At 32.5% G+C, this 57671-nt stretch carries 50 protein-coding genes and 1 tRNA gene (2 of these 51 only partly in view); 18 read left to right on the forward strand and 33 right to left on the reverse strand.

The features are described from left to right. A protein-coding gene (locus tag LI_RS03275; protein WP_011526680.1) for a tetratricopeptide repeat-containing diguanylate cyclase crosses the window boundary here: on the forward strand, positions 1–2090 show its 3' portion. 322 nt of this gene lie to the left of the window's left edge; only the last 2090 of its 2412 coding nucleotides appear in the window; the start codon falls outside the window, past its left edge; it ends in the stop codon at positions 2088–2090. A gap of 40 nt (positions 2091–2130) precedes the next feature. Here LI_RS03275 and LI_RS03280 read toward each other — a convergent pair whose 3' ends face one another. From LI_RS03280 to LI_RS03290, 3 genes are all read right to left on the reverse strand, one after another. Continuing rightward, entirely contained in the window at positions 2131–4197 is a 2067-nt protein-coding gene (locus LI_RS03280; protein ID WP_011526681.1) for a heavy metal translocating P-type ATPase, read from the reverse strand. A 288-nt stretch (positions 4198–4485) separates the two neighbouring features. Beyond that, entirely contained in the window at positions 4486–5967 is a 1482-nt protein-coding gene (panF, locus tag LI_RS03285) for a sodium/pantothenate symporter (protein WP_011526682.1), read from the reverse strand. A gap of 2 nt (positions 5968–5969) precedes the next feature. Continuing rightward, on the reverse strand, positions 5970–6335 hold the full coding sequence (locus LI_RS03290; RefSeq protein ID WP_011526683.1) for a YhdT family protein: 366 nt from the start codon (positions 6333–6335) through the stop codon (positions 5970–5972). Positions 6336–7020: 685 nt separating this feature from the next. Here LI_RS03290 and LI_RS03295 point away from each other — a divergent pair. The 4 genes from LI_RS03295 (at position 7021) to LI_RS03310 (ending at position 12254) form a co-directional block, all read left to right on the forward strand. After that, complete coding sequence (locus LI_RS03295; RefSeq protein ID WP_011526684.1) at positions 7021–8340, forward strand: chloride channel protein; 1320 nt, start codon at positions 7021–7023, stop codon at positions 8338–8340. A 99-nt stretch (positions 8341–8439) separates the two neighbouring features. Further along, positions 8440–9186 carry a M48 family metallopeptidase gene (locus tag LI_RS03300; RefSeq protein ID WP_011526685.1) on the forward strand — a complete coding sequence of 249 codons (747 nt, stop codon included), beginning with the start codon at positions 8440–8442 and terminating at the stop codon, positions 9184–9186. A gap of 353 nt (positions 9187–9539) precedes the next feature. Continuing rightward, positions 9540–11114, forward strand: coding sequence for a helix-turn-helix domain-containing protein (locus tag LI_RS03305; protein WP_011526686.1), 1575 nt, complete (start codon positions 9540–9542; stop codon positions 11112–11114). A gap of 57 nt (positions 11115–11171) precedes the next feature. Then, positions 11172–12254: a GGDEF domain-containing protein gene (locus LI_RS03310; protein ID WP_011526687.1), complete on the forward strand. Its 1083-nt coding sequence runs from the start codon at positions 11172–11174 to the stop codon at positions 12252–12254. Between the two features lie 41 nt (positions 12255–12295). Here the strand turns inward: LI_RS03310 and LI_RS03315 are convergent, their stop codons facing one another. The 9 genes from LI_RS03315 to LI_RS03355 all read right to left on the reverse strand — a co-directional run bounded on the left by LI_RS03315 (position 12296) and on the right by LI_RS03355 (position 22318). Next, positions 12296–13162 carry a VIT1/CCC1 transporter family protein gene (locus tag LI_RS03315; RefSeq protein ID WP_011526688.1) on the reverse strand — a complete coding sequence of 289 codons (867 nt, stop codon included), beginning with the start codon at positions 13160–13162 and terminating at the stop codon, positions 12296–12298. A 123-nt stretch (positions 13163–13285) separates the two neighbouring features. After that, a complete protein-coding gene (locus LI_RS03320; RefSeq protein ID WP_011526689.1) occupies positions 13286–13987 on the reverse strand; it encodes a GntR family transcriptional regulator in 702 nt (233 codons plus the stop codon). Between the two features lie 595 nt (positions 13988–14582). Then, positions 14583–16079, reverse strand: coding sequence for a beta-barrel assembly-enhancing protease (locus LI_RS03325; protein WP_011526690.1), 1497 nt, complete (start codon positions 16077–16079; stop codon positions 14583–14585). A 131-nt stretch (positions 16080–16210) separates the two neighbouring features. Next, complete coding sequence (gene cysS / locus LI_RS03330; RefSeq protein WP_011526691.1) at positions 16211–17668, reverse strand: cysteine--tRNA ligase; 1458 nt, start codon at positions 17666–17668, stop codon at positions 16211–16213. 100 nt (positions 17669–17768) lie between these two features. Then, entirely contained in the window at positions 17769–18197 is a 429-nt protein-coding gene (gene rpiB / locus LI_RS03335; RefSeq protein ID WP_011526692.1) for a ribose 5-phosphate isomerase B, read from the reverse strand. A gap of 8 nt (positions 18198–18205) precedes the next feature. Continuing rightward, positions 18206–18550: a hypothetical protein gene (locus LI_RS03340; RefSeq protein WP_011526693.1), complete on the reverse strand. Its 345-nt coding sequence runs from the start codon at positions 18548–18550 to the stop codon at positions 18206–18208. 76 nt (positions 18551–18626) lie between these two features. Further along, positions 18627–19412 carry a hypothetical protein gene (locus tag LI_RS03345; RefSeq protein WP_011526694.1) on the reverse strand — a complete coding sequence of 262 codons (786 nt, stop codon included), beginning with the start codon at positions 19410–19412 and terminating at the stop codon, positions 18627–18629. Positions 19413–19419: 7 nt separating this feature from the next. Further along, entirely contained in the window at positions 19420–21141 is a 1722-nt protein-coding gene (locus LI_RS03350) for a tetratricopeptide repeat protein (RefSeq protein ID WP_011526695.1), read from the reverse strand. A gap of 19 nt (positions 21142–21160) precedes the next feature. Further along, positions 21161–22318 carry a sigma-70 family RNA polymerase sigma factor gene (locus tag LI_RS03355; protein WP_011526696.1) on the reverse strand — a complete coding sequence of 386 codons (1158 nt, stop codon included), beginning with the start codon at positions 22316–22318 and terminating at the stop codon, positions 21161–21163. A 1113-nt stretch (positions 22319–23431) separates the two neighbouring features. Between LI_RS03355 and LI_RS03360 the strand changes: the two genes are divergently transcribed. From LI_RS03360 to aat, 6 genes are all read left to right on the forward strand, one after another. Then, positions 23432–23899, forward strand: a complete 468-nt coding sequence (locus LI_RS03360) for a TlpA family protein disulfide reductase (protein ID WP_011526697.1) — start codon at positions 23432–23434, stop codon at positions 23897–23899. Positions 23900–24588: 689 nt separating this feature from the next. After that, positions 24589–25308 carry a DUF3426 domain-containing protein gene (locus tag LI_RS03365; RefSeq protein WP_041817044.1) on the forward strand — a complete coding sequence of 240 codons (720 nt, stop codon included), beginning with the start codon at positions 24589–24591 and terminating at the stop codon, positions 25306–25308. 26 nt (positions 25309–25334) lie between these two features. After that, positions 25335–26666: a DNA repair protein RadA gene (radA, locus tag LI_RS03370; RefSeq protein WP_011526699.1), complete on the forward strand. Its 1332-nt coding sequence runs from the start codon at positions 25335–25337 to the stop codon at positions 26664–26666. A gap of 124 nt (positions 26667–26790) precedes the next feature. Continuing rightward, entirely contained in the window at positions 26791–27120 is a 330-nt protein-coding gene (locus tag LI_RS03375) for an ATP-dependent Clp protease adaptor ClpS (protein WP_011526700.1), read from the forward strand. After that, complete coding sequence (clpA, locus tag LI_RS03380) at positions 27117–29363, forward strand: ATP-dependent Clp protease ATP-binding subunit ClpA (protein ID WP_011526701.1); 2247 nt, start codon at positions 27117–27119, stop codon at positions 29361–29363. Before LI_RS03375 ends, clpA begins: the two co-directional genes overlap by 4 nt. Before the next feature lie 94 nt (positions 29364–29457). Beyond that, on the forward strand, positions 29458–30144 hold the full coding sequence (aat, locus tag LI_RS03385; protein WP_011526702.1) for a leucyl/phenylalanyl-tRNA--protein transferase: 687 nt from the start codon (positions 29458–29460) through the stop codon (positions 30142–30144). Between the two features lie 213 nt (positions 30145–30357). Here aat and LI_RS03390 read toward each other — a convergent pair whose 3' ends face one another. The 5 genes from LI_RS03390 to rplU form a co-directional block, all read right to left on the reverse strand. Next, positions 30358–31656 carry a histone deacetylase family protein gene (locus LI_RS03390; RefSeq protein ID WP_011526703.1) on the reverse strand — a complete coding sequence of 433 codons (1299 nt, stop codon included), beginning with the start codon at positions 31654–31656 and terminating at the stop codon, positions 30358–30360. A 174-nt stretch (positions 31657–31830) separates the two neighbouring features. Further along, positions 31831–32802, reverse strand: coding sequence for an ADP-glyceromanno-heptose 6-epimerase (gene rfaD, locus LI_RS03395; protein ID WP_011526704.1), 972 nt, complete (start codon positions 32800–32802; stop codon positions 31831–31833). A gap of 155 nt (positions 32803–32957) precedes the next feature. After that, positions 32958–34052 (reverse strand): GTPase ObgE, encoded by a 1095-nt coding sequence (gene obgE, locus LI_RS03400; RefSeq protein WP_011526705.1) that lies wholly within the window; start codon positions 34050–34052, stop codon positions 32958–32960. A gap of 162 nt (positions 34053–34214) precedes the next feature. Next, a complete protein-coding gene (gene rpmA, locus LI_RS03405) occupies positions 34215–34481 on the reverse strand; it encodes a 50S ribosomal protein L27 (RefSeq protein ID WP_015353755.1) in 267 nt (88 codons plus the stop codon). 12 nt (positions 34482–34493) lie between these two features. Next, on the reverse strand, positions 34494–34802 hold the full coding sequence (gene rplU / locus LI_RS03410; RefSeq protein ID WP_011526706.1) for a 50S ribosomal protein L21: 309 nt from the start codon (positions 34800–34802) through the stop codon (positions 34494–34496). A gap of 498 nt (positions 34803–35300) precedes the next feature. Between rplU and groES the strand changes: the two genes are divergently transcribed. The 5 genes from groES (at position 35301) to mutL (ending at position 41469) form a co-directional block, all read left to right on the forward strand. Continuing rightward, positions 35301–35606 (forward strand): co-chaperone GroES, encoded by a 306-nt coding sequence (gene groES, locus LI_RS03415; RefSeq protein WP_011526707.1) that lies wholly within the window; start codon positions 35301–35303, stop codon positions 35604–35606. A 147-nt stretch (positions 35607–35753) separates the two neighbouring features. After that, positions 35754–37400: a chaperonin GroEL gene (gene groL, locus LI_RS03420; protein ID WP_011526708.1), complete on the forward strand. Its 1647-nt coding sequence runs from the start codon at positions 35754–35756 to the stop codon at positions 37398–37400. A 126-nt stretch (positions 37401–37526) separates the two neighbouring features. Next, a complete protein-coding gene (prmC, locus tag LI_RS03425) occupies positions 37527–38408 on the forward strand; it encodes a peptide chain release factor N(5)-glutamine methyltransferase (protein ID WP_011526709.1) in 882 nt (293 codons plus the stop codon). 125 nt (positions 38409–38533) lie between these two features. Next, the gene (lpxC, locus tag LI_RS03430) at positions 38534–39448 is read left to right on the forward strand and encodes a UDP-3-O-acyl-N-acetylglucosamine deacetylase (RefSeq protein WP_011526710.1); all 915 of its coding nucleotides are present in this window, start codon (positions 38534–38536) and stop codon (positions 39446–39448) included. A gap of 74 nt (positions 39449–39522) precedes the next feature. Continuing rightward, the gene (mutL, locus tag LI_RS03435) at positions 39523–41469 is read left to right on the forward strand and encodes a DNA mismatch repair endonuclease MutL (protein WP_011526711.1); all 1947 of its coding nucleotides are present in this window, start codon (positions 39523–39525) and stop codon (positions 41467–41469) included. Between the two features lie 28 nt (positions 41470–41497). On the opposite strand, the gene LI_RS03440 is transcribed toward mutL, so the two are convergent. The 6 genes from LI_RS03440 to LI_RS03465 form a co-directional block, all read right to left on the reverse strand. After that, on the reverse strand, positions 41498–43042 hold the full coding sequence (locus LI_RS03440) for a DUF4139 domain-containing protein (protein WP_011526712.1): 1545 nt from the start codon (positions 43040–43042) through the stop codon (positions 41498–41500). Between the two features lie 93 nt (positions 43043–43135). Further along, positions 43136–45631 (reverse strand): preprotein translocase subunit SecA, encoded by a 2496-nt coding sequence (gene secA / locus LI_RS03445; RefSeq protein WP_011526713.1) that lies wholly within the window; start codon positions 45629–45631, stop codon positions 43136–43138. Positions 45632–45776: 145 nt separating this feature from the next. Continuing rightward, entirely contained in the window at positions 45777–46793 is a 1017-nt protein-coding gene (hypE, locus tag LI_RS03450; RefSeq protein WP_011526714.1) for a hydrogenase expression/formation protein HypE, read from the reverse strand. A gap of 153 nt (positions 46794–46946) precedes the next feature. Next, on the reverse strand, positions 46947–48344 hold the full coding sequence (locus LI_RS03455; RefSeq protein WP_011526715.1) for an MFS transporter: 1398 nt from the start codon (positions 48342–48344) through the stop codon (positions 46947–46949). A 257-nt stretch (positions 48345–48601) separates the two neighbouring features. After that, positions 48602–48919, reverse strand: a complete 318-nt coding sequence (gene flgM / locus LI_RS03460; RefSeq protein ID WP_011526716.1) for a flagellar biosynthesis anti-sigma factor FlgM — start codon at positions 48917–48919, stop codon at positions 48602–48604. Positions 48920–48946: 27 nt separating this feature from the next. After that, entirely contained in the window at positions 48947–49357 is a 411-nt protein-coding gene (locus LI_RS03465) for a DVU0524 family FlgM-associated protein (protein ID WP_011526717.1), read from the reverse strand. 382 nt (positions 49358–49739) lie between these two features. On the opposite strand from LI_RS03465, the gene LI_RS03470 reads away from it, so the two are divergent. After that, positions 49740–51005, forward strand: coding sequence for a phenylacetate--CoA ligase family protein (locus LI_RS03470; RefSeq protein ID WP_011526718.1), 1266 nt, complete (start codon positions 49740–49742; stop codon positions 51003–51005). A gap of 529 nt (positions 51006–51534) precedes the next feature. Beyond that, entirely contained in the window at positions 51535–51828 is a 294-nt protein-coding gene (locus LI_RS03475; protein ID WP_015353756.1) for an HU family DNA-binding protein, read from the forward strand. An 82-nt stretch (positions 51829–51910) separates the two neighbouring features. Here LI_RS03475 and LI_RS03480 read toward each other — a convergent pair whose 3' ends face one another. The 10 genes from LI_RS03480 to LI_RS03525 all read right to left on the reverse strand — a co-directional run. Next, a complete protein-coding gene (locus LI_RS03480; RefSeq protein WP_011526719.1) occupies positions 51911–52717 on the reverse strand; it encodes a ZIP family metal transporter in 807 nt (268 codons plus the stop codon). A 67-nt stretch (positions 52718–52784) separates the two neighbouring features. Further along, positions 52785–53624, reverse strand: a complete 840-nt coding sequence (mutM, locus tag LI_RS03485; protein WP_011526720.1) for a bifunctional DNA-formamidopyrimidine glycosylase/DNA-(apurinic or apyrimidinic site) lyase — start codon at positions 53622–53624, stop codon at positions 52785–52787. Between the two features lie 74 nt (positions 53625–53698). Next, complete coding sequence (locus LI_RS03490; protein ID WP_011526721.1) at positions 53699–54010, reverse strand: cupin domain-containing protein; 312 nt, start codon at positions 54008–54010, stop codon at positions 53699–53701. A 152-nt stretch (positions 54011–54162) separates the two neighbouring features. Continuing rightward, positions 54163–54248, reverse strand: a tRNA-Leu gene (locus LI_RS03495). A 101-nt stretch (positions 54249–54349) separates the two neighbouring features. Then, positions 54350–54619 carry a flagellar biosynthesis protein FliQ gene (gene fliQ / locus LI_RS03500; protein WP_015353757.1) on the reverse strand — a complete coding sequence of 90 codons (270 nt, stop codon included), beginning with the start codon at positions 54617–54619 and terminating at the stop codon, positions 54350–54352. Positions 54620–54655: 36 nt separating this feature from the next. Then, on the reverse strand, positions 54656–55444 hold the full coding sequence (fliP, locus tag LI_RS03505) for a flagellar type III secretion system pore protein FliP (RefSeq protein ID WP_011526722.1): 789 nt from the start codon (positions 55442–55444) through the stop codon (positions 54656–54658). Next, the gene (locus LI_RS03510) at positions 55425–55919 is read right to left on the reverse strand and encodes a FliO/MopB family protein (RefSeq protein ID WP_011526723.1); all 495 of its coding nucleotides are present in this window, start codon (positions 55917–55919) and stop codon (positions 55425–55427) included. The genes fliP and LI_RS03510 overlap by 20 nt, the downstream gene beginning before the upstream one ends. Before the next feature lie 25 nt (positions 55920–55944). Next, positions 55945–56439 carry a flagellar motor switch protein FliN gene (gene fliN / locus LI_RS03515; protein WP_011526724.1) on the reverse strand — a complete coding sequence of 165 codons (495 nt, stop codon included), beginning with the start codon at positions 56437–56439 and terminating at the stop codon, positions 55945–55947. 12 nt (positions 56440–56451) lie between these two features. Further along, on the reverse strand, positions 56452–57021 hold the full coding sequence (locus LI_RS03520) for a flagellar basal body-associated FliL family protein (RefSeq protein WP_011526725.1): 570 nt from the start codon (positions 57019–57021) through the stop codon (positions 56452–56454). Between the two features lie 141 nt (positions 57022–57162). Continuing rightward, positions 57163–57671, reverse strand: the 3' portion of a protein-coding gene (locus tag LI_RS03525) for a YggS family pyridoxal phosphate-dependent enzyme (RefSeq protein WP_011526726.1). Its footprint extends 193 nt past the window's final position; 509 of the gene's 702 nt are visible here — the last part of the coding sequence; the start codon falls outside the window, past its right edge; its stop codon occupies positions 57163–57165.

Raw genomic sequence — 57671 nt, forward strand, 5'->3', positions numbered from 1 at the left:
TTCATAAAAAAGCACAACTTGATTTTCTTACTGGCCTAATGACACGCCAAAATTTTATCCAATTGCTTACAGAAGAAATAGAGCTTATCCAGTCCTCACTCAATAATAACAGATATGGTGGAGTAGAAGAAACAACTCATTATAAAAGCAGTATAGCTGTTATAATCATTCGTTTTAATGGACTATCTAAATTAACCCACGAAATAAGCTATAACTTTGTAGAAAATATTATTGCTGATCTTGCTGATATTTTTATACAATCCATACCTAACCATACAATTCCTGCAAGAACTGGTGAGTATGAATTTGCATTACTAATACCAGAAACAAATAGATCTCAATGTGATACTATCGCAAGCAAAATCCTTTTTTGTTTAAATCAATATAAAAAACCTTCTCCCCTAACTGACCGTTATATCAGTATTAGCCCTCATGCAGGCTATGCTATTTATCCACAAGACATGGATAGAACAAAAAAAGTTACTATGGATACCCATGTTAACCTCATCCTACATAAAGCAGGACTTGCTGCTGAAACAGCTTACTCCAGACTTTTTCATGGTGGGAAAAATATTATGGGATATGGAAGCCTTCTTTATGAAGGAGGAGAAATTTGTCAAATTCTACCATTAGCACAAGTCGCTATAAATTTAGGAAGAGAAATTGGAGCCTATGAAGGACAACATTTTTCTGTTTGGACAACACATTATCATAATCCTAAAAAGCTAAAAGAAAATCATATTCCCATCTATAAAGGAGAAATTGTACTGCTTGAAGTAAAAGAAACCAGTAGTATAGCAGAAATAGTTTACCTTGGAGATCCTACACAACCTTTCGAAATTGGAGATATGCTCCTACTCCTTGATGAAGAACATAGTTTATTACAAGAAAAATCTTATGAAAGGCAACAAAAAATAAAAACACATAAACTAGATCCCACAACAGGTCTCCTTCAACATTTTGACTTTGTAACAAAATTTTCAGAATCTTATAGAAAATATACTCAATTTTCTTTAGCCATTATTCATACAGCTAATAAAACTTTAAATAGTACATCTCAAGAACAAATAAACCACTATATCAAAGAGATAGCAGTAAAATGTCATTTATTAAATAATAACCTCAATGATAGCGAATTATTTGGTGGACGATTTGCACTTAATAGTCTTATCTTCTTCCATACTAATACTCAACCTGAATCACTTTATGCACATTACACAGCATTATCTACAAAAATTTCTCAAGAATTAAATATAACTTTAAGCGTAGGTATTGCCTATTGGCCTTTTCTAACATTACAACCACTAGACATTTTAGAATGTTGTCGCAAAGCATTGGAATATGCTCTTCTTCTACCACCCCCTCATGTAGGGATATTTAACTCACTAGCTATAAATATCAGTGCTGACAAAAAACACTGTAGGGGAGATTTATTCAGTGCTATTGAAGAATATAAACTTGCTCTACTTGCAGATAAAAATAATGCTTTAGCACGGAATTCACTAGGTGTTTGTATTGCAAGCCTTGGACACTACAATGAAGCCCAAAAACATTTTAAGGAAGCACTCCAACTCTTACCAACAGAACCAATGATCTCCTATAATCTTGGTATGACATACCAGAACTTAGGAGATATTACATCTGCGACTCAATACTTCCATAACTGTCTTACACTATGTCCAACACATCTATATGCAGCTATTAGACTTGGGGCTCTTGCAGAGTCTACAAATAATACTCAAGAAGCAATAAAATATTATAACCAGGCATTATCTATAAATAAAAAACATGCATTACCATATAGGCATCTTGCAATGCTTGCTTTTAAAGAGGGGAAAAAAGAAAAAGCAAGAGAATATCTTCATCAGGCACTATTATATAATCCACATGATACAACTACACTTATGCTTATGGCAAAAATGTATTTAGATAGTGGTGAAGATCCCGAAATTGCTGAAACTCTTTCTCGTCAATGTGTTGCTCAACGGCCAGATATTAAATCAAACTGGATTGAATTTGCTAGAGCTCTTGAGGCACAAGGGAAAAAAAAAGAAGCAAACAAAGCTTGGCTAAAAGCAAATGAATTATAATAGTTACATATCTTCTGTAAACCAACACTTTTTTTATTATTTAAAAGTTTTTTAATTTACCAGCTCGAGTTGAATTAAAAACAGCTAATAATGCTACACCTACATCAGCAAATACAGCTTCCCATAATGTAGAAAGGCCTGCTATACCAAACCCCATAATAACAGTTTTTATCCCTAACGCTAGTATAATATTTTGTAAAACAATAATGTATGTTTTTCGTGCAATACGTATAAGATCTACTACACGTACTGGTGAATCATCTAAAATTACTGCATCAGCTACTTCAATAGCTGATTCTGCTCCTAATTTACCCATAGCTACACCAACACCTGAATAAGCTAAAACTGGAGCATCGTTAATACCATCTCCTACAAATAATGTTTGCTCAATAGGCCCAAATGACTCTATCACAGCAACCTTATCTTCAGGTAATAACCCTGCCCTATACTCATCTACCTGTATAATTTTTGCTATACCTTCAGCAGAGTCAGGGCGATCTCCTGTTAACATAACCACTTTATTAACATATTTTTTTAAACATCTTATAGCTTCTACCGCATCCGACTTTAATGTATCAGTAACAACAATAACACCAAGGTAGTTAGCATCCCTAGCAACATGTATGATACTGCCAGGCCTATCTACGATAATAGGCTCAAAACCATGTTCCCTTAACAAGGTTTCATTGCCAACAACAAGAGATGTCTCTTTATATGTTGCAACAATACCTTTCCCCGGGATTTCTTTTAATGCTATACCACTTACCTGAGGTTTTTGATTAACAATATCTAAAATAGGACGAACAATAGGGTGAGAAGAGTATGTTACAGCCATTGCTGCCGACTGTAGTAAATATTCACGAGAGACTCCTTTATTAAGAAGTATCCCTGTAACTTCAAATCTTGCCTTAGTTAATGTTCCTGTTTTATCAAAAGCTACAATTTTAATTTTTTGAAGAGCATCAAATACACTTCCACCTTTAACAAGAATACCTTGACGTGAAGCAGCACCTATTCCACCTAAATACCCCAGTGGAATAGAAATAAGGAGTGCACAAGGACAAGAAATGACAATTAAAATTAATCCTCTATATATCCACTCCTGTAAAGTTCCTAGTCCAAACAATGGAGGTAATATTGCTACTAAAATAGCAGATAAAACAACTAATGGAGTATAATACCTTGCAAAGCGTGTTATAAACCTCTCTGTAGGTGCTTTCCGTGCTACTGCATTTTCAACCAACTCTAACATTCTGGATATAGAAGAATCCTTATAAGTTGCTGTAGCTTTTATAATTAATGAACCCATGATATTAATAGTTCCACCAAAGACTTGGCTCCCAACATGTACAACAGTCGGTACTGACTCTCCAGTGAGAGGAGAAGTATCAACTTGTGAAGTACCTGATTCTACAATGCCATCCAAAGGTATCTTTTCTCCTGGTCTTACAAGCAAATTAGCTCCAGGCTGCAGAGATTCAGGAGAAACATCTTGTATATGATTTTTTTGCACTAAATGTGCAATAGAAGGTTTTGTTGCCAGTAAAGCCCTAATGGACTTTTTAGATTTTATTAATGTTCTTTCTTGAATGTATTCACCAATACGATAAAAAAACATCACTCCCACAGCTTCCGAGAAATCTCCAAGAGCAATAGCTATAAGCGTAGCTCCACCCATTAAGGTAAATTCATTAAAAAAATCTTTGCGTAATACACACTTCAAACCTTGTAGTAAAACACTCCATCCACATAAAACATATGGTATACCAAAAAAAATTGCATCTGTGACAACTGAAAGGGAAAATTTATATAATTTTTCTTGAAAAAGAATACCAATAATAAAGAAAAGGCTAGCTATCCATAGTGAAGGAGGCCACGAAACCTCTTCATCTATTGCATTAGTAGAATAAGGTTCAAAATAAACTCCAGGTAAAATCTCACCTGCTATCTTATTAAGTTCTATTAAGTCTGGGGCACTACCTTCTATAACAAGATGATGTGTTAATTCATCAATAGAAGCAAATGATATTCCTGGTAAAGACTGTATTTGCTCTTCTATGCGAATAGCGCAACCTCTACAGTGCAAATTATGGATAGTATATGTCATAGTTGCCACAACATATTGCTTTTATTACATTATAATTAATAATTAAATATGAAATTAGTGTTAAAAATCTACTTAATGTTATTTCTTCCAGTAAGGATAACTATATCTCATGATATTTTATATTAAAAAATATGTTATACTATAAATATAAGATAAGTTATATCTATAATGAATAATTTCAATCAGTAAGTGCCATATAAAAAAGTAGTCCTACGAATATTAATTAATATGTAATAATAAAATAAAAAATACTGTTGTTATAACAAAATAATATATAACTAGTAGTAATTACTCCTTTTCACCCCAAAATAACCAAAGGATTTCTTTTGATGTAGGCTGTCCCTGATAGCTACCAATAATGAAAGCTATACCAGATAACAGTAAAGAAGGAACAATAGAATAAACATTTCCAAAAGAAAAATTAAAAATACTTATACTCCAAAAAGTAATCATTCCTGTAATAATAGCACAAATTGCTCCTGTAGCATTTGCTTTTTTCCAATATATTCCAAAAAGAATTGGCCAAAGAAATACAACTTCAAGGCCGCCAAAAGCAAAAAGATTAATCCATACCAATAGCATTGGAGGATCTAACGCTAGAACAAAAACAAGTAAACCTAATAACAATGTACATCCAGTACTTATTTGCTTAATATGTTTTTGAGAAACAGACGAAATATCACCTTTCCATTTATAGTGAATGTAGACGTCTTTAACGATAACTGCTGATGCTAACAAAAGCATTGTATCTACAGTTGACATAATAGCTGCTAATGGACCTGCTATGAATAATCCTGCCCAAAATTCTGGAAGTAATTTTACTATAAGAGATGGCATAACAAAATCTCCTATAGATAAATCAGGTATAATAACACGCCCGAATACTCCTGCTAAGTGTATATTTAATAGCATAAATCCAATAACAACTGTACCTATGATCATAGCTTTATGCATTGAATATGAATTCTTATAACCCATACATTTTTGAGCAGTTTGTGGGAGACCAAGAACACCAAAACCAATAAGTATCCAAAAAGAAAACATAAGAGTAGGAGATAGAAGTCCATCTGGCCCTGTTGGAGTAATAAGTCCAGGATCTATATTCTTTAGGGTAAGAATACAGTTTTCTATCCCACCACCATTATAAATAACAACACATAAAATAAGTATAGAAGAAATAGCCATAACTATACCTTGTAACGCGTCTGTCGTTACTACCGCCCTGAACCCACCAACAACAGTATAAAATGTCACTGTAAGAACAAAAATGACAAGACCATACTCATAAGAGAAACCAGTTATGGTTTGAAAAAGCCTAGCTCCACCAATAAACTGTGCAAGCATTGCTGCCATAAAAAATGTAAGTAGCCCTATACAACAAAATACAACAAGAATATCACTTTGATAGCGAACACGAAGAAAATCTACTAATGTTACTGCATTTACCTTTCGTGCCATAATAGCAAACCGCTTCCCAAGGATTCCAAGAGTTAAAAAAGCAACAGGAGCTTGAATCATTGCAAGTAAAACCCAACTTAATCCATACTCATAAGCAGCTCCAGGACCACCAATAAAACTACTTGCACTTGTATAACTTGCTATAATAGACATTGCTAAAATAAAACCACCCATAGAGCGGCTTCCAATAAAGTACTCTTTAATAAATGTATCTGAATTTGTTATAGTAAGATGTTTATTTGTCAGTAGTGCAATAAAAAAAGTAAGTCCCAAATATATGATAATGGGAATAAAAATAATATACTGCTGCATAATTATAATAATTCTGGATGATGTTCACTCTGTATTTGGGAGTTTATATCATTTGGGTCATAATTTTGAATTGGTGTATCTAATGGAACTTCTTTAAAAAAGTAATGAATAATAAACCATAATATACAACAAAGTAGGGGAAACCCTATAAGACAACTGAAAAAAAACCAACAAGGGAATCCTAATATATAACTATACGTTAGGACATTCCCATTACAAATAACATAGGCAAAAAGCCACCACCATATACTATAAAAAATATATATACATGATGTTAACCATGCCTCATAATTTGATTGTTTATATTGTTTATATGTATGATTCTTATCATTTCTTGAAAAAATTTCTTTACTTAATCTATGCTGCATAATAATAATAATAATAATAATATATACTTTTATTAGCTGAACTGTTAAAAGCCTATCAACATACTTTCTAATAACTAAAAAAAGTTATTTAGTCTAATACGATTTTCTTACTCAACAAAAACTCTCTTTTAATGTCATCTATTCATTAAGGTTTGACATAAACAAAACCTTCTCTTTGTAACTGAACAATTTCAACAACACCAGCAAGAGTAACTGTGCAAAAAGGAAATAAGTCTTTTGTTGTTATACCAAATTTTCATTGCATTGGCACACACGAAAAAGTACACATTTAGCCACAAAAGGTTAAAACTTTTCAAAGTATATATATTAGTTAAAAGTTGACCAACACCAATGCTTGCTAATAAAATAACTGAATATTTTTCATCTGGTAGTGCTAATAGTAGTTTATTATATTACTAAGAACTTATATCCAATTCTGAGCGTCATCTAAGTCTATATGAAGTAATAAGTCATAATACATATAAATTCTTTTATAAAATATTATAGTTAGATTATTAGAATAATATATTAATATTATACTAACATCATTAGCTATCTATTATAATTAGATTATTTATATAGTTATATACAACATATAATAAATAATACATATTAAAAGAAGTATTACTTTATATATAAAACATATTTTTATCTAACCTTATTATTTTTCTATCTATAACTAATTATGTTACAACGCCATATTCTTGTTTCACCACTCTATAAAAATACTAAATTATCTTTTATTACATCTGTAACTCATGGATTAATTATTGGAGTCTGTGTTGGAAGTATCATTTCTTTATATAGGTTAACACACACAGTATGTCTCAATTTTATACTACAGATATTACACCAATGGTTGAACTATGTATGGGTAATCCCATTATGGTTTTGTATACTTTTTATCATTTCCTGGATCATTGGTAAACTTGTAGCTTACGCACCACATATTGCCGGTAGTGGTGTCCCAGAAGTAGAGCTTACACTTACAGGAGATCTCCAATTACCATGGGGAAAAATTCTTATTTCTAAATTTATAGGAGGCTGGCTAGCTATTTTAGGAGGTCTTTCTCTTGGACAAGTAGGTCCTAGTATCCAAATGGGAGGACTAATAGGAGATGGATTTAGTCGCTATTGGCTAAAACAACAATCTAACTTCCATATTATTGGAGGGATTGCTGCAGGAGTCTGTGCTGCATGCGATGCCCCAATTGCAGGCTTATTACTAGTTTTTGAACAAATAAAATATCCTATAACTATACGCTCTTTAATCATTACTATTTTTTCTGTGATTGGTGCACAACTTGTATTAACCTATGGATTTGGTATTAAAAGAATGTTTAACTTTGAGTCATTTCTTAGTCCTATATTAAATGAAACGCCACTACTTATAGCTACTGGCATTATAATAGGGATAGGAGGAGCATTATATAACACTATACTTTTATGGTTCAGAGAGAGGGAAAGTAAACAAAAAGTTGTTCCTAATCTTTTCAGAGCAGCTCCCCCTCTCTTTTGTGCTGGTGTATTAATTTTTTTTCTACCTGAAATTACAGAGGGCGGGGAAAACCTCATACGTCAACTTCCTAGCTTTTCATACTCATTATATTTTTTAGCGATTCTTCTTCTATTTAAAGTTATTTTCTCTGCATACAGCACTACAGGAAACATCCCTGGAGGTATCCTTATGCCTATTCTTTCAATAGGTGCTACCTCTGGCCTCATACTTGGTAACATGTTTGCTCAACAAGAAGTTATTGGATATATGCAAGCAAAAAGTTATCTTATTTATGGTATGGCCGGGTTTTTTGCAGCAACTGTTAGAGCACCTCTAACAAGTATAATATTAGTAACAGAGATAACAGGAGCATTACAGTGTATTCCAGGAACATTTCTTGTAGGCTTTCTAAGTCATTTTACAGCTAACTTAGTACAATCTACACCTATCTATACATCTTTAAAAAAACTTGCTTATCTCAGACTTTATAATAACCGTAATTTATAGTAATTATCCTGCTTTTATACTAAGCTACAAAACATAACTCACTCTACTCCCTTACTTATCTTAGCATAACTATAATTTATAAGCCCTTTAATTATTATCATGAAAGAAACATTACATAATTATACATTTACGACAGGAGAAAAAATTACAGTCATAGTTAAAAAAGGTTCACCTAGACGTAAACATATTGCTATTTGTATAACAAGTAGAGGACAAGTTGTTATTACAATACCATATGGAGTAATGCAAAAAGATGCATTACAAATAATAAACAAAAAAGAAAATTGGATTAAACATCACCTCATTAAAACTCTTAACAAACCTCAACCCTCTCCATTAACTTATACTACAGGAGAATCACATTTATACTTAGGAAAAAGATATTCTCTTATTGTTCTTAAAGAAAAAAAATCTCGACTATCCCTGCAACAACGTATCATACTTAACAAAAATGAAATCCAGGTAACTCCATTTTCCAACAACTCATTAACAGTCAAAAGGCTTCTTTTTAAATGGTACTATGCTGAAGCTCAACAATATATTGCAAAGCAATTATATCTACTTTTACAACAAATCCCTTGGTTACAGACAGTTCCTACATGGAAAATTAAAGCAATGCGGTGTTGTTGGGGAAGTTGTTCCCCACATGGCGTAATTACAATTAATACACACCTCATTAAAGCTCCAACAATATGCATTAATTATGTGTTACTTCATGAAATAGCTCACCTTAAGGAGCACAACCATAGCCATAACTATTATAAATTATTAACAAAACTGATGCCAAACTGGATAAACATAAAAACTCAACTAGAAAATATAGCACCATTTGTTTTAATGAGTTAGTAATATTTTTTACAATATAATTAAAAAGTTAAATAATATAATACCATATCAAAATATTTTTATTTACTCTAATTAATATATCTAGAAGTGATAAATAAATATCTTTGAAATATAGAATTGACTATATTGTATAATAAATATAGAATATACGTTATTTAATAATAAATATTTTAATATTACAGTACCTTTTTAATGAGAATAAAAAATATACAAAATAGAATATAAAAAACTCAATTAATCAAACTAGACAACAAACTACTAGCTCTCTTTAACTGTATATTTTTATTTTAGGATTATTACATTGCGTTTTTTAGATAAATTTTATGACATGAATAGAACTTTACAGGTAACACATGGTAAAAGAACAGTCCCCTTCTACAGTTAGGACAAGATGTATTAAGCGTATAGTAGACCAATGTTCCCTATGGCATCACTGCATTCCTATAGCATTTGCTTTTAGTCTTAGTAGTATAGGAAAAAGTTTTCTCTTTACCTTACCATTTTGGTCTAACCACTGGAAACCTAATTCAGAATCATTTTTTATTAATAAACCTTATGGGCTTTGGATTACCTCGATAACTATTCTTCTACTTGGAATACTTCTTCACTATACTAATAAATTAAACAACGAAAATTCGTTAATTCACAATTTTATAAAGTCATTCTCCCATATCATAAAACAAGTAGTACCTATAAAATCTCATAGGATTATATTATGGAAAAAGAGTCCCTTACAACCTCTCTTTGTTACTTATCTTATTGTAATACTCTTAAATATATTATTTGAACAGTTTCAACCCTACTTCTCAGACTTATTCAAAGAAACTATGTACTCTATTGAACTAGGAGTCATAGTTTTTACAGGATTACTATGTATTTCTATTTTCCCACCTGTTTATGCATGTATTACTTATGCCTTAGCGATAGTATGTAATATTGCTTTTTATGAATGCACGCTGTATATTGATCCCAGCTATATACATATGTTTCAAGTAATAGCACCATTTTTAGCACTTCCACTTTTTATTATTGGTATTCCCCATTTAGAACCACACTATAACATAACAAATCCTAAGAAAGTATCTAGACCTACTGTCAACATTTCAAATCACAGTTTACAGTATGTAGCCCTCTCCCTTATAGGTTTATTATCTACATTCCAATTCTTTCTTAATGCTGCAACAATAGATACATTTATTTTTATTAATGCTTATCTTTCAGAAAAATACTCTGCAACAATTTTTATGCTCAGCAGTCAGTTAATTGCAGCAATTTTTGCCATATGGATAATTAAATCTAAAGATAATGCACATCTTATGTTACTGCTTTTTATCCTGGGTCTCTTAGGAATCAGTACTATTCTTTATAGTATTCTTATCCAAAAAACTGTTCCAATAGCTATTCTCCAACTAGCTTCAGGCTTAATAACAATGTTTTGTATAATAACATTTTCTATATTAGTGCATAGTCAAAAATGTATGTATAAAATACTTGCACTATCAATTTTTGTTATGAATATAGTTGGATATTTTTCTGGATATGCATTATGGAATATAGCAATATTCTTAAAAAATTCCTCTAGCTCTATTATACATATACACATTCCTATATTAGGAATTGTTTCAGTTTTATCAATTCTATTAATTCAATCTTTATATTACCATATTATGGATATATCCTATCTATGTTATATATTAAGTTCTCATGATAACAGTATGGATGTGTATGTTTACCAAGACAAACTAAATACCCTTACACCTAGAGAAAAAGAAATATTGAGTCTTGTACAACAAGGGTTGAAGAATATTGAGATAAGTAATAGGTTAAGCATTACAGAGGGGACGTTACGTGTTCATCTACGTAATACTTATCGTAAGTTAAATATTCAAGGACGACAAAGCTTAAAAAGCCTTCCTCATAATTTATAAGTATATAGAAAGTTTATTTTACATTCACTCCAAAACCTATAACAGTAAAGGATTTGAATGTTACATAATTCTAAAATAATCTTTCCTACCTTATCTATTCGGATATATTACTTTATCTTCTGTATATTATCTATAGTGGTGGGCTGTACTGTTTTTCTACTAGTAAAGCAAAATGCTTCAGACTTATTCTTATATAATTTGTTAACTATCAATACGACTATACTTAAAAATAAAACTTATCCTCAACATATCTTTCAATTAAATAAAAATAGTAACCAACTATTTTCTGAAAAAAATCTTTTTAGGAATAATCAAAACGTACCTAACCTACTATATAGTAATACTATTCACAAGTTTACTGAAAAAAATGATACTAAAGATACATTTAATTTATTGCTATTATGTTCTATCTTTTTTTTTGCTATACCATACATCATTTTTTATTTATTTGTAATATATCCATTTATCAACTTATGTCATACAATAGAATATTTATATAGCAAAAATAGTAATAAAAAAATATTTAAAACTACTATATTCGAATTCAAAAAAATTATTTCTATAGTCCAAAAAAATATTATTAAACAACAAGAATTATATCATAAACTACAAATTACTAAAACAGAAAAAAAGTATATTCAACGTATTAATAGTATAGATTACACAACAGGGCTATTAGATAAAAAGTGTATTAATACGTATTTATCAAAATATCTTGGTTATAGTGTATTAACTATCTTAATGATAGATATTGATCATTTTAAAGCTTATAATGATACTTTTGGGCATGTTGCTGGAGATAAATGTCTTGCTGCTGTAGCAAGATGTATAAAAAATGCACTTAAAAGAAAAGAAGATATTGTATTTAGATATGGTGGAGAAGAATTTATTGCCTTACTCCCAAACACGGCAATATCAGGTGCACATATTGTTGCTCAACGTATCCATAACTCTCTTACGCAAATGAAAATTCCAAACACTACTTCAACAGTATACCCGTTTCTTACAGTAAGTATAGGTATTAATGAAGTCTTACCATACAAACATACTACACCAATAGACGCTGTCCATCATGCAGATATAGCACTTTATACAGCTAAACATAATGGTCGAAGTCAAACAGCTGTCCATTCTAATTAACTGGGATTAATATATGAAGAAATTCTTGAAGTTATAACATACTAAAGAGCGACATCAAACCATACCCTTGCTAACCAACCTATCACAAATGATACTCCTGCAACCCCAAAACTTATTATAATCATCTCTTGGAATGAAGGTAAAAATGGTTTTCTATGAATAACTGAGACTACATATGTAAAACATAAAATAATAAGACCAGCAGTAATAAGGCAAAAGATAAGTGCTATAATAGGTGAAGAACATATTATAAATGGAACTAAAAGTAGAGTTACTGTTATGAGGTATGTTACACCAGTATATATAGCTGCTTTTAGTGGATGTTTATTTGTTTTCTCAGATCTTCGAGCAAGATATTCTGATGCAGCCATTGAAAGTGTTGCTGAAACCCCTGTAATAAACCCAGCCATACTGATTACTTTATTATCGTGGAGTGCAAATGTAAATCCAGCTAAAGCTCCTGTAAGCTCAACTAAAGCATCATTAAGTCCAAGAACCATTGAACTTATATAGGTTAAACCTTCAGACTCAATAAGAACAGCAAATTGTGATTCATGCTTCTCTTCATCTGCCATTATATCTTTAGCCTCAGGAATTTCGTCACTAATACTTTGATATGCCTCAATTGCAGCAATCTCTCTAGATTCTAATAAATTGATAACAAAGACTAATCCAAAAATTTTTCCTAATAGTGTGAAAATCCATACTCTTATTGAACTTATTGATGGGCTACCCCCTATATACTTATTCCAAATTTTACTATGGTTATCCTCATCTTGGGCCATTTGCTCTAAAATTTTTTTATTATGAAGTGAATTTGTTTGCTTAGATAACAATCTATATATTTGACTATCCGTGGCTTCATTATCACGCATACGACAAAGCATAGCTTGTGTTTCTGGACGCATTTACTCTTCCTTATCTTCTTTATAAAACAAGAAGACTACTATAGTAGTCTTCTTGTTTTATAAGAAACTTGTTATAAATACTATTTGCTTTGTTATTATAAACTTGAACAACAGATAAATATATTATACATAATAACGTTCAAGAAAATCTTTATGTTGGGCAAAAGACCAATGCTCATTTTTTAAAATATTAATAGCATCATCTCTATTTTTATTTTTTATTGCAGCAATAAATCTTTCATGCTCACTTAAACGTTGATTTTCCCAATCGTCAAAACAAGCAGATTGACAAAATAAATGTAGCCGATTTGCCACAGAAGTATGTAACCTACGTAATAATGCATTTTCAGTTAAATCTAAAAAAATATCATGAAATCTCATATTTTCTTCATGATAAGCTGTTGCTTGATTTTGCTGTAAAAAAAGTTTTTGCTTTGAATTAGATTCTTCAAGTTCCTTAACATGGTCCATAGTTAAAAAATCAAAGACTTCATTAAGGCATTCAATTTCAAGAGTATTGATAACTTGATAGGCATTACGCAAAAAAGCTTCATTTACAGGTGTTAAATATACACCTTTCCGAGCAACAATCGTTACCACACCTTCAGATTCAAGACGAATTAAAGCATCACGTAGTGGTGCACGGCTTACTTGCAACTCTTTACAAATAAGATCTTGATTAATAGCTTGTCCATGCTGGACACCTCCCGTTGACATAACCCGTGTTAAATATTGATAAACACGTTCACGTAAGGGATCTTTTTGTTGACTTTTTATAAAAGCACTAGCCTCAATATTATCATTTCTTTCTGCTAACACCGTCATGGCAACCTCATTAATAATCTAGAGCAAACTTGCTCCATACAGTTAAGTTAGTCATATTCTAAAGGAATACTCCTTTATCAAATGACAAAAATTTCAGAGAAAATAAAAAATAAAGTTAATGTTAATCTATTAATGTAAAATAACTATATAGATTTGTACCTTCTTCATTTTATTCATAATTTACTCTGAAACAGCTCCTGTAATATATTAAAGAAGTTTGAATATTTTATACTTTATTAATATCAAACTTCATTGTTTTGCCAAAGGTTAGTTAGTTATCAAATGAAAACATCTTATTGATTAGAAATAGAGTTAAATATCTAAAAATTTACTATATATTATTTAGCTACTACTATTATATGTTAAAAAATAGATTTTGATATATAAGAACAGTTAGTAAAAATTATAATCTTAACAAAAATAAAATTTTTTAATTTAATTTTTAATAGTTAACTGCTTTACAAAAAAAAATTAGCCTAAAAAACTATCACAGTCAACCCCTAGTATTTAATTCTTAAACTACTTATTAATACAAAATATTTTCTACAACTATAATATATGGTAATATATAGTTTTTCATAATACAAAAAATATATTATTCCTGTGTTGTTATTTCTACACGTTCTTCATGAATTTTCATGAGACTTTTAAGTTGATTTTCTTGTTCTGATGTTTTTGCAAGACTACGAGCTTTCTCTGACCATAATGTAAATTTTTTTATATCATTTTGATATAATGCACTATAAGCAAGATGAATATATGCTTCAAATACATTTCCAGACTGACCAAGTGAACGACCATAAATATAATGAACTTCTGCGTCTTCGGGTAATATTTTCAACAACTGCTTATAATATGTCTGTGCTTCTGTACTATTACCAGCATCATCTAGAGCTCTGGCATAAAAAAACTGTGCAAGCACATCCTTAGAATCTAAAGATAAAGCTTTCTTCAAAAACTGGATAGACTGTGTACCATCACCCCTATTATAATAAAACATTCCTGTTTCCCTTAGTATAAGGGCATCATTAGGAGCACATACAACTGCCTTATGAAAAGCATCTTCTGCAACCTTTATTTTATTTTTTCTTTCTGCAAGAATTCCTAAACCCATTAAAGCAAGACAGTCTTTTTCTCCAGACTTTGTAAAAAGCCAATATGCTGTTTCTGGCTCACCATAACGAGCCCATATAAGAGTCCTAACTCTTTTAAATCGTTTATTATTTTCTACTCTAGCCTGTATGCTTTGTGGCAAAGAAGCAACACGAGAATGAATTTCATTAATACGTTCCCCAATATCCGGGTGTGTTGATAAATATTCTGGAGTACTAGCACCTGATGCCCACTGTTTACGACGAATTTTTTCAAAAGCTTCTTCCATACCTTGTGGTTTAAAACCTGCTTTAACTAAATACTGTAATCCTATTTGATCAGCTTCTGTTTCATCAGAACGACTATAGTTCAACATTGCTGTTTGACCTGCAGCTAAACTTCCAGCAAAAACAGCGCCAGTGGTATTTCCTCCCCCTAAGAAAACACTTGCAAGAGCACCTAATATACTTGCAACATTTACAATTTGAGCACGCTCCATACGACGAGCTATGTGTCGTTGTGTCACATGAGCAAGTTCATGAGCAAGAGCACCAACCAATTCAGACTCATTCTCCATATTCATGATAAGGCCTGTATTAACAAATACATAGCCACCAGGAATCGCAAACGCATTTACTGAGTTATTTAAAACGACACTTGCTTTAAATTGAAAAGGTTGTGGAGGCATAGATGCTGCTAATTGATCTACAATTGACTGGATATAACCAACAATTTCAGGATCCTCTACAACAGCCATCTGAGAACGAACAAGAAGATTAAATTTTTTCCCTAGCTCAAGCTCTTCCTTAAGCCCCATACTACTAAATAAACCAGATGCATAAATAGGAGTTAATATGAGAGAAGTAGAAAAAAGTACTATAGTACAACAAGAAAAAATAACAACTTTAATATAAGAAAAAGGTAGTAGTTTTTTATAAAAAATATTATGTAATAAAGTAAGAACAGTCCTTAACCAATCTATCAAAATGTGGCATTTCATAATTTCTCATATGTGTTAAAATAAAAAATAAGCTGAAGCAGTTGCTAACTTACATTGTAATTATTATTCTTTTTGTTCTAATATATAATATATTACAAAAAGAACAAAGAGCATAATATAAGTATTATTTATTATAAAATATCCCACACCTGACCTTCTGAAGTGTCACGTATTTCTATACCTAATGAAGCTAAGGTATTACGAACTTCATCTGCCTGAACAAAATTTTTTTCCTCTCTTGCTTGCCTTCTCTTACTAAGTAACTCTTCTACTTGATTAACATCAATTTTATTTCTAATAATGCGAATTGTTTTGAGATCTTGTAAAAAACTATTAGGTTTTTGACCAAATACACCTAATAAAATATCTACTTTTCGTATAATCTCACGAAATTGTTCAAAAACCACCTTCCCATCAGTTGTGGAGTAAAGAGCTTTATCATCAAGAGCACGTCTAACTATATGGATAATATTAAATAAATGACCTAATCCAGCAGCTGTATTGCAATCATCTTCTAGCGCAGACATAAATAGTGAAAATTGTTCATCTAACTCAGCTAAAATAGAGCTAGATGAACCACCTGAGTCCCAAGATTTTCTTTCAAGTGCTTTATCTACCTCAGCAATACATTCATACACTCTTTTTTGACTTCGTTCTGTCTCATTCATTCCTTCAAAAGAAAAATCTATAGGGCTTCTATAATGCTTTTTTAAAAGGAAAAAACGTAATGTTTCTGGGAGATATGCTTCTAATATATCTCTAACAATCTTAAAATTTCCAAGAGATTTTGACATTTTTTCTGAATTTACTTGAACAAGCCCATTATGCATCCAAATTTTAGCCAACGGCTTATTTACAATTGATTCAGTCTGAGCAATCTCATTTTCATGGTGTGGAAAAATAAGATCAATTCCTCCCCCATGTATATCAAGAGGAAGTGGCCAACACTTTTCACTCATTGCTGAACATTCAATATGCCACCCAGGACGCCCTCTTCCCCAAGGACTTTCCCAAGAAGGCTCTCCAGGCTTAGCTGCTTTCCAAAGAACAAAATCTAAAGGATCTTCTTTCTCCTCACTAGGTACAATACGTACTCCTATACGTAACTCATCAGGAGTTCTACCAGAAAGTTTTCCATAATCAGGGAAAGAACGAACTCTAAAATAAACGTCACCTGAAGCTGTAATATATGCTTTATCAGCCTCTAGTAATTTTTGACAACACTCTATCATTTCAGGGATATAATCTGTAGCCTTAGGCTCAATATCTGCATTTAGCACACCAAGGCGATCCATATCTTCATGAAAAGCATTTATAAATTCTTCTGCAACCTCTTTACTACTACGGCCCTCTTTATTAGCACGATTAATAATTTTATCATCAATATCTGTAAAATTACGTATAAATGTTACATCATATCCTTGATATCGTAATAATCTCACCAAGATATCAAAAACTATGGCAGATCGTGCATGTCCAATATGAGAAAAATCATACGCTGTAATTCCACAAACATATATACCTAACTTTCCTGAAATTATAGGTATAAGTGGCTCTTTTTTCTTTTCCATAGTATTATATAGATGCATAAAACCTCTCCACATCACCCATAACTAATGTTTTAACTTTATACTATAGAAACAAAAAAGATATGATTCTAAAAACATAACTTAATAATTATAACTTTGGTTAATCAAATGAAGCAATACGCTGAAGATGTCGTCCACCCTCAAATGGTGTTGTCAAAAAAATATTAACAATCTCTATTGCAATGCTTTTACCTATTACACGTTCACCTAAACATAATATATTAGCATTATTATGTAGACGTGTTGCTCTTGCTTGGAACTCAGAAGTACATAGTGCTGCTCTAATACCTTTTATACGGTTAGCAGCCATACTCATACCTATACCTGTTCCACAAATTAAAATACCAAAACTGCCTATTTCATCTAATACTTGTTCACAAACATATTGAGCATATAAAGGGTAATCACAAGGTTCAGATGTCATTGGACCTAAATCTCTTACTATATAATCGTTATCTTGCAATTGCTCTATAAGAGTATTTTTTAAAGAAAATCCTGCATGATCAGAAGCAATGTAAACTTTTAGCACCCTAAACCTCAACTACTTACAAGGCAATAAGCTTTTAGCAATCGTCTTTGCAACACATCTGTACAATTTTTACTAAAAGCACTTTTTTTCTTACTTTCTAACTGAATGATATCTTTACTCACAAGATCAAGCTCAGCTTTTAATTTTTCCTGTTCAACTGGAGTTAATGTATTTACAAAATAACTCAATTGTATTTCAAGTTTATTTTTATGTTTTTTTAATCTAGCAATACATAATGAAAAGAAAATATCTAACCCAACAAACCAACGGACATATATTACTAACACCCATAAACCAGTATACATAACACAAAATAAATCTTGGACTTTACCCCATTCTATCTGAAATTCCATTATGTTCTCTCCCCCCTCCCTTAAAACTTAAAAAATTTAACACTAAGTAAAAGTTATTTTATCATTTTACCCTACTTCATTCATAAGATATATACTGTACATCAACTCCTTCAGGAAGAATAAGTTGTAACTGAGAGTTAGTAAAATTTTGAAGAAACGTTTCTCTACCTTTAACAATAAAAACAATTTTATTGTTTTTGTTATCAAACAAAATTACCTTACTTGGTAGTTTTGTTTGATCATCATAAGTAATAGTTAATGACCATCCAACAGTAGAATTTTCCCATTTCACTGGCAAACCACTTTGAGATAATTCTAAAGTTCCAGATAACTTTCCTCCTAGCAAAGTATATATAATGTTCCCATTAGACATAGATAAAGGAGATACTCCCTGAACCTGTTTTCCAAATACATTATAAAACTGACCACGTATAAGTGATACAAAGTCATAAAATCCAAATGGTAAAGGTTTTTCTAACTCTAAAAATACCTTATCTGTATTAGAAAAAACTTTAGCTTCTTTATCTATAATAGAATATATAATAAATTTATCCTGTGTTGCGTGTAGCCTAACAACAGGAGTATTCATCCCAGCCATCCCATCTAAACAAATAGGAAAATTTCCATTACTCCATATAATAACAGAAAGCCTTTTTATTGCTTTATCAGCATGATATAATAATGTTCCTTTTATTCTATATGGAGTACTTTTTTTCCCCTGCTGTTCTGCATACCTTTCATATGTGTACCATATCTCATGCACGTCCTTAGAGGCAATAGGAAATTTTGTTTGTACTGAACTACAACTTATTATTAATAGCCCTAATTCCAATAAGATAACATACCGTAATAAGATGATCATTATGATCTTACAGTCCTTGCAACTTCTTTTGTATTGCTTCTACATCTTGTGGCTGAAGTTTTATAGCTTTTTCCCAACCTATTTTAGCATCCTTCTTTTTTCCTATAGCTTGAGCAATGTCTCCATAATGTTCCCAAATAGTGGGATCATTACTATCTTCAAGACTCACAGCTCTATTAATTTCTACCCAAGCTTTTTTTATCTCTCCTTTTGCAAAAAATGCCCAAGCAAGAGAATCTACAATATAAGCACGGTTTGGTATAAGACTATCAGCTCTTTTAATCAATGAAAGTGCACGATCTATATCACGTTTATCTTCAATTAAACAATATCCTACAAAGTTTAAAACTTCAGGATAATCAGGATAACGAGAAATAAGTTGTTCCATAAGCTCTAATGATTCAGACTTTTTTCCTAATCCATTTATAGCTACACCTTTCAAAAAAAGAAGTGTTTTCTCCTCAGGAAACAATTCTAATCCTTTACTAATAACAATAAGGGCTTTATTATACTCTTTTTTATTAAGCAACAACTGAACTTCTGTTGTCCATAGCTCTTGTTCTAATGGAGCTGCTTCTTGCCCTTGATGTAGTAACTGCATTGCTTGATTTATTTTATTCAAACTGTAAAAAATTTGTACACGCAATAATAATGTATTAATATAATACTTATCCTTACTACTAGCCTCTTCAAGCAATGTTAATGCTTTGTCATAATTTTTATAACATTCATACTCAATAGCTCCAAGGATATAAAGTATAACATTTATGTCACCTGCTGCTTCTGGGCGCTCTTTTATTTGTTTAAGTAATAGCTCTGCTTGAGTATAAAATTTATTTTCAAGAAATAATGTAACAGCAGTCAAACAAAAGCTGTAATTCTCTGAACTTTCTGTTATATATTTTAAAGCCTGATCAGGCTTCTTTAGTGATAACATTGTACTAATAAGATGTAGCCGTACACTCTGGTTACCAGAGTCTTTATCTAGCAAGTCAAGATATACTTTAATTGCTTCAGAATAATTGCCTGTTTTTTCTAATAGCTTACCTGTTTCAAACCATGCTTCAAGAAATTCAGGGTTTTCTTGCACAGCTAACTTCAGCTGACTCATAGCTTCAGATGAACGACCTAATGCTGCTAAGGACTGAGCATAGCAATATCGAATAAACGCATTGTAATAATTCTTTGGCAAAGAAGAAAAAATATCTACTGCCTCTTTATAATTTTCTGTCTTAAGATAAAGTATTGCTAGTTCCTGTCTCACTAAATCTGACTTTGGATGACGTAATTGATATGCTTGAAGAGACTCCAAAGCTTTTACTGGATAACCTTCTTCAAGCCAGCAATCAGCAAGTAGTAGATAAAATCCAAACTCATCAGGAAATAACTGTATCCCCTGTTCTAAAATATTTCTTGCTGTAATAGGATCTTTCTCTAAAAGAAACCATGCGGCACTATCTGTAAAGAATTGTGGCGCTGGGCTATGTTTCACCAAAATACTCATTGCCTCAAGAACACCGCTCTTATCTCCAATCCTAATCGATTGTTCAAGCAATAGAATGCCATATGTTACTTGGGCTTCTGGAGTAAGATTCCAATGAATAGTGTTATGTTGTGAATTTTTAGCAACACAAGCTTGTAGTGGGAATAGGATTAAACCTATACTCAAGAGCAATTGTACCAGTGGCCATTGCCTTAATACATTATGAACAAATTGTATCACGTTCATATATTACCTAAGTTAAAAATTAATGGCCTATCCACTCTTCTGAAAAATCACCTATTTGACGAGATAAATGTGTACGTAGCTTTTGTAATAAACGTGCTTCTAGTTGTCTCACTCTTTCACGGGTTACACTGTATTTTTCACCAATTTCTCGAAGTGTTACAGGATCATCTGTAAGTAATCTATTATGAAGAATATACACTTCTTTTTCTGAAAGTAAGGGTAATATATCTTTTATCCTATCTTGAAGAAGTATAGCTATTTCTTGACCAGCAAGACTCTCTTCGATCCCAGGGTTAATTGCTGGTAAAAAATCTATACGTGATGCATTTCCTGTCTCTTCACCAACAGTTACATCCAATGACATATCTGATGCATCTAGTCGTTGTTGCATCTCAATAATTTGTTCTTCACCAACACCTAAGCGTAATGCAAGTGAGGATGTATCTGGATCAAAACCTTCAGCAAGGAGTTTTTGTCTCTCACGATTAAGATTATAAAACAATTTTCGTTGTGCCTGTGTTGTTCCAATCTTTACCATTCTCCAATTATCCATAATAAACTTAAGAATATATGCACGAATCCAAAATGCTGCATAATAAGAAAACTTAATACCCTTATCAGGATCAAACTTATTCACAGCTCGCATAAGGCCAACATTACCTTCTTGAATAAGATCCAATACATTTTGCATCCAACGACGTTGAAAGTCCATTGCTATCTTAACCACAAGACGTAAATGTGAAGAAATCAAACGGAATGCAGCCTTACTACAACCTTTTTTCTGTACATCCTGCGCTAACCTAAGTTCTTCTTCAGGTTTTAACATAGGAAAGCGACTGACCTCTCTTAAGTAAAGCTGTAAAGAATCTCTTGTAGCCGTTGTTGTAGACAGTGTCACTTGAGAAGACACTACAGTTTCAAAACCCATTTCATCAAGCTCACTATCTTCTATAAGATCACAAAGAAGATCTTCACTACTACTTAATAAAGTATCATCCATTTCAGTATCTGGGTCTTCAATTTCACTTTCTTCTTTACTATTTCTTTTTATCTTTTCATATTCAACTTTGCTTGAGCTAGCTTTATATGTGTCATCATTTTTCCTTTTTTTACTGCAAAAAGATTGCTCTGAAATACTTTTGTCAAGTAAAAAAGGAGATTGTATATCGTAATTCATAGTTCACTCTCATTGTTAATTTTGATGAGAACGGATTTAAATATAGCTATATTCCTAGTAGGATATACTATAAATTCAATTTATTATTTTCAATAATTTTCCCTTTTAATAACTTTAAAACATAAAATTTTAGGCTATACTAAAAAAAATAAATAAATTTTTTCTAGAGAGTTAAAGTATAACCTATTACTTCTCTAAACAAAACCATTACCTCTTTTGATATAATATTCAATAGTTACTAAAAAATCATCATATAAATAAAACTATGAAGTTATATTCTCTCATTTTAATAAAATATAATATGTTATATTAAGTTATTATTCTACTTTTTTCAGCTCATTTAAAAAAAGGAAGTGATATTTTATAGTTATAAGATACTTAACTAACAATAAATCCCATTTAATCCAAAAAAAGATATTTTCAATTTTTATGATGCATTTCTGATGTAAACAATTAAAATTATCTATAGTTTGATGAATTAAAATAGATATTTTAATTTTATATAATTTAGTAGCTATACACATGTTATGTGATAAAAATATTTTTAGCTATTTTAACTATCGTTTTTTAAAAAATATAAAATTATATAAAGGATATAAAAATATAAAAATTATATAAAATATAACATATGAATATAAAATAATAAATTTTATTAAATAAAAAAATAAAATAATAAAAAATTTACTTTAATAATAAAAAATTTATCTTTATAAAATATAAATAAAACAAAATTGTTAGAAATTAAACTATAAATTTATAATTTATCTATTATAATTATATATAATTATATTATATAATAAATGTTACTTCTAAAATACAGCAATATAGTTTTCCCTTGATATTTTAATTCATATTATTTATTATATAAGTATATTTTATATATTATAATTGAATAAAAGCGAGTTATGCTGATTAAGAAACTGGTTTTTATTATATATTTATATTATCATAATATAGTATATAGTTACTATCATGTAGATATATAATAAAAAATTGTGATAATATTAAATAATAGTAATATTAACTTTGATAGTTTTGCTATTCTTTAACATCTGTATTACTACTTTAAATTTAACTTGATTAAATAAAAATAACAAAGTAATAGGAGATTTCATGTATACTATTCGTACTATTTTTCTATATACATTATTTATTGCTTTAACCCATATTTCGTTAGCACATGCTGAAGAAATAAAGACTATCCAAGGGAAAGAACTAGCTTATTTCATTTCACAAAATAAAGGAAAACCTATTTTCATAACAGTTTTTGCAACATGGTGTCCTGCCTGTAGACAAGAAATGCCTGGGATTATTGCTACACAACAAAAATATTCTAAAGAACAAGTAACATTTATTGGTATTTCACTTGATGATAATGTAGAAAACTTACAAAATTATATAAAACAATCAAAAATTACCTTTCCTGTATATATTGCTGGCTCAACAATTCCTTCAATGTTCTCCATCACAGCAATACCACACAATATTATTTATGATAAGAAAGGGACTCTTGTAATGAATAAGGCTGGGGCTCTTTCAGCGAATGAATTAAATACTATGCTAAATAAGTATATCAAATAAAACATCATGATAGGCTAGTAGTCAAATAAGAAAAAGAATAACTATAAATAATTATATTATATAAAATTTAATACTATATTTTTATAGTATATATATATATAATTAATTAAATTTTGTTTTCTATATCTATTGGTGGGAGTGAAAGAAATAATAGGAATAAAGTATACTATATATCATATATATATATTAACCTTACTAGTTTTGTCTTATTTTTTTAAGATTTTCTTAGTTTTAATTAAAATAAATATCATATATAAAAAGTCAAGTAGTAATAATAATTTTTTCTTTGTAAGTAAGTATGAAAAATACTATTAACTCTACCTAGATAATATATATATATATTGAAAAATATTACTTTAACTATACATATCAAAATATATTCTCATAACTCTAAGGACTTATTATAAGGTAATACGGTTATGGTTGAACATATTATGGATATGTACTATATAACTCTTCATATTAAAGAAAATATCTCTTTATATCTTGTAGTAAGGTTTAAACGAGTTATATCTTTGAACAAAGTTTTATCTATAGTTACTACTTGATATTAAGATGATTCTTTCTAATTACTTCTTAATTAATTAGGAACAGAAAGTGGATAGCAACCTTCACCAAATTTTTACGATCAGTATACAAACAGTAATCCTTAACAACCTATTATGGTTATGTGGATTGGAGTCTTTTTCATGATTGTTACCTGTCCAAACTGCCTAACAAAATTCAATTTTCCTGATAGTCAAGGACGCCCTAACACAAAATTGCGCTGTTCTGTTTGTAAACATATTTTTCCTCTTATACAAGAAGAGCAAAAACTTAGCTTCAATACTGTTAACTCTTCCAAATCTTCAAGTGGAGGGGAAAAGAAAAAAAAATGGAGCTCCACAAAAAAATTACTTCTGCTTTTCATACTCCTAACTCTAACTGCAGGTATTTATGCCTGGTACACATACCCCCAACTAAAAGATGTTGTTCAACATTTTCTCTTTTCAGAAAAAAAAGAAGAACCTACTGACTTAATAAGCCTTATTGCTCTTCGTGATGTTGTCCAATACAATATTAATAATGAAAAATTAGGAAATATTTCTGTTATAGAAGGAAAAGTTGTTAATGGATTTTCTGATCCTAGAGAATTAATTAGACTAGAAGCTTCTCTTTATGACAAAAATGGAAAACTCCTTGTATCAAAAGAACAACTTGCAGGGACTAGTGTATCACTTTTTCAATTACAAGTCCTTGGCGAACAAGAACTTGAACGTGCCCTTACAAATAAAATTGATATCCTTGCTAACAATACGAATATCCCTCCAAAAGGTGAAGTTCCTTTTATGATAGTTTTTTATAATCCCCCAGACAATGCTGCTGAATTTGGTGTTAAAGTTATTGACGCACGCTTACCTCCTAAATAAAAATTGACTAATCTCTATTACTATTCATGGCTAAACCTCGAGAAGTCTATATCTGCATTGAATGTGGAGCACAATTCCCCCAATGGCATGGGCAATGTCTTACTTGTAAAACTTGGAATACACTAAAAATACACAATGCACCTTCTACAACCGCTCAAAAAATATATAAAAAACTAAAACCTATACCAATTGGTCGTGTTGAAACCTCTACCTATCAACCATTCAGTACTGGGATTAAAGTATTAGATCATATTCTTGGGAAAGGACTTGTGCCTAGTAGCGCTCTACTTATTGGTGGAGAACCTGGGATAGGCAAATCTACACTATTACTTCAACTTGCTGGAGCTACAGCAACATTAGGGAAAATCGTTCTTTATGTTAGTGGTGAAGAATCACTACCACAAATAAAAGCTCGTGCTGAAAGATTAACTGTCCTTCATGATAATCTTTTATCTATGGCAACATCTCAAGTTGAAGATATCCTTCCTCTACTTAATACATCTGAAGCTCCAGACTTACTTCTTATAGATTCCGTACAAACACTTACTTCAAGTAATGCAGAAGGATTACCTGGCAATGTTAGCCAAGTAAGAGCAGTAGCAACTGAACTTGTTGAAGCATGTAAACAAGGAAAAACAACAGTTATCTTTATAGGTCATGTAACTAAAGACGGTACCCTAGCAGGTCCACGTCTACTAGAACACCTTGTTGATACAGTTATCTCTCTTGAAGGAGATCGAAGACATATATTTCGACTATTACGAGTTATAAAAAATCGATTTGGACCTAACCAAGAACTTTTAATTTTTCAAATGGCTCAACATGGTCTTGAACCTGTTGCTGACCCTTCCACTTATTTTTTAGGTGCAAGAGATCCTAGTTTAAGTGGAACAGCTGTTGTTATGACTATTGATAGCCAAAGACCATTAGCCGTAGAGGTACAAGCACTTGTTACAAAAAGCTATCTTGCTATCCCACGCCGAACAGGCTTAGGCTTTGATGTTAATCGACTACATTTAATTCTTGCTGTTTTAGAAAAACGTCTTCGATTAAATTTTAGTAATGTTGATATTTATGTAAAAATAGGAGGTGGAATAAAACTCCAAGAACCAGGAATAGACTTAGCCCTTGTTGCTGCTATTCTCTCTTCCTTCTATGATGTTCCTTTACCTGAACGTTCTGTATTCTGGGGAGAAGTAGATCTAAATGGTCAAATACGACCTGTTGGCTCTCATTCTATCCGGCTTTCACAAGCTTCTAAACTAGGATATAATCCTATTTTTTACCCTAAGCATGAACAAAGTGGATTAGCAACTGTCATGGAACTTCAACAATCATTATTAAAAAAAAAAAATTAAAAATTATTTTAAAATATTAGATGTATAATCAATAAGATCTTTAAATCCATATAGAACTTATAGTAAAGTCCTATTGCCTTTCTTTTAAATCAGACCTATCCATATTATAACAAGTGAAAATTACATGACTCAATCATCTTATAATCCGATAGAACAAGAAGGTAGCCCTGAATTACTACTTCAGGAAAAGATAAGGCGTCCTAAGATGTACCAAGTTTTGCTACATAACGATAATTATACCACAATGGAATTTGTTGTTTCTATTCTAATGAAAATATTTCGCAAAACAATGGAACAAGCTACTTCTATTATGCTCTCAGTTCATAGGAAAGGTATTGGTGTTGCTGGTGTTTATACACGTGAACTAGCTGAAACTAAAGTTAATACAACACATATGTTAGCAAGAGAGGCAGGATTTCCCCTCCGTTGCACGCTTCAGGAGGTAGACGAATGATTGGGAAAGAAATGCAAGATGTTATCAATATTGCTATTACTGAGGTTAATAAACGCCATCATGAATATCTAACCCTAGAACATCTTTTATATGGCATTGTATCCGAAACAACAGGCCAAAAAATTATTGAAAGTTGCGGTGGCAATACTGAATCTATTCGTGCACAACTTGAACAATTTTTTTCTACTTACTTAGATACACTTGATGAAGCAATACCAGAAAGCGAAATTCCACAAACATTAGCCATACAACGTGTTCTTGAAAATACCATAGCTCATATCCACTCTTCAGGACGTACACAAATAGAAGTTGGAGATGTACTTGCTGCCTTATTAGAGGAAGAAGAATCATGGGCTGCTTACTGTCTAAAAAAACAAGGAGTCACCCGTATTGCTGTGTTAGAATTTATTTCTTATGGACTTCCACACAGTGAACTTGGCAATGATGACTTTGTCAAAAAAGCAGAAGAAAGCTCTGAAGAAAAAAATCCATTAACAAAATATACAATTGAACTCACACAAAAAGCTCGAAATGGTGAAATTGATCCTCTTGTAGGTCGAGATATGGAAATCTCTCGTACAATTGAAGTCCTTGCCCGTCGGAAAAAAAATAATCCTCTATATGTGGGAGATCCTGGCACAGGAAAAACAGCTATTGCAGAAGGACTTGCGTTACGCATTATCTCTGGAAATGTTCCTGAAGAATTTACATCGTCACTTATCTTTTCTTTAGATATGGGAGCACTGCTTGCTGGAGCTCGTTACCGTGGAGACTTTGAAGGACGTATTAAATCTGTTCTTTCTGAGCTATCAAAACAACCAAAAGCTATATTATTTATAGATGAGATACATACCATTATAGGTGCAGGCTCGACAAATGGAAGTGCTGTGGATGCTGCTAACTTACTAAAACCAATATTAACAAGTGGTAAGTTACGCTGTATTGGCTCAACTACACATGAAGAGTTTCGTAACCACTTTGTCAAAGATCGAGCTCTTGCTCGAAGGTTTCAACGAATTGATATTCATGAACCATCTCAAGATGACTGTATTGCTATACTTAAAGGATTACAATCACGTTATGAAAAGCATCATAAAGTGAAATATACACCAGCAGCGTTACATACAGCTGTAAAACTATCCGCCAGACATATTACAGATCGGATGCTACCAGACAAAGCTATTGATGTCCTTGATGAAGCAGGTGCAGCCGTACACTTACGAGCAGGCAATAAATCAAAAGTATTAGTTACTAGACAAGATATAGAGAAAGTTATTTCTCGTATGACGGGTATTCCTATAAAAACAGTCTCTGGAAAAGAAAAAGATAGATTAAAAAATCTTAAAAAAGATTTATCTTCACATATTTATGGTCAAAATGAAGCTATCGATAAAGTAACTAAAGCTATATTCCGCTCAAGAGCAGGACTCAATAGAGGAAACCGTCCTTCAGGATCCTTTTTATTTTATGGACCTACAGGTGTAGGAAAAACAGAATTAGCTAAACAAATTGCAGAAAAACTTAATATTGCTTTTCTTAGATTTGATATGAGTGAGTACATGGAAAAACATTCTGTTGCTCGACTCATTGGTTCTCCTCCAGGTTATGTAGGTTTTGAACAAGGGGGACTTTTAACAGAGGCTGTGAAAAAAACACCTTATTGTGTAGTTTTACTTGATGAAATAGAAAAGGCACATCCAGATATTTATAATATTTTATTACAAGTTATGGATTATGGAACACTAACAGATAATACTGGTCGTAAAACAGACTTCCATAATGTTATATTAATCATGACTTCAAATGCTGGCGCAAGGGAAATGGGAATAACAAATATGGGATTTGTATCAGATGATACAAATACAATATCTCATAAAGGACGCAAAGCAGTAGAAAGTGTTTTTAGTCCTGAATTTCGTAACAGATTAGATGCAATAGTACCCTTTAATAACCTTTCTCCTGAATTAATGAACCATATTGTTGAAAAAAATATAAAAGAACTTACAAAAGGTCTTGCAGAAAAACGTGTTTCTGTCATGTTATCTTCTGAAGCAAAAAAATGGCTTGCCCAAAAAGGTTATGACAAAAAATTGGGAGCAAGGCCATTACAACGGCTATTAAGGGAATCTCTTGAAGATCAACTTGCAGAAGAAATTCTTTTTGGAAAATTAGTCAAAGGTGGACGTGTTACTGTAAAACCACCACTTGAAGAAGACAGTAAGCTTGTTGTTATGCTTGAATAACTTTTTATAAAACATATTTATTTTGTAGTAATTGATTCTTATATAAGGAGTTTTTACTATAATATTTCTTAAGATCTATTAGGAAAAACATCTTATGCTCTCTGCTCTTTCCAATGATCCTATGTATTTTCCTCCTCTTGAAACAGCCTTTGACAATGGACTACTGGCTTATGGAGGTGATCTTTCCCCTCAACGGTTATTATCTGCATATACAAAAGGAATTTTCCCCTGGTATGACAATAACTCACCTATTCTCTGGTGGTCTCCTGATCCTCGATGTATTTTACTACCTGAAAACTTTCGAATTCCTAAGACTATACAGCGTGAACTTAAAAAATGTACTTTTTCTGTTACAATAAATAACGCCTTCACAGAAGTCATTACAGCTTGTGCAACTCTACCTAGAACAAAACAAAAAGGCACATGGATTACACAAGATATGAAGATGGCATATATCCAACTACATAAACTAGGATTTTCTCATTCTATAGAAGTTTGGGATAATTCTACTCTTGTAGGAGGATTATATGGTGTAGCATTAGGGAAAGCATTTTTTGGTGAATCAATGTTTCACATTGCTCCACATGCCTCAAAACTTGCGTTAGTATGGCTTGCACAATACCTGTGGTCATATAATTTTGATTTTATCGACTGTCAAATGCCTACTACACATATAATGAGATATGGCGCAACACTCATTTCTCGTAATGAATTTCTTACTCGACTGACAATTGCTGTTACTACTGGAACAAGTCAGGCTTCCACAAAAGAAGCCCTATAATGACTACTAATAAAAGGTAAACAATCGTCCTTCCCCATTTAAAAGAAACTATTTTTACCTCATCTTTAACACTTTCTTCAAAGTCTTCTGTAGATGTTTTTCTATTAAGTTCCATAATCCCCTCAGTCAGTTAATAACATCTCATTTTGATACATTATAGACAACATACCTATTGTTATTATCACTCACTATATATGTAATAAAAATTATTTATTAGCTTTTATTTGGATTAATCTCTAGTATGTTAGAGTTTCTTGTTTGAACCCACTGCCTCTTCAAAGACTCAGCCTCACTACAACAACTTGAGCATGCTCCTCTAGGAAACAAAAGACAAAGAGCTTCATCTAGACAGGTAGATTTTGTTTCTATTGCTGTCAAACCATTACAAGTTTTACATAAACGTATACGTTCATATTGAGTATCATGTATCATATCTGTGTCATAATATATAGTCCTATTTCGAACCCACCAACAACCATCTTGTTGGCCATCATAAGGTTTTACTGGTGGATAAAAATACTGACTCAGAGCTTGTTCACACACCTTTTTTATTGTTTCTGTAACTCTTTTAGGTTGACAAATATCTACTTTATCAAGATCAGGTTCTTGTAAATAAGAAAAAGGTAACCCTGCCAATGCAAGACAAATACCTAAATTCACATAAGGCAAAGCACCCTGTATGGAATAACCACCTTCTAATACAGCAATATCTGGTTTCAACATTTGGGTCATACATGCATACCCTTCAGCTGTAAGATACATATTTGTCAAAGGATCTGTATAGTGGTTATCCTGACCAGCTGAGTTAATAATAATATCAGGCTGAAATTCATCTAAAATAGGTAACACAACATGCTCCATAGCATATAAATACCCCTCATTCCCTGTTCCTGGAGGAAGAGGGATGTTCACGGTTTTTCCCAGTGCTGCAGGTCCTCCTACCTCTTCTAAAAACCCTGTCCCTGGATAAGTTGTACGACCATCTTGATGTAATGAAATAAAAAGGACATTAGGATCATTCCAATAAATATCTTGTGTCCCATCTCCATGGTGGCAATCAGTGTCTACAATAGCAATTTTTTGTTTCTTATATGTCTGCCGTATATGTTCAACCATTACTGCTTCAATATTAATATTACAGAAACCTCTATTACCATATGTTACCCTCATAGCATGATGACCTGGAGGACGTATAATAGCAAAAGCTCGTTCAACCTCTCCTGTCAGTACCAATTTACTAGCATGAATAGCTCCTCCAGCTGAAGCTAAGTGAGAATTTGAACAAACTGCTCCTACATTTGGCAAACAAAAATGAACACTTTCTATATCACAATATGTTGAGAGACTAGGTTGATATTCTTGTATACCAGGAATATCAAATATTCCCTCTTCATAGAGTTGATCTTGTGTATACAACAATCGCTCTTCACGCTCAGGATGAGTTGGACTAATAGCCCAATCAAAAGCAGGGAAAAAAACAACGCCAAGTTTATGTTGAACATTTGGAAACATATAGCTCCTATCAAGTCCAACCAATAGTATAAAATATTCTATAAAAAATTATGAATACAATCCAAAAGACAACTTATTATTCTTATACTGTAATCTATATATTTTCACTATTATTATGTAACGATATCTAAAATAACGCTTATAACTAGTGTATCTCATACTATACCTTATCATTTATAAATAACGATCTTCAGCCATTAAATAATGTTGGACATAATCCATAATCCCTTCTTCAAGACTATGGAAGGACACATCACACCCAACTTTCTGGAGCCAATTCATATCTGCCTGAGTAAAATATTGGTATTTCCCTTTCAGTTGATCAGGCATATCGACATAACGAATATCAGGCTTTTTATTCATAGCGATAAATACAGCATTGAGAAGATCATTCCATGTTCGTGCAGTCCCAGAACCAACATTAAAAATACCATTTACTTCATGATGTTCAAACAACCAATACATTACCTTTACGCAATCTTTAACATAAACAAAATCTCTCATTTGTCCACCATCGGCATAATCTGGATGATCTGACTTAAACAGGCTGAAAAAAGAAGAGGTTGTTATTTGCTCATAAGACTTACAAACAACACTTCTCATATCACCCTTATGATATTCATTTGGACCATAAACGTTAAAAAATTTAAGGTTTACAATCTGATTAAGTAAGCCCTCACGATATGCCCAAAGATCAAATAGCTGTTTTGAATAGCCATACATGTTAAGTGGTTTAAGCGCCAAAGTAGTAAGCAAATTATCAGAAAAACCTTTAGAACCATCCCCATATGTAGCAGCACTACTAGCATTAATAAACCTTGCTCCATTCTCCAGTGCATAACGACAAACCATTTGAGTATAATGAAAATTATTTTCCATCAAAAAATCAGCATTTCGTTCTGTTGTTGAAGAGCAGGCACCCATATGAAATATTGCTCTAATATCTTCTGGAGCTTTACCTTTCTGAATCAAATGACGGAACTCATCTCTATGTATGTAGTCTTTAAATCGACGGTTAACAAGATTATGCCACTTATCACTTATTGCTAGATTATCAACAACAAGAATATCATCTATACCAACTTCATTAAGAAGCCAAATCATAGCACTACCTATAAAACCAGAACCACCTGTAACTATATACATGAAAAGTCCTCCATCAATAATTGAATATATTATTTGATAATATCAAAAAATCTCCTGACCTTACTATATTACTAAGTAATATCATCCATTAGTTTATATAATAAAATATTACTAATATAATATTTACTCTACCCTTAGTGATTAACTAACAAAACTTACTCTTTAGTATAAGCTACCTCAATAGCAAATTCTTCATCACTTTTATGTTCAATTGGCTTTAAGTGAATAAAAGGTGCGTTTAATCTATAAGATTGTAACTTCCATATTGCATCCACAAGGAGCTCTATACCTTCACCTGTTTCTGCTGAAATAAAATATATTATCTTTCCACTAGATTCTGCAACTTGTTTTATGTGTGATAATTTTTCAGGTTGTAATACATCAATTTTATTAACAACCAATAATTGGGTACGTTGCATTAAAGTATGATCAAATTCTTTTAACTCTTCATTTACGATGTCGAATCCTAACCATGGGTTATCCTCATCAATATCTTCACTACTTAAAACATGAATTAAAAAACGTGTTCTCTCAATATGTTTAAGAAATTGATGACCAAGGCCTTGTCCCTTACATGCACCCTCAATTAATCCTGGGATATCAGCAAGGACAAGCCTTTTATCTGGATCAAGATTATCGATCATTACTCCAAGATTAGGGTTAAGTGTTGTAAAAGGATAAGCAGCTATTTTAGGTTGTGCAGCAGAAAGTTTTGATATTAATGTAGATTTACCTGCATTAGGTAGCCCTATAATTCCTGCATCAGCTAAAATTTTCAACTCTAACCTGAGATACTTCTCCTCCCCCATTTCGCCCTTTTGTGCAAATCGAGGTGTTCGCATTGTTGATGATTTAAAATGCTCATTTCCTTTTCCTCCTCGACCACCTCTTGCAATTAAGAATTCAACTCCTGGTCTATCAAGATCAACTAAAAAATATTCTTTATCTAATAGTTGCTCAAAAATAATTGTACCTACAGGTAAATGAAGAATCAAATCTTCCCCTTTTTTACCATGACGCTGGCTCCCTTTACCACCTTCTCCATTTTGAGCTCTATAGTGACGTTGCACACGAAAATCATAAAGGGTTAACAAACGTGAATCAGCTTTAAAAATTATATTACCTCCATCTCCTCCATCCCCTCCATTAGGTCCACCTTTAGGTATAAACTTTTCGCGTCTAAATGAAACACATCCATTTCCACCTTTTCCTGCGCTCACGCTAATAGTTACTTCATCAACAAAACGCATGATTATCCTTTCAATAACAAATATCTATTCAATACTGTTACTAACTTGTTTACTGTTTTTTCTAAAAAATTACCTGGCTAATTATTATAGTTATATCTAGATTAATAAAAAAGGAAGAAGTCATTACACTCCTTCCTTATTAATAAAATCCTGGAATAATTATTATACGGTGGGTTGTATATGCACTCTACTATATCTTTTACATTTACGAAAATATGTTTCATAAGTTACTATACCATTAACTTTTGCAAATAAAGTATAGTCTCTTCCCATTCCAACATTTTCTCCAGGATGAATTTTTGTACCTAGTTGACGAACAAGGATATTGCCTGCCAAGACTTTTTGGCCGCCAAAACGCTTTATACCACGACGTTGTCCTGGACTATCTCTACCATTGCGAGAACTTCCACCAGCTTTCTTATGGGCCATTTTAATATCTCCTTAAAGCTGAATACCTGTTACTTTTAGAGCTGTATAGTCTTGACGATGACCTTGGAGTTTACGTGAGTCATTTCTTCTCCACTTTTTAAAAACAAGAATTTTTTTATCACGACCATGCTCAAGAACTTTAGCTATAACTTTAGCATTATTAATATATGGTGTTCCAATTTGAGGAGATGAACCACCAATCATAAAAATTTTATCAAAAAAAATTTCTGTTCCAACTTCAGCGTCTATTTTAGAAACAAAAATTTTAGAACCCTCTTCAACACAGAATTGTTTTCCACCAGCTTCAATAATTGCGTACATAAATAATGTGCCTCCCAAAAAAGACAAGAAATACTAATTTGATATTTTCAATATTGTCAAGTAGGAACTTTATCTTTAGAATGTTAGATGTAACAATTTTTTTAGAAAAAAAATATTTTCAATACAATAGGAAAAGAGGAAAAAAAAAAGATTTTTAGAAAAAATTTTTATTTCTCCAAAAAATGCAAAAATATAAAAAATTCTAATAGGATAGAAGTTATTACTGTATTGATTTTCAAGACTTACTTAAAAATTTTTATAAAAAAATTTGCATTCCCCTCTTCCCAATTCCCATAGAGAAGATTATTTATCCTAACGATTGGTGGACGCTAAGTCCCTGCTGTTTTGATTATATATCAAATGTTGAAACAAATTTTGTTTAGTTTCTTTTTGTACTCTAAAAAGAAGACAAAAAATTCTTTATAAACTGTACACTCTAAACAAAATAGTTCACAATAAACAGCAATACATTATAATTAATTGGAGGATACTATTGTCATGAACCTGAAACCTTTGAATGACCGTGTTTTAGTAAAACGTCTTGAATCTGAAGAAAAAACAGCTGGTGGACTCTATATCCCTGATACTGCTAAAGAAAAACCATCTCGTGGTGAAGTTGTTGCTGTTGGACCTGGTAAACATACAGATGATGGTAAATTAATACCTATGGCTGTAAAAGCAGGAGATACAGTTCTTTTTAATAAGTATGCAGGAACAGAAGTAAAGCTTGATGGTGTAGAGCATCTAGTTATGCGTGAAGATGACATCCTAGCTGTTATTACTGGAGAAACTGGCCGCAAGTGAAAAAGGCGTAAATAAAAAGATCGGTGATCTTTAATAATTTTATTCAGTTATAATGAAAACACTAATTACACGCACTCTCTGAGAATTTTCTCAGAAAACTATATTTAACAATTCTAAAATCGATATGTTTTTAGGAGGAAAACCCTAATGGCTTCTAAAGAAATCCTTTTTGATGCTAAAGCCCGTGAAAAACTTTCACGAGGTGTAGATAAACTTGCAAATGCTGTTAAAGTAACACTTGGACCTAAAGGCCGTAATGTCGTTATTGAAAAGTCTTTTGGTTCCCCAGTTATTACAAAAGATGGTGTATCTGTTGCAAAAGAAATTGAACTTGAAGATAAGTTTGAAAATATGGGCGCTCAAATGGTTAAAGAAGTAGCTTCCAAAACTAGCGATATTGCTGGTGATGGAACTACAACAGCAACAGTCCTTGCACAAGCTATTTATCGTGAAGGTGTAAAACTTGTAGCAGCTGGTCGTAATCCTATGGCCATTAAACGTGGCATAGATAAAGCTGTTGTTGCTGTTACTAAAGAACTAAGCGACATTACAAAGCCTACTCGTGACCAAAAAGAAATAGCTCAAGTTGGAACCATTTCTGCAAACTCTGATACAACAATAGGTAATATCATAGCTGAAGCTATGGCTAAAGTTGGAAAAGAAGGTGTTATCACAGTTGAGGAAGCTAAAGGTCTTGAAACTACATTAGATGTGGTTGAAGGAATGAAGTTTGACCGTGGCTACCTCTCTCCATACTTTGTAACTAATCCTGAGAAAATGGTTTGTGAACTTGATAACCCTTATATCCTTTGTAATGAGAAAAAGATTACTAGCATGAAAGACATGCTACCAATCTTAGAACAAGTTGCTAAAGTAAACCGTCCACTCCTTATTATTGCTGAAGACGTAGAAGGTGAAGCACTTGCAACACTTGTAGTCAATAAGCTCCGTGGAGCACTCCAAGTTGTAGCCGTAAAAGCTCCTGGTTTTGGTGAACGCCGTAAAGCTATGCTTGAAGATATTGCTATCCTTACTGGAGGAGAAGCAATATTTGAAGATCGTGGTATAAAGCTTGAAAATGTAAGCTTGTCTTCTTTAGGAACAGCTAAACGTGTAGTTATTGACAAAGAAAATACTACTATCGTTGATGGTGCTGGAAAATCAGAAGATATTAAAGCTCGAGTTAAACAAATTCGTGCACAAATTGAAGAAACAAGCTCAGATTATGATCGTGAAAAACTTCAAGAACGTCTTGCAAAACTTGTTGGTGGAGTAGCTGTTATCCATGTTGGAGCTGCTACTGAAACTGAAATGAAAGAGAAGAAGGATCGTGTAGAAGATGCTCTAAATGCAACAAGAGCTGCGGTTGAAGAAGGTATTGTCCCTGGTGGTGGTACTGCTTTTGTCCGCTCCATTAAAGTCCTTGATGATATTAAACCTGCTGATGATGATGAACTTGCTGGACTTAATATCATCCGTCGTTCTCTTGAAGAGCCTTTACGTCAAATTGCTGCAAATGCTGGCTATGAAGGTTCTATTGTTGTAGAAAAAGTTCGTGAAGCAAAAGATGGTTTTGGATTTAATGCTGCATCAGGAGAATATGAAGACCTTATTAAAGCTGGTGTCATTGATCCTAAAAAAGTTACACGTATTGCATTACAAAATGCAGCATCAGTAGCCTCCTTACTTCTAACTACAGAATGCGCTATTGCTGAAAAACCAGAACCTAAAAAAGATATGCCTATGCCTGGCGGTGGTATGGGTGGTATGGGTGGTATGGACGGTATGTACTAGTCCTATCTTCAGTACAACTTAGATGTATAAAAACCCCAGAAGCAATGCTTCCGGGGTTTTATACTTTCAGCATAAAAAATTAATATTTAATATACAGACACATTATTTTGGTATTTATTATTTATTATGATCAAATATATAGACTGGATACAAAAAACAACAATGATGTTTAAAAAGGCAGGGATAGATTCACCAAAACTCTCTGCAGAACTTATATTAAGTCATGTTTTAAATATTACACGATTACAAATAATAATGACTCCTTTTGAACCTATTCCAACTAATAGCTACTCAACGCTTAATGATATCATGTTAAGAAGACTCCATGGAGAACCAATTGCATATCTCACAGGGAAAAAAGAATTTTTTTCACGAGAATTTAAAGTCACTCAAGCCACACTTATCCCTCGCCCAGAGACAGAGTTACTTATAGAATTTGTATTAAACCATATTAACCCAACACAACAAATATACTTTGCAGACTTAGGTACAGGTAGTGGGTGTATTGCAATTACACTAGCTGCTGAAAGAAAAAATTGGTTAGGTATTGCTACTGATATCTCTAGTGAAGCATTAAAAATAGCTAAACTTAATAGTTTAAAAAATAACACTCATAGTCAACTACAGTTTCTTCAATCAGATTTTACACAACCACTCTGTCTACCCTCTTCATTAGACTTATATATCAGTAATCCTCCATATATAAGTGAAAATGAACTGACCTCTCTTCCGCATGAAGTAATATCTTTTGAACCTAAAATAGCTCTTACACCACATAAATGTATTCATCTTGATGAAATAAATACCGTTTTACACTGCTATAAAAAAATTATTACCCAAGCAGAGATATCCCTTAAGCCTGGAGGAATAATAATTTTAGAACATGGAGCAACACAAGCAGAAGCTATCTTATTGTTGTTAAAAAACAACATATGGACAAATGTAATAAGTCATACTGATCTTACAAATAAAAATCGTTTTATTACAGCATATAAGTATAAAATATAACTTAATTATGTTGTAAAAAAACAAAAAATAAAAATAAGATATAAATATTTTTTTTAATAAAATTAAGCAATTACTAATATCTTTTTTTGGATCGTTTATTGCATAAGAAACTTTGGAGGATAACTATGCAACAAACAACCATTCAACGTTCAATTACATTTTCAGGTATAGGTGTACATAGTGGCCAATGTCTTAATGTCACGTTACACCCTGCATCTGAAAATACTGGTATTGTTTTTGAAGTGATAACTGGAGATACTCGCCATACTCTTATCCCCTCTCCTTCTGCTGTGATAGCTACTAAATTAGCAACCACTATTGGTAATAAAAATATAACAATATCAACAGTTGAACATCTTCTTGCTTCCATTAGAGGCCTTGAAATTGATAACATCCGCATTTGTGTTGAAGGTGCAGAAATACCTATTATGGATGGTTCTGCTAAGATATTCACTAATGAATTACTCCAAGCAGGGATTAAATATCTTCCAGCAACAAAAAAAATTTTACAAGTGATTAAACCCGTCGAATTCATTAAGGGAGAGAAACGTATTCGTGCATTACCGTATAATGGATTCAAACTAGATTATACTATTAATTACATACATCCAATTATTGGCCACCAACGACTTGTATTAGATGTTACACCAACGACCTTTCTTTCAATAGCTAATGCCAGAACTTATGGCTTTCTTAAAGATGTTGAACAAATGCTAAAAAATGGCTTAGCTCAAGGTGGCTCTCTTGAGAATGCTATTGTACTTGATTCTACAAAAGTTATTAATCCTGAAGGATTACGTTATCCTGATGAATTTGTTCGCCATAAAGCCCTTGATTTCATTGGTGATATGGCTATGATGCATCTACCTCTTCAAGGATATTTTGAAATATATTGCTCAGGTCATCAACATAACAACCAATTCCTTCATAAACTACAGGATGAAAATGCATTAGCCCTTGTAACACTTGAAGGAGAAAAAACACAAAATCTCTACCAAAATATTACACCACTATATAATGATGTATTAGCTCTACTTTAATAAAAGGAAAATGTGTAATCTCCATCCTACTACATAATATTTAGTATCTGTTAAGTTACATAATTCAATATCATATGAATGCATCACGCTCTCCTATTATACTTCTTCCAGAGGCACTACAAAACCAAATTGCTGCAGGTGAAGTTGTAGAACGTCCTGCTAGTATTATTAAAGAATTAGTAGAAAACAGCCTTGATGCAAAAGCAACAGATATTGAAGTAATAATGGAAAATGGTGGACATACATTTATCCAAGTCCGTGACAATGGTTTTGGTATTCCCCCAGCAGAATTAAGATTAGCCCTTACTCGCCATGCTACTAACAAAATAAAAGATTTAGGAGACATATGGAAAATCCATTCGTTTGGATTTCGTGGTGAAGCCCTTCCTAGTATTGCATCTGTATCTTCTTTTAAAATAGAATCTGCCTATACAAAAGAATCTAACAATACTGAAGCTGCATTTCTGCAAATCAAGCATGGGAAAATAGAAAAAGAGGGTCCTAGCTCTCTTTACAAAGGGACGATTATTACTGTTCAAGATCTATTTGCTACTGTCCCTGCTCGCCTTAAATTTCTTAAAAGTCCTGTCACAGAGCAAAAACGTGCTCAAGAAATTTTTTCCCGTTTAGCATTAACTACTAATACAACTATGACCCTTTTTTCAGGAGCAAGAGAGCTTTTAAAATTTCCTGCAGCACATTCTTTACATCAACGCCTTAAAATCATTTGGCCAGAAGAATTGACATCTAACCTTATACCTGTTGATAAAACAACACATGACATTAGAATACATGGGCTAACTTCACCACCAACTCAAACACAACTCCGTTCAGACAGGGTTCTTCTCTATGTAAATGGTCGGACACTCAACGATAAACTTATATTGCGTGCTATTTTTGAAGCTTATAAAGGTCGGCTTATCTCTAAAGAATATCCTCAAGCAGTACTTTTCATTGAAATTTCTCCTGAATTAATAGATGTAAACGTTCATCCTGCAAAAACTGAAGTTCGATTTAGAGATGAAAAAAGTATATTCTCTGCTATTAGCACTGCACTAAAAGAAGCTATTAACAAAACTATACCAAGCTTTTCTTTACAGCAAACTGATACAGACATACATCCAAAAGGATTTTGGGGTGAAGCAGATCAAGAATATATCTTTCCTATAAAGAAAAATTCTAACATCCACCCTACACAAACTGAAGTTTGTACTACACAATCAACAACAACTGACTCTCATGGTTTCTCATTACAACATATGTTACAAAATACGTTTGTCCTTGAGCCAGATTGTCAACAATCTTTATCTGCTAAAGAATCTACTTATACCTTAGCATCATCTTATTCATCTCATCCTTCAGATAACTCTTCTTTACTACCTAACCTTACATCAAACAGTACAGATTCCAACAAAGAAAATGAGATCTCAATTAAATATATAGATAAAAAAATGTGTATTGGGCCCTATCACTACTTAGGACAAATAGGGGATACCTATCTTATTCTTGAAGATATAAGGAAAAAAAATGAACAAGCTGAGCTTATTATCCTTGATCAGCATGCTGTCCATGAACGTATTTTAGCAGAAAAATTTCGTAATGGAAGTTTAATTAACCAGTCTCAACAGCTTGTTTTACCTATTCAATTAAAACTGCACTACTCAGAACAAGAAGAGCTCCAAGAAATCGCTAACTCCCTAACTTCCCTTGGATTTATATTCTCTCTTAAAGGAGATATTCTTCATGTTGAGTCTATCCCTCCACTACTTGATCGTAGTCAAGCAACAATAATTCTTCGAAAAGCCCTCTCAAGGCAACAAGAAAATATAGAAAAGCTTTGGATCTCAATGGCATGTAAAGCTGCTATTAAAGCTGGCTTACCTCTACCTCCAGATGAAGCTGCATTACTTATTACTCAATGGATTTCTATAGAAAAACGTGAAAACTGCCCTCATGGACGACCCTGTGTACTTGTTTGGACAATCCAAGATTTAGATAAACTATTTAAGCGTAGAAGCTAATTTTACTTTCAATAATATCTATAAATTATTATCGACGTCCTTCAATAATTCTCATATCTCCTGGTGCTGTCATCAATACTGAATGCTGAATATCTATTTCCCCTTCTGCAGGAAGAGTCATTTTCCATAAATACATATGATCTTCTATTATTGGCTTAGGATTAGACTGTGTAGTGATAATAATACCAATATCTCCTGACTGAGGTTCTGGTTCTTCAACAACCACTTTAACAGGTACTGTATGATCATTACAAACTTTAATATTCCAGCTCCAACTATGACTTTGCTTTTTATCTAAAAATCCATCACGTCCACTCTGACTTTTATCCAAGATCATTTGGGCTGTGACTCTAGGATCGACACCAAAATAAATATGATTTTCTTCACTACGTAAAGTAAAGTAACCATTCCCCACCACTTTTCCATCAACCATAAATTGAGCAGAGCCAGGAATTAAATCTACAGAGCTAGGAATATCAATATTTGCGACAAGATATGAATGAGGTTGTACTGATGGTCTTAACAATCTAAAAAATTTTGCATCCCAATCATTTTTATATAACATAAAACGCATCACCATTCCTGCAGGAACTGTAACTTTACCAAGAGACCAAGTTGTAAATGTAGGCTCTTCTTGGGCGTGAACTATAGGCACAGATGATTTTGCCAAATACATTGCATTATCTGCTATAGGAGACACTTCTTGTCCTTGACGATATGTTTGTATAGGGGCAGGTAGTATCTTCCAGTCAGGTAAATTAGGAGGCACTAACGCACTCCCAATATTTACTGACGCCAAAGTTATATCTGCATTTCTCCAGTCTTGCCCAGAAGCCTGGCGAATTTCTGCTTCTTGAACAACTTGGACAATACCTTTCTCTGGTAATGCATCAAAACGATAAATAGGATTCCACCCACAATCAGAAAGCATATATCCATATTGAACTATCACTTGCTTATTAGGTTTTTTGTTTGTTTTATCTGGTCTAATAACTGCTGTAATAGCTGTAGCATATGTATTTTTCCCACCAGCATCCACAATGGCTTTTTCTAATAACTCTAATTCATACAAAGCTTTCTTTAAAGCTGGCTCTATAGTTGACTCTGCAACATAAAGTTCCTCAATTTTTGATCCCATCATTGAATCAAATTTTTTAATTTCTTCAATAGAACGACTAGGACATTCAGGATTACTCCAAAGAGCAATTTTTGCTTTTACTGCTGCAAGTTTCCCACGAATCAAAGCAACTTCTTGTACTGCCTTTGTATAACGTTCTCGAATTTTAGCAACTACAGGACTATCAATACTAGCAATGGGGGTTGTTTCAATACTTCCTATAAATTGTCCCTCAATACTTAAAAGTAAAGAGCCAAGTTGTGCTCCTGCAGGAAGTTCAAAATACACTTTATCATCTTGAACAGGTAACTCTTCAACAACCTGGATCCACCCACCAGTAGGATATAAAGTGATAGCCACAGGGTTAGTTGGAGCAGCCATAGCAATAATAGTTCTACTAAGTACATTTATCCCTATTAAAAAAAGAAAAAATTGTATCTTCAAACTAGATTGCATGACTTCCTCCTTAATTATATAAATAGAGTAATTTTTAGGCCACTAAAAAATAATTATTCTTATTCTTTAAACTATGTTATACGTAGCCATGACCTAATGTACTCCACAACATTTTTTATACTTTTTACCACTTCCACAAGGACATAAATCATTCCGTCCAACACGATCAGTTTTTTTCACTTGAAACTTTGTTTCTTTCTCATGACTAGCTGGATACCATAAGTCATTAATTGGCTCATGTTGAAAAAAATTATCTTCTTTTTTTTCTAAATGTAACCTTGTAAAAGTACGAAAGACTCCTTCTCTAATATTAGCAAGCAATTCCTGGAAAAGTACAAAGCCTTCTTTTTTATACTCTAATTTTGGATCTCTCTGACCATAACCACGCAGTCCTATACCTTCTCGAAGAAAATCCATATTCCTTAAATGATCTTTCCAACAACGATCAAGTTCTTCAAGAAGCACATAACGTAGCAAATCATTATATGCCTCTCCAGCCTTAGACTTCAACTTTTCAAACATAGAAAGAATTAATGTCTTTGCTTGTTCCTTTGTTGGAAGGGTGTTATCTATAGACATTACCTGTGAAAGATTCATAATATCATATAACTGGGTATGAATGCTTTTATTTAATTCATTATTATCATTATCTTCTAACTCTATATAAATATCACTTAATAATTCATCTAAATACTCTAAAATAATATCCATTGGCTCTGGATCATTCATGATATTGTGACGTAATGTATAAATTACTGTCCGCTGCTGATTCATAACATTATCATAATCTAATAGACTTTTACGAATTTCAAAGTGATGTCCTTCAACACGTTTTTGTGCACTTTCAATCGCCCGAGATACCATAATATTTTCAATAGGTTCACCTTCTTCCATACCTAATCTTTGCATTAGCCCTGAAAGCTTATCAGAACCAAAAAGTCTCATTAAATCATCTTCAAGAGAAAGATAAAAACGTGATGATCCAGGATCACCTTGACGCCCTGCTCGACCACGTAACTGATTATCAATCCTTCTACTTTCATGACGTTCTGTTCCTAAAATATGTAATCCCCCAAGCTCAACAACACTATCTCCAAGAACGATATCTGTTCCACGGCCAGCCATGTTTGTAGCAATAGTTACTTTACCTACTTGTCCAGCTTGAGCAATAATTTCAGCCTCTTGCGCATGATGCTTTGCATTAAGGACATTATGAGATATATTTTTTTTACGGAGCATAGAAGAAATAAGCTCAGAGGTTTCTATAGATATAGTCCCTACTAATACAGGTTGCCCTTTTTTATGAAGCTCAATGATAGCTTTTACAATAGCATCAAATTTTTCCTTACGTGTACGATAAATTACATCAGAATGATCTTTGCGAATCATAGGTTTATTAGAAGGAATAACAACTACTTCTAATCCATAAATTTGTGCAAACTCTACAGCCTCTGTATCTGCTGTACCAGTCATCCCTGCAAGCTTATTGTACATACGAAAGTAGTTTTGGAAAGTGATACTAGCCAAAGTCTGGTTTTCAGCAGCAACAGTAACCATCTCTTTTGCTTCAAGTGCTTGGTGAAGCCCATCACTAAAACGTCGACCTGGCATAAGCCGTCCTGTAAACTCATCAACAATGACAACTTGATCGTCTTTAACAATATAGTCAACGTCACGACGAAAAATATAATGTGCTTTCAAAGCCTGTAGCACATGATGCTGTATAGCTATGTTACTAGGATCATACATATTATCTATACCAAGGGCTTTTTCTACTTGCACAGCACCTTCATCGCTAAGAATGACTACTTTTCCTTTTTCATCAATAGAAAAATCCTGTTGTGGCTTAAGATTACGTATAATTTTATCTATCTGAGTATACATAGTTGTAGATTGTTCTGACCCACCAGAGATTATAAGCGGTGTACGAGCTTCATCTATAAGGATAGAATCTACTTCATCTATAATAGCAAAAAAGTGTCCACGTTGTACAAGCTGATTAGGATAAAACTTCATATTATCACGTAAAAAATCAAATCCAAATTCATTATTAGTACCATAAGTAATATCAGCAGCATATGCTTCCTTACGAGCATCATCAGAAAGCCCTGATGTCAACACACCTGTTGTTAAACCTAGAGCACTATATAATGCACCCATCCATTCAGCATCTCTCTGTGCAAGATAGTCATTTACTGTGACAACATGTACCCCTTTACCTTCAAGAGCATTTAAAACAACAGGAAGTGTTGCCATTAAAGTTTTCCCTTCCCCTGTTTTCATTTCTGCTATCTTACCTCTATGTAATGAAATACCACCAATGAGTTGTACATCAAAATGTCTCATTCCTAACACCCTAAAGCTTGTTTCTCTTACAAGAGCAAAAACTTCTGGTAATAACTCATCAATAGTACGCTTACCTTCTTGTAATTGTTGCTTAAATGTAGCTAGTTGTACTGGGATCTCTTTATCAGATAAAGCTTTCATTGTGGATTCAAGTGCATTAATCTGATCTAATATAGGTGAAAGACTTTTTAAATAACGATCATTTTTAGAGCCAAAAATCTTACGAATAAAAAAACTGAACATGAAAACTCCATGAGGTATAACTCTGTCACTTTATTTGATTATTATAATAGCAACAGATAACGACTAGCTAGTGTCCTAAAAACAACAATAACACACTATATCTTTAATCCATTTTTTTGATGAATATAATTCTTTCTAATTAGACTTAACAAATACGTGGAAGCTGATCTCCTTCCAACATATTTAACAATCGATATCCACCAATCACAGTGTGCAAAATTACTTGACCAGGCCTTGTTGTTTTCCCAGCATCTGAGACAAAACCTATCTTTCTTGCTTCACTACCCTGTGGGAATGATCTCATAACATCTAGTGCTAACTCCTCCTTTTCTGATGGTAAAATACAAAGTAACTTCCCTTCATTTGCAAGATATAAAGGGTCAAGCCCTAAAATATCACATCCAGATCTTACAACGTCATGAATAGGCATCAGTGACTCTTCAATATAACAAACAACGCTAGACTGTGAAGCAATTTCATTAAGTGTAGTAGCAAGACCTCCACGTGTTGGATCTCGTAATACGTGAATGTCTCTAACTTCTTGAATAAGTTGCTCAACCATCACATTTAATGGTGCACTATCACTTTCAACTTGACTTAAAAAGTCTATCCCTTCTCGTTGGCCAAATACAGTTAGTCCATGATCACCAATAGAACCACTTACAATAATTACATCTCCTGGCTCTGCTCGACTGCCTGATGGAGCAGGATCAACCAAAACTTCTCCAATACCAGTTGTATTGATAAAAATTTTATCACAACATCCTCTAGGAACAACTTTTGTATCACCTGTAATAACTTTAATTGACGCTGTATGAGCAGCTTCTGCCATAGATGCTACTATGCGCTCAAGAATATCAAGCTCCAACCCTTCTTCCAAAATAAATGCACATGTTATATATAATGGTTTAGCACCCAACATAGATACATCGTTAATTGTCCCATGAATAGCAAGAGAACCAATATTGCCTCCAGGGAAAAATAATGGTGTAATAGTATAACTATCTGTACTTATAGCTACAGGTGACGAAAGAGAGACTATGGCAGCATCATTAAGGGTCCTTAGTATATCATTATCAAAATATTTAAGGAATAGACCTGTAATTAATCGCTGTGAAGCTCGACCACCACTACCACAATCTAAAAGTAAACTATTTGTCATAACTTTCTTCTACTATTTTAAGATGTAATAATAGTAAGATACACTATTGTAGTGTACAATATAAAATACTGCAATCACTTTTACTCGATAATTCTATATGAATTATCATAGCTATAGATATACTGAGCATATATTAATTATACCTATTACAGTTTAGATACTGATTTTTCTTTTTACTTTTAAAGTCATAATAGAGAAAATAATAGCCACAATATTTAATAGACTGAAAATCCAAAAATTCATATCCATTGCTGCTGTAAATTTATCCATACTTTTTGCCGTAAGTATTTCTCCTCCAAAGTAAATATTCATTGTTATAGAAATAATAAGCATACTAAGCAGTAATCCAAACGTTCTCATTGTTCCAATAAGACCAGCAGCTTGACTCATATGTTTACTATCTACTGCACTCATAATAGCTGTCATATTGGGAGAGGCAAAAAGACCAGCACCTAACCCCAAGATCATTTGTATATATGCAATTTCAAATATATTAGAGTGAATTTCAAGAATTATAGCTAAAAATAGTCCAACCCCACACATAATCATACCAACAATAGCAATCTTAATAGCTCCAAAAGCATCTGCAAGACGACCTGCAATCGGAGAAATAATAACTTGTACAAATGGTTGCAACGAAAGGATTAAACCTGTCGTTAATACACTAAGGCCATAGCCTAACTGTAAATATAAACTAAAGTAAAAAGCTAAACCAAATATAGAACTATAGTTTATTAGTAATGCAAAAATACTATATAAAAAAGCATGATTATGAATAAGAAATTTGATGTCAAGGATAGGATGATCTTCAGTTAGCTCAACCTTTAAAAAACTACCAAAAAAGATAATTCCTATACTCAAAAAAACTATTGGCCATATTCCATTTAATATCCATATCATTCCTATAGATAATGTACTAATACTAATTGCGTATAAGATAGAACCAGTCCAATCAAAAGGGTACTCTGCATCAATATACCATTCTTCCTTTACTGTGTATTTCATAAGCAACCAAGCAATAAGACCAATAGGAATCATTAAGTAAAATAAATATGACCAACCAAAGAATTTAGCCATAATGCCTGCAAGACAAGGACTAAGGGATAGTCCTAGGTAAATTCCTATAGAAGCAATACCTAGTGTTTGTCCTAGTCGATCTTTTGGAGAACAATTAGTTAATATAGATAGTCCACTAGTGTTCATAAGCGCAGCACCAATAGCTTGAATAAACCTTAATATAAAAAAAAATGTAATGTTAGGGGAAAATGGAAGAATCCCTGAAGTACAAGTAAAAAGTCCAAGGCCTATAAGAAAAACCCGACGGAGTCCTAAAATATCACTAATACGGCCAGCAATTAAGTGAAAGATAGTTAAAGATAAAGCATAAACAGCATTGATAAGACTTAACTCTACAGCAGTTGCATTAAAATGCATACCAATAACAGGTAAAAGTGGTCCAACACCAGCTAACATATAAGGCATTATAAACTGAGCTGTTGCTACTGCTATAATAACTGACTTCAATGAGTATGTTTTTCTAGGATTTATCATAATAATTATATAAAAAAATAAAATAAGATAACAATCTATTGGTAAAGGAATAACTACAGGTAGTAATATATATTATATCTTTTTATAGAATATTAAAAAATAGTAACAATACCTATAATAATTATATTAGCATGTATAAAATTACATATAGTTATTGAAAAAACGTAACTATATAAATCTATACTAAACTAATATAGATTTATATAGTTACGTAAACAAGGTTAAGTGACTGCCTATTAAAAAATAAACTATACTTATTAACCAAAAATTTCTGACTCTAAACCTAACATGTTTTGGGCAATATCCTTACTGTTTATCTTATAATTACCTGACTCTATAGCAGCCCTAATTGAAGCTACCTTTTCTTCTCTTATATCTATAGAGTGCATAGCTTCTCTATACACTTCTACATATAGTTTGCCTTTAGGGGAAAGAATTACTTTATCTTCTTGAGGATAAGGTTCCCCTGACGTAGCATCTGTTTTCCCTCTAGCTACTTTATTTGATTTAGTTATCAAGTCACCCTGACTCGTAACCATTCCATATGGATTATTATTTACATCTTTGATATCCATATTTTTCCTCTTAGGAAAACATTAGTGCTACAACATAGTAGTATTTACTTTATCCAAGATCATTGTCCAAGCAAGACATAATATCTCAGTTTGTAATTTTGAGCCTACTTTTTCCCATTCATTATTAACTTTCACCAATATAACAACTTCAGGACTCTCTGGGGGATATTGAAAACAAATTTTATTATTAAACTTCTCTATTAATTCTTTTTGCACATCTTGTACCACAGATGAATTATAACCAGTGATAAGAAAATTTTTAAAAAACTCTTTAGCTACTAGTCTAACTAATATTTTCCTTTTTATTATCTTAGATAAACTAAGCGGCTCTTCTATTAAGCTAATTGCTTGACGATAACGTTCTAACCTTCGTGCTGTTACTAGTTGTTGTTCATACTTTTTTAACATATTACGTGTCTGAAAAGAAATTATTTTCATAACAATTCTCCTTCATTCACTCCATCGGTAAAATAAGAAGAAACTTTATGTTAAACTATAAAAGTGTTATAATCACTTTAATAACTATTTGAACTCATTAAATTAAAGAAACATCATTTTGGTATAACTCAACTAACAAAGAACTATAGTATAATTATTAAATATATATTATAATACCTCTTGGCTATTAAAAATAGCATACATAACTCTTTAAAATTATAATGCTTAATAGACTAGATATACTATTTTACTTTAAAAAAATATAGGGGAATTTATAGCTTTTTATATTTATTGTAATTTTTAATAATAACTACTTGCTTTTCCAGGGCGCTAATGTTTACTATAGCAACATTAACTATTTTATTTAATTGGAGTTTTTACTATGACTCGTAAGGATAGAACAGAAGGTATATATAGTCGACGAGAGGTACTTGATGAAAGTGAACGTCGTCAATATTATCTTATTCAACTAAAAGAATTACTTTCATACGCCTATCGCTATTCTGAAGACGTCAAAAAACGCTTTGATCGAGCCCAATTTAATGTTGAAAAATTTAAAACACTTTCTGATTTAAAACATATCCCTATCCTTAAAAAAAAGGAACTTATTTTTCTTCAATCCATTGGCCCTAGGTTAGGAGGATTACTTACAAAAGATATTGGTGATTTAAAACGTATTTTTCTTTCTCCAGGTCCAATTTTTGATCCAGAAGATCGTACTGAAGACTACTGGGGGTATACAGAAGCTTTCTACTCTGTTGGATTTCGACCTGGAGATGTAGTACAAGTAACTTTTAATTATCACTTATCCCCAGCTGGACTTATGTTTGAAGAACCTCTCCGTATATTAGGGTGTGCTTCTATACCTGCAGGACCCTCAGACGCAGGAACACAACTGGATATCATGCAAAAATTACGAGTATCTGGATATGTTGGTACTGCAAGTTACCTTATGCATTTAACCCAAAAAGCAGAAGAAAAAGGTATTAACCTCCGTAAAGATCTTTTTCAAGAAGTAGCCTTTGTTACTGGAGAACGTCTGTCAGAAAAAATGCGTTCACAACTTGAGAAAAAATTTGATATTATACTACGTCAAGGATATGGCACTGCTGATGTAGGATGTATTGGATATGAATGCTTCCATAAAACTGGATTACATATTTCTAATCGTTGTTATATAGAAATTTGCCATCCTGACACAGGAATTACCCTTAAAGATGGTGAGGTTGGTGAAATTGTAGTTACAGCTTTTAATAAAACATACCCACTTATTCGACTTGCAACTGGTGATCTTTCCTATATTGATCGCTCTCCCTGTATTTGTGGACGAAGTAGTCCACGGCTTGGTAGTATTGTTGGACGGGTAGATACAACAGCTCGAATTAAAGGAATGTTTGTATATCCTCATCAAGTAGAGCAAGTCATGGCTCGATTTGAAGATATTAAACGTTGGCAGATTGAAGTTATTAATCCTGATGGAATCGATGAAATGATTCTTTATATTGAAGCAAATAATTTTCATCAGGAAGAAGAACTTCTTCATCTCTTTAGAGAACGCATCAAATTACGCCCAGAACTAAGAATACTAGTTCCTGGGACATTACCTCCACATATTAAACCAATTGAAGATAAACGAGAGTGGGATTAATATAGTAAGTCTTCCATTACAACTAGAGGAAATTACCCACCCATATATACTAAATAATAAAGAGTTTTAACTTTAAGTTAAAACTCTTTATTATTTAGTAATATTTTTATACCTTTTAAATAAATATTGTAGCTATACGTTATTTTTACTATTATATTTAATTTTAATATTAAATATATTTTTTTACTGTATTTACTAATGAAACATATTGTGTATACTTAATGTTAGTATTATTTACTTATAAATATATAGTTTTATTACTACAAAATAATATAAAATTTGTTATTAATAATAGTTATAATACAATATATTTATGATAATAGATAAGATATAGTACTATCGCTATAGTAAATATATAAAGTAATCTATTTAAGTTATATATAATTTATCTATTAGTACTGATAGCTGTTTTTAGTATTTATATTATAAAAAATGTTAATGTAACATGAGATAGGTAAGATAAAGATACTTCTGCAAGGTCTATTATAAGACACATTTACTGCTACAAAACCTTTTAGGAGAAGCTAACATGGCTATGACATTGACAAAAGCTGCTATCGCCAAAAAGATTTGTTCTAAGTCAAACATTAGTCAGCAGAGTGCAAAAAGGAGCTTAGATATTATGCTTTCAATTATGAAAAAAGCACTCAAGACCGAACATGAAGTATTATTAAGTGGTTTTGGTAAATTTGAAACTTTCAAGAAAAAAACAAGAAAAGGTCGTAATCCTCAAACAGGCGAAGAAATAACTTTAAAAGAACATGATACCCTTACATTTCGTATTTCTCGAAAATTTAAAGAACATATGAAAAAATTACATTAAAAAAAAATCAATATTTATATCCATGAAGGCCAAGTAGAGTATGGCTTTCATGGATTATAATGCATAGTAATAATATCCTGACCTACCCTAATAAAACATCAAAACACATCATTACCACAAATCCTAAGATAATTGCCATACTGGAAGAATCTCCATTACCAGAAGCATAAGACTCTGGAACAACTTCTTCTACTACAACAAAAATCATAGCGCCTGCTGCAAAAGCCAATGCAAATGGTAGCAAAGTTGTTACAGTAGTGACAGCAAGCGCACCAATAATAACAGCAATAGGTTCAACAATACCGGAAAATAAACCAAAAAGAAAAGCTTTTTTACGTGAATAGCCTTCTCTTAATAATGGTCCAGAGACTGCAAGACCTTCAGGAATATTTTGTAATCCAATACCTAACATTAAAGAAATCGCACTAGATAACGTAGCTTCTGGTGTTCCTAACCCTGCAGCACCAAAAACAACACCTACAGCTAACCCTTCAGGAATATTATGTAATGTAATAGCAAGAACAAGCAATGTACTACGTGGTAACTTACTTTTTCTGCCATCTAGAACACCTTCTACAATATGAATGTGTGGGAGAATATAATCAAGTAATCGAAGGAAAGCAGCACCTAAAATTACTCCTGAACCAACAGGCACTAATGACCATTTCCCAAGATACTCAGACATTTCTAGTGCAGGTTCTAAAAGTGACCAATAAGAGGCAGCAATCATAATGCCTCCAGCAAAGCCAAGCATTAAGTCAAGAGTACGTCTAGAAAACTCTTTAGATATAAAGACAACTGCAGCACCAACTGTAGTAAATCCCCAAATCACTATCCCTGCAAGGAGAGCCATTCCTATAGGAGTATTAAAAAATTGTTCTATTATCATAGTAAATAACTACGTTACCTATTTAGTTAAATAACACATATATTACCACAAAATAAAAAAATAAATTTCATTCATGTGATCCATTAATAGGCTGACAAGAAGAGCACCAGACTGTCATCCTTCCCCCTATACGTGTTCCTTCCAAATCTTTTTTACAAACTACACAAGGCTTCCCAAAACGTCCATATACATTAAGTGAATTTTGAAAAGCACCAACATTGCCATCAGCTGCCCTGTAATCTTTAATAGAACTACCACAACTTGCAATAGCTTCTAATAAAACTTCTTGCAATGCATGATAAAGTGTAGCTATTGACTCCATAGATAACTGTGAAACAGTAGCCATAGGTGAAATTTGTGCACGAAAAAGACTTTCATCTGCATAAATATTTCCACATCCAGCAATTACTCTTTGATTCAGTAATAATGATTTAATATTACCTCTCCTACCCCGAAAACGTTCTATAAACGTTGAAACATCTATCTCTAACGGTTCTGGACCTAACGTATTCCAAAATGGCCATACTGGTTCTTCAGTTGTCGATAAGATACGGACATATCCAAATTTTCTTATATCTTCAAAAAAAATAGTATTACCATCATCAAGGGAAAAACTAACTCGTGTATGTGTGGTTGGACATCTATCTTGAGGATACACAAGAATACGTCCTGTCATCTTTAAATGAATACATAACGTATAAACATGACTATCTTTAATAACTAAAGGAATAAGAAGGAGCTTTCCTCTCCTAAAAGGTTTTCCAAATATAGCCCCAATAAGTACATCCAGAGATATATCTCCTTGTACAGAATCTTGGTTATATACAGTATAGTTCAGACACATTCTGCCATTAATTATTGGTTCCAATGTTCGAACAATAGTTTCAACTTCTGGAAGTTCTGGCATATCGATATACTAATAATTAAAAACCTTCTAAATAAAACTTTAGAAGGTTCAAATGACTTTTAGTAAAAAATTAACTAATGAGGGGTAACAGCTGCAATAGCAATCATATCTGTATGTGCTCTTAACCCATGTGGTTCCCTAATATTACCAATCAAAATTTCACCTTTTTTAGCAGGGAATGTTCCATCTTCTTTAAGAAAAACACCTTCTCCCTCAATAATATATATAGCAAGTTCACCATCTATATCACGATGATGAAGAGGTAATTCTTGCCCTTTTTTCAAATTAAAATTTAAAATATAAAAGCTTGAACCTTTATTAACCATTTGTTTTTTCATGCTGATATCATTAAATTCAGCATTTTCAATAATATTTAATGTGCGCATCTTATTACCCCTAAGCCTATCTAAGGCTTATCATTATATTATAACTCTAGCTAGGAATTCTCCCCAAATGAACCATAATGTAAAAACATATTTTACTTTTTTACTTCATCAGTAAAAATAAAAAATACCCTACAAATTAATAAAACTAGTATTGGTACCGGGAGCGAGACTTGAACTCGCAAGGGGTTGCCCCCGGCGGATTTTGAGTCCGCTGCGTCTACCATTCCACCATCCCGGCTTTATTTAGTTTTTATGGTATAAATATCTCTTTGGTCAAGTTTATAAATGCTAAAAAGAAAATGTTAACTAATTGCTATTACAATTTTTAACTTTATATTACTAACGGATATAATCTGGAATATTCAATATAAGGTTGCGTGTAAATGTAACCATTTTGTCTAGCATCCAAGGAAATGCTACAAGAAGTGCAACAAAAATAGACACAACTTTAGGAATAAATGTTAATGTCATTTCTTGAATTTGTGTTGCAGTTTGAATAACACTCACAACTATGCCAACAAAAAGTCCAATCCCCAACATTGGCATAGCCATTAACAAAGCCAACTCAATAGATTGTCTTGCAAAACCAATGACAAACTCTGGGGTCATAATTTTCTCCTTATAATAAAACTATTCCACAGTAGATTATAATAAAAAGCTATTTACTAATGAGCCAATAAGTAAGTTCCAACCATCAATCATTACAAAAAGCAGTAGCTTAAAAGGCATAGAAACCATCATAGGAGGTAACATCATCATACCCATAGCAAGTAATACACTTGAGACAACCATATCTACTATAAGAAATGGTATATAAATAAGAAACCCAATGATAAACCCTGTTTTTAATTCACTAATAACATAAGCAGCAGAAAGTAAAATTGTTGGGACATCATCTTTATTTTTGGGTTGTTCCATCCTAGCAATAGAGTAAAAAATAGATAGATCTTTCTCACGTGTATGTTTAAATAAAAACGTCCGTAATGGAGCTTGTGCACGTGTTAATGCTTCTGAAAAACCTAAACGTTCATCCAAATACGGCTGTAGTGCTGTATCATTAATTTGTTTCCCAACAGGAAACATTATGATAACAGTCATAAAAATAGCTAAACTTGCAAGAATTTGGGTAGGCGGAATCTGCTGAATACCCATAGCTTGTCTAAGAAAATGAAATACTATAATAATTCTTGTAAAACTTGTAACAGTAAGCATAATGGCTGGTGCTAATGAAAGCACCGTTAACATAAACAAGATTTCTAATAATAAAGAAACTTTCTCAGGTTCTGTCTGTCCACCAGACAGTGTAAGTTGTAAATTAGGTATAGCTATGTCTTCTGCAGCTTGTATACTTAATGGAAAAAACAAGTTAACAGAAAGAAAGATAATAACACATATTATACAAATGGAATATTTTTCAGGAACTTTCAGAATCATGTTGCTCGGCCCCATTCAACAAGTGTTCAAAACCCTGAGCATCACGTTCATTATATAGTATAGTATCTTTTAATAAAATAATATTTTTCTCTGTAATACCAATCAAAAGGCGTCTATCTAAAAATTTTATAACAGCAAGACCCTTTTTTGCTCCAAGTGGTAACTGAGCTTCCATCCTTAGTGCATCTCGAGGAAGAGCTGTAGGAGAAGGAATAAAATTAAATTTTCCATAACGGCGAACCAGCCAAACTGCTCCCCATAGACCAGCAAGTAATAAACACATAAAGCCTATTGCTTGAAAATAATTTCCCCATGAAAAAGTGGCATCTGCATGTGTTGCTACTTCATTTGCTGTATGGATCGCCTGATCTACGACTGTATCAACCTTAGAAAACTTGTCTACATTACTTCCTTTATTTTCTTGGACAACAGCTATAGTAGAAAAAAGGGAAGAAATAAGATATAACCATGCCATTGAATATAATCCCCTTTTATCCCTTCTATGCTAACTGTTTTACACGTTCAATAGGACTAATAATATCTGTAAGCCTTACGCCAAACTTTTCATTTATAACAACAGCTTCACCTCGTGCTACAAGTTTCCCATTAACAAAAACTTCTAGAGGCTCTCCTGCTAGCTTATTTAACTCAACAACAGAACCTTGTCCAAGCTGAAGAAGCTCATTAATAAGAAGACGAGTACGCCCAAGCTCTGCAGAAACATCTAAGGGTATATCTAAAATAAAATCTAACTCTCGACGACTTCCCTCAGGTCTAGGAGTTCTTGCAATGTCTGTCATATCTTTAAACGTTGCTTCTATTGCATGTGAACCAAAACCTTTTTCCTTTTCTTCCTGAACAGCTTGTTGTTCTGTTTCTGCCAAAGCAGAAGCCCATGCATCAGCAAGCTCTTCTTCCTCAACTTTTGCAGATTCTTCCTCTGTTTTTTCAAGAGAGGCAGCCCATTCTGCTGCAAGCTCTTCTTCTGTAGCCATAACTACCTCATATTACTGAATAACAAAGTCTGTAAAGTATATCCGTACAACTCTTGGTTCTCCTAATATTTGATTAAGCCTAGATGCAACTTCATTTTTTAATAAAACTTTTCCTTCTGCAGAAACAAGCTCATCTGAAGTTTTACTTGATAATAGTAAAATAATAGCATCTCTTACTCGTGCACTCTGTGTTAAAAGATTTGTTATAGCTTCTTCAGAACTTAATTCAACATCCATCCCTATTCTCAAATATTTACTCCCTGAAGGATCAGCAAGATTTACTGTAACAGAAGGAAGAGAGACAGGTTTTAAGAGTGGTTTTGGATCTGTAGGTGATGATCCTTTTCCTCCTTCTTTTTTATTAGCATTATCAGATTGCTCCTGCGATGTTCCAGGGTTACCCCCTCCCTCTAATAAATGCTTAAATGTTGCATCAGATCGTAAAAATAGCCACCAAGAAGCACCTGTAATCACACCTAGTAGTAATAATAACACAAGTAAAATAATAAAAATTTTTAATCCAGAGCGCTTTTTTGGTTTTCCTCCTGTGTCATTATTTTCAGGTAATTCATCTACTGGCATTGAAATACTCCTTCAAAGTCAATTTCAAAGTCAATTTACATCCCAATAGTAAAAATGATACCTATAAATAATACTCTACACTGTAGATAAATCAAGTAATAACTCTTTGATATTACAGTCGTAATAAAGAAAAAATTTCCTCTAATTGTTTAATCGATGCCCAAAAATACTTGTACCTATTCGAATAAGTGTTGCTCCCTCTTTTATAGCTTGGATATAATCATTTGACATTCCCATAGATAATTCTGGTAAAGTAATATCTAATAACACTTCTAATCTATCACGCAGCTCACGGAGCTTAGTAAAATAACAAGAAACAACTTTTCCTTTATGAGTAATAGGAGGAAGACACATAAGACCACACAACTTAAGTTTAGGTAATGATAAAATAGTTTCTGCAAGAAAAGGTAACTCAGCTACTGTTATACCTGCTTTCTGTGGTTCATCTCCTATATTTACTTGAAGTAAAATTTTTTGACTTGGTCCATCCTCTGGAAGACGGGAAGATAATAGTTTTGCTAACTTTATAGAATCAATAGTATGAATATACTCAAATTGACCAACAACATTCTTTATTTTATTTGTTTGAAGTCTTCCTGTGAAATGCCACTCTATAGGCAGTCCAGAAAGTTCTGATTGTTTATATATAG

This window comes from Lawsonia intracellularis PHE/MN1-00 (assembly GCF_000055945.1).
Classification (GTDB): domain Bacteria; phylum Desulfobacterota; class Desulfovibrionia; order Desulfovibrionales; family Desulfovibrionaceae; genus Bilophila; species Bilophila intracellularis.

Coding starts and splice junctions, on each gene's coding strand:
- LI_RS03280 (WP_011526681.1), bottom strand. CDS start 4,197: ATGACATATACTATCCATAATTTGCACTGTAGAGGTTGCGCTATTCGC.
- panF (WP_011526682.1), bottom strand. CDS start 5,967: ATGCAGCAGTATATTATTTTTATTCCCATTATCATATATTTGGGACTT.
- LI_RS03290 (WP_011526683.1), bottom strand. CDS start 6,335: ATGCAGCATAGATTAAGTAAAGAAATTTTTTCAAGAAATGATAAGAAT.
- LI_RS03295 (WP_011526684.1), top strand. CDS start 7,021: ATGTTACAACGCCATATTCTTGTTTCACCACTCTATAAAAATACTAAA.
- LI_RS03300 (WP_011526685.1), top strand. CDS start 8,440: ATGAAAGAAACATTACATAATTATACATTTACGACAGGAGAAAAAATT.
- LI_RS03305 (WP_011526686.1), top strand. CDS start 9,540: ATGGTAAAAGAACAGTCCCCTTCTACAGTTAGGACAAGATGTATTAAG.
- LI_RS03310 (WP_011526687.1), top strand. CDS start 11,172: ATGTTACATAATTCTAAAATAATCTTTCCTACCTTATCTATTCGGATA.
- LI_RS03315 (WP_011526688.1), bottom strand. CDS start 13,162: ATGCGTCCAGAAACACAAGCTATGCTTTGTCGTATGCGTGATAATGAA.
- LI_RS03320 (WP_011526689.1), bottom strand. CDS start 13,987: ATGACGGTGTTAGCAGAAAGAAATGATAATATTGAGGCTAGTGCTTTT.
- LI_RS03325 (WP_011526690.1), bottom strand. CDS start 16,079: ATGAAATGCCACATTTTGATAGATTGGTTAAGGACTGTTCTTACTTTA.
- cysS (WP_011526691.1), bottom strand. CDS start 17,668: ATGCATCTATATAATACTATGGAAAAGAAAAAAGAGCCACTTATACCT.
- LI_RS03340 (WP_011526693.1), bottom strand. CDS start 18,550: ATGGAATTTCAGATAGAATGGGGTAAAGTCCAAGATTTATTTTGTGTT.
- LI_RS03345 (WP_011526694.1), bottom strand. CDS start 19,412: ATGATCATCTTATTACGGTATGTTATCTTATTGGAATTAGGGCTATTA.
- LI_RS03350 (WP_011526695.1), bottom strand. CDS start 21,141: ATGAACGTGATACAATTTGTTCATAATGTATTAAGGCAATGGCCACTG.
- LI_RS03355 (WP_011526696.1), bottom strand. CDS start 22,318: ATGAATTACGATATACAATCTCCTTTTTTACTTGACAAAAGTATTTCA.
- LI_RS03360 (WP_011526697.1), top strand. CDS start 23,432: ATGTATACTATTCGTACTATTTTTCTATATACATTATTTATTGCTTTA.
- LI_RS03365 (WP_041817044.1), top strand. CDS start 24,589: ATGATTGTTACCTGTCCAAACTGCCTAACAAAATTCAATTTTCCTGAT.
- radA (WP_011526699.1), top strand. CDS start 25,335: ATGGCTAAACCTCGAGAAGTCTATATCTGCATTGAATGTGGAGCACAA.
- LI_RS03375 (WP_011526700.1), top strand. CDS start 26,791: ATGACTCAATCATCTTATAATCCGATAGAACAAGAAGGTAGCCCTGAA.
- clpA (WP_011526701.1), top strand. CDS start 27,117: ATGATTGGGAAAGAAATGCAAGATGTTATCAATATTGCTATTACTGAG.
- aat (WP_011526702.1), top strand. CDS start 29,458: ATGCTCTCTGCTCTTTCCAATGATCCTATGTATTTTCCTCCTCTTGAA.
- LI_RS03390 (WP_011526703.1), bottom strand. CDS start 31,656: ATGTTTCCAAATGTTCAACATAAACTTGGCGTTGTTTTTTTCCCTGCT.
- rfaD (WP_011526704.1), bottom strand. CDS start 32,802: ATGTATATAGTTACAGGTGGTTCTGGTTTTATAGGTAGTGCTATGATT.
- obgE (WP_011526705.1), bottom strand. CDS start 34,052: ATGCGTTTTGTTGATGAAGTAACTATTAGCGTGAGCGCAGGAAAAGGT.
- rpmA (WP_015353755.1), bottom strand. CDS start 34,481: ATGGCCCATAAGAAAGCTGGTGGAAGTTCTCGCAATGGTAGAGATAGT.
- rplU (WP_011526706.1), bottom strand. CDS start 34,802: ATGTACGCAATTATTGAAGCTGGTGGAAAACAATTCTGTGTTGAAGAG.
- groES (WP_011526707.1), top strand. CDS start 35,301: ATGAACCTGAAACCTTTGAATGACCGTGTTTTAGTAAAACGTCTTGAA.
- groL (WP_011526708.1), top strand. CDS start 35,754: ATGGCTTCTAAAGAAATCCTTTTTGATGCTAAAGCCCGTGAAAAACTT.
- prmC (WP_011526709.1), top strand. CDS start 37,527: ATGATCAAATATATAGACTGGATACAAAAAACAACAATGATGTTTAAA.
- lpxC (WP_011526710.1), top strand. CDS start 38,534: ATGCAACAAACAACCATTCAACGTTCAATTACATTTTCAGGTATAGGT.
- mutL (WP_011526711.1), top strand. CDS start 39,523: ATGAATGCATCACGCTCTCCTATTATACTTCTTCCAGAGGCACTACAA.
- LI_RS03440 (WP_011526712.1), bottom strand. CDS start 43,042: ATGCAATCTAGTTTGAAGATACAATTTTTTCTTTTTTTAATAGGGATA.
- secA (WP_011526713.1), bottom strand. CDS start 45,631: ATGTTCAGTTTTTTTATTCGTAAGATTTTTGGCTCTAAAAATGATCGT.
- hypE (WP_011526714.1), bottom strand. CDS start 46,793: ATGACAAATAGTTTACTTTTAGATTGTGGTAGTGGTGGTCGAGCTTCA.
- LI_RS03455 (WP_011526715.1), bottom strand. CDS start 48,344: ATGATAAATCCTAGAAAAACATACTCATTGAAGTCAGTTATTATAGCA.
- flgM (WP_011526716.1), bottom strand. CDS start 48,919: ATGGATATCAAAGATGTAAATAATAATCCATATGGAATGGTTACGAGT.
- LI_RS03465 (WP_011526717.1), bottom strand. CDS start 49,357: ATGAAAATAATTTCTTTTCAGACACGTAATATGTTAAAAAAGTATGAA.
- LI_RS03470 (WP_011526718.1), top strand. CDS start 49,740: ATGACTCGTAAGGATAGAACAGAAGGTATATATAGTCGACGAGAGGTA.
- LI_RS03475 (WP_015353756.1), top strand. CDS start 51,535: ATGGCTATGACATTGACAAAAGCTGCTATCGCCAAAAAGATTTGTTCT.
- LI_RS03480 (WP_011526719.1), bottom strand. CDS start 52,717: ATGATAATAGAACAATTTTTTAATACTCCTATAGGAATGGCTCTCCTT.
- mutM (WP_011526720.1), bottom strand. CDS start 53,624: ATGCCAGAACTTCCAGAAGTTGAAACTATTGTTCGAACATTGGAACCA.
- LI_RS03490 (WP_011526721.1), bottom strand. CDS start 54,010: ATGCGCACATTAAATATTATTGAAAATGCTGAATTTAATGATATCAGC.
- fliQ (WP_015353757.1), bottom strand. CDS start 54,619: ATGACCCCAGAGTTTGTCATTGGTTTTGCAAGACAATCTATTGAGTTG.
- fliP (WP_011526722.1), bottom strand. CDS start 55,444: ATGATTCTGAAAGTTCCTGAAAAATATTCCATTTGTATAATATGTGTT.
- LI_RS03510 (WP_011526723.1), bottom strand. CDS start 55,919: ATGGCATGGTTATATCTTATTTCTTCCCTTTTTTCTACTATAGCTGTT.
- fliN (WP_011526724.1), bottom strand. CDS start 56,439: ATGGCTACAGAAGAAGAGCTTGCAGCAGAATGGGCTGCCTCTCTTGAA.
- LI_RS03520 (WP_011526725.1), bottom strand. CDS start 57,021: ATGCCAGTAGATGAATTACCTGAAAATAATGACACAGGAGGAAAACCA.